The organism is [Clostridium] scindens ATCC 35704, from assembly GCF_004295125.1.
Lineage (GTDB): Bacteria > Bacillota > Clostridia > Lachnospirales > Lachnospiraceae > Clostridium_AP > Clostridium_AP scindens.
Window position 1 is genome coordinate 1,355,172 of the sequence record NZ_CP036170.1, and the last position, 57,671, is coordinate 1,412,842.

Here is a 57,671-nt window from a genome sequence, read left to right on the forward strand (position 1 = left end):
TCAGCCAGCACTGGATGCAAAGCAGAACATTGACTTATTTGACGAAGATGTTAACCGTGTAAACGGAACATGGGGCAAATATCTGATGGATCTGGAAGACATGGCAAAAGACTATGAGGCAGAGCACGGCAATGAGACGCTGTTCAAGATTGCACGTAATGCATATGGTCAGACTCATGACGGAGATGACACATTACATACGATTCCTTATCAGCCTTCTATTTTCGGATTCTTCTACAATAAGACATTGTTTGACAAAGCAGGCATAGAAGCTGTTCCTACAACATGGGAAGAACTGGATGCAGCATGTGCGAAGTTAAAAGAAGCAGGAATCACTCCTATCACAGCTGATGATGCTTATATGACATCCTTTATCGGAATGCATCTTGCAAGATATATCGGACAGGACGGCGTAAAGTCTCTTGTTACAGGCGAGGAAGTAAACGGCGAATCTGTTAAATGGGATGACCCAAGAGTTCTTGCAGCAGCAGAAAGTTTTGCTGATTTTGCAGAGAAAGGCTACTTTTCTAAGAACATCGCAACAAACAAATATCCTGCAGGCCAGAACCAGGAATTCGCTCCTGGCGAAGCTGCAATCGTAATCTGTGGATCTTGGCTTCCGAACGAAGCAAAAGAATCCGTAGCAGACGATCTTGAGTGGGGCTACTTCAACTATCCATCAGTTCCGGACGGAACAGATGACAGCACAGCCAACAACATTGCAAACCAGGTATTTGCAATTAACAAAGATTCTAAGATGGCTGACGAAGCATTCGAGCTGATTACTTATATCACCACTGGCGAATTTGACAAGAAGATGACGGAAGAAGCTCTTTGCATCCCGACAGACAAGGCAAATTCTGATGCTTGGCCGACAGAACTGGCTGGCGTGAAAGAAGGCTTTGATGCAACTACAACATACTATGACTGGGCAGCAGGCGTTGAGAGCAACAACGACCTTACACCAGTACTTCAGCAGAATACGCTTGACCTTGCGGCTGGCAAGATTGACGCGGCAGGATTCATTACAGCAATGACGAAAGCTGCTGGACAATAAGAACTAAAAAAGTTATACTTGTCAGGTAAGACAAGTGCACAATATGGTGGCAGGGCGGTACACTACGCTGCCACCATATTTTATAGAGAGGAAAAGGAGGGCATAGCAAATGAAGAAGAATAAGAAAATGATAATTGGCTTTATTGCGCCTGCGGTTATCATCTTCCTCATTGTATTCTTATATCCCATTATCAGGACAATCATGATGAGTATGTATAAGATTGAGTCTGTAACGGATACCATGGAATATTGGACATTTGTGGGATTACAGAACTATCAGAAACTATTCACGACATCAATATTCAAGACGGCGATGTTTAATATTTTCAAGATCTGGGCCATCGGCGGAGCGATTGTATTGGCAGTATCTCTGCTGTTTGCAGTAATCCTAACCAGCGGAGTCCGTGGGAAAAAAGCATTTCGTGCAATCATATATCTGCCGAATATCGTCAGCGCGGTTGCACTTGCAACAATGTGGCTGCAGTACGTATACAGTTCCAAGTTTGGCTTGTTAAAGTCATTCCTGGATTCCATCGGCCTTCATAAGCTGGCTGACACTCCATGGCTGGACACGGATCATAAGTTCTGGGCATTGCTGTTTGCATACTGCTTCGGCATGATCGGATACCATATGCTGATCTGGATGAGCGGTATCGAGAGAATCAGTCCGGATCTTTATGAAGCAGCAACCATTGACGGCGCAAATAAGCCGCAGCAGTTCCGTTTTATGACACTTCCTCTCTTAAAAGGCGTGTTTAAGACCAATATCACCATGTGGTCAGTCAGTGCGGCGGCATTCTTCGTATGGTCTCAGCTGTTCTCCACCGTTACGGCGGATAAGGCCACGATCGTGCCGGTACAGTACATGTACATGCACACGTTCGGAGCCGGCAATGCGGTGACAGAGAGAAATGCCGGATACGGCGCGGCTATCGGCATTATCCTTTGCCTGTGCGTCGTAATTATATTTACAATTTGTAACAAACTTATCAAAGATGACGATCTTGAATTTTAGAAAGGAGGAGCGGTTATGGCTAAGGAAAAAGAAAAAAAGGTTAGAGAAAAGATTAATTGGAAAAAAGAATTTAAACTGGCTCCCGGATATATCGTCATCATCTTATGGGTAATATTTACATTCATGCTTCTTGGATGGATACTTGCGGCCAGTCTGTCAACTACGGCGGATATCTTTGCCGGCAAGGCGCTGAAGTTCCCTACGGGACTGCATTTTGAGAATTACGCGCAGGCATGGGGATCCGGAGGTGTCGCTACGTTCTTCATGAACTCATTGCTGTATGCGCTGGTATCATGCGTGCTGCTGATTTTGATCTGCGCTCCCGCGGCATACGTACTGTCGAGATTTACCTTCCTTGGAAACAAGGTAATTCAGACAAGTTTTGTGTCTGCCATGGGAATTCCGATCACGATGATCGTGCTTCCGCTGTTCAGCATAGTGGCAAACATGGGAATTCTGAACAACGTATTTGCCAGCAAGATTACGCTGATCTTCTTATATATAGGAATCAACATTCCATACACCACGATCTTCCTGCTGACATTCTTCTCAAACCTGTCGCGGACATATGAAGAGGCGGCAGCCATAGACGGATGCCCTCCGACGAAGACCTTCTGGAAGATCATGTTCCCAATGGCGCAGTCAGGCCTTGTAACGGTTACGATCTTTAACTTCATTAATATATGGAACGAATATTTCCTGTCATTAATATTTGCAAACAACGACGCTCTGCGTCCGGTTGCCGTAGGACTCTACGGAATGCTCCAGTCCATGCAGTACACAGGAAACTGGTCAGGCATGTTCGCGGCAGTTATCATCGTATTCCTGCCGACATTTATCCTGTATATTTTCCTGTCAGAGAAGATTATCGGAGGCGTTACCGGAGGCATCAAGGGCTAGTCGTTTGAACATTACATACATATTTATAAGCTTGGAGGTAGAACAATGAATAAGCCAGTATTGGTTATCATGGCGGCAGGAATGGGAAGCCGCTATGGTGGATTAAAGCAGATTGACCCAGTAGACTCAGATGGACACATTATCATGGACTTTTCCATGTATGATGCGAAGCAGGCAGGATTTGAAAAAGTAATCTTTATCATCAAGAAGGAAAACGAAGCAGACTTTAAAGAGGCTGTGGGGGACCGTATGGCAAAATATATGGACGTATCCTATGCGTACCAGGAACTTGCCAGCATTCCGGAGGGCTATGAAGTTCCGGAAGGCAGGGTGAAGCCATGGGGAACGGCGCACGCAGTCTTAAGCTGTATCTCTTTGATTGACGGGCCATTTGCAGTCATCAATGCAGATGATTATTACGGGCAGGAAGCATTTAAATTAATCTATGATTATCTAGCATCCCACCAGGATGACGACAAGTACCGTTACACCATGGTGGGCTACCATCTTGGCAATACAGTGACAGACAACGGGCATGTTGCCCGCGGAGTCTGCGATATGAATGAAAAGGGCGAACTGATCGCTATCAACGAAAGAACCAGGATCGAGAAGCACGATGGCGGCATTGCCTTTACGGAAGACGACGGAGAGACGTGGAACTTTGTTCCGGCAGATACGACGGTATCTATGAATATGTGGGGATTTACCAAGAGTATTCTGAAGGAGATAGAAGAAGGATTCCCGGCATTCCTTGACAAGGGGCTTAAGGAGAATCCGATGAAGTGTGAGTACTTCCTGCCGACGGTTGTCAGCAATCTTCTGGGCGAGGACCGGGCAACCGTTGCAGTCCTCAAGTCCGCGGATAAATGGTATGGAGTGACTTATAAAGAGGATAAGCCGGTGGTAGTGGAAGCCATACAGAAGATGAAAGATGAGGGACGCTATCCTCAGCATCTTTGGGAGGAAGCATAATGGAACATGTGACACAGAAGCAAAGAGACGAAGTGGTCGCGCACTTTAAGTATAAGGGAATTCTTATAGATGAGCGGCCTTACGGAAGCGGCCATATCAATGACACATTTCTGCTGACTTTTGAGATTGCGGAGATGGGACAGCTGAAGGTGATCTTACAGAGAATGAATAAGGAGGTATTCTCCAATCCAGTAGAACTGATGGAGAATATCGTGGGAGTCACCTCTTACCTGCGGGAGCGGATCATTGAAAATGGAGGCGACCCGGAGAGAGAGACCCTCAATGTCATTCCTACGGTGGATGATAAGCCCTACTATCTGGACTCCTACGGCGACTATTGGCGCTCTTACAAGTTTATTACGGATGCCACCAGTTATGACAAGGTGGAGAATCCACAGCATTTTTACCAGAGCGCCGTTGCATTTGGCAATTTCCAGAGGCTGCTGGCGGACTATCCTGCCGATACGCTTCATGAGACGATCGTAGGATTCCATGACACGAAAGCGAGATTTGCCACATTTAAGAAAGTGGTGGAGGAGGATGTCATGGGAAGGGCAGCGTCCGTGAAGAAGGAGATCCAGTTCGTTCTGGATCGGGAGGACATCGCGGATTATTTCTCTGACCTTCAGGCCAAGGGAGAGATCCCGCTTAGGGTTACCCACAACGACACAAAACTTAACAATATTATGATTGATAATAAGACGGGAAAAGGAATCTGCGTGATCGACCTGGATACGGTCATGCCAGGGCTTGCCATGAACGATTTTGGGGACTCGATCAGGTTTGGCGCCAGCACGGCCGCGGAAGACGAGCAGAATCTGGATAAGGTATCCTGCAGCATGGATCTGTTTGACCTGTATGCAAAGGGCTTTATCAAAGGCTGCGCCGGAAAACTGACGAAGAAAGAGATAAACCTGATGCCCATGGGCGCCAAGACGATGACGTTCGAGTGCGGAATGAGATTCCTGACCGACTATCTCCAGGGGGACGTTTACTTCAAGATTCACAGGGATGGACACAATCTTGACAGGTGCAGGGCGCAGTTCAAGTTGGTTGAAGACATGGAGAAAAAGTGGTATACTATGCAGGACATCGTTAAGAAGTATAGTAACAGTTAGGAGGTAGAAGAATGGCGAAAATATTGATTACAGGCGGAGCTGGCTATATAGGAAGCCATACTGCGCTGGAACTGCTGGAAGAGGGCTACGAAGTTGTCATCTATGACAATCTTTCCAACTCTTCCAGGGAATCAGTCAAGAGAGTAGAAGAACTGACGGGTAAGTCCTTGAAGTTCTATGAAGGCGATGTACTGGACGCAGACGCGCTGGAAGCAATGTTTCAGGCAGAAGGGATCGATGCTGTCATCCATTGCGCGGCGCTGAAAGCAGTTGGGGAATCTGTACAGAAGCCGTTGGAATACTACCATAACAATATAACCGGAACATTGACCCTGATGGGCGTGATGGACAAAGTGGGCGTGAAGAACATCGTATTCAGTTCTTCTGCCACGGTATACGGAAGCCCGGAGATAATTCCGATCACGGAAGAATGCCCGAAGGGACAGTGCACCAATCCGTATGGATGGACCAAGTCCATGATGGAGCAGATCATGACGGACCTTCAGAAGGCTCATCCGGAATGGAACGTCATCCTGCTGCGCTACTTCAACCCGGTAGGCGCGCATAAGAGCGGACGTATCGGAGAGGATCCAAAGGGAATCCCGAATAATCTGATGCCTTATATCTCCCAGGTTGCAGTTGGCAAGCTGGAGAGGCTGGGCGTATTCGGCGATGACTATGACACGCCGGATGGAACGGGCGTGCGTGACTATATCCATGTTGTGGATCTGGCGCGCGGCCATGTAAAAGCCATCAACTATATCTTTACCAATCCGGGGCTTGATATCATCAATCTGGGAACCGGTGTTGGCTATTCAGTCCTTGATATGGTAAAGGCATTCGCCAAAGCCTGCGGCAAGGAGATCCCTTATGAGATCAAGCCGAGAAGAGAAGGCGATATCGCCATGTGCTATGCAGACCCTGCAAAGGCAGCGAGAGTCCTGGGCTGGAAGGCAGAGCGGGGCTTAGAAGAGATGTGCGAGGATACCTGGAGATGGCAGTCCCAGAATCCAAACGGCTACAAAGAATAAGAAAAATGATGCAGCAGACAGGAATGTCTTCGGAATGGAAGAGATTCCTGTCTTTTATTTTGCGCGAAGAAGTGGTATAATATTTGCATACATTGTGTTTTGTGAAATGGGAACTTTATTAATTTAGAGGATGAAGTTATGTCAGAAAAGCAAAAAGAGAATGGAAAAGTGCATTTGAAAGGACAATTAAGACTGTACATGCAGTGGCCAGCGATCATGGCGCTTCTGCTTGTGGCCATGAATATCTGGATCTACCGGATCAATCGTCGTGCCGGATCCCTGATGTTCATATTTGTCCTGATTTATATTATGATGGTGGGCGTTCTGTATCTGTACAGCAAGTCCATTATTATGAAAGACCTGGTAGAGTTTGCTGCCCAGTATGGGATCGTGCAGAATACGCTCCTTAAGGAACTGGCCGTACCCTATGCTATTCTGCTGGATGACGGGAAAGCTATCTGGATGAATAACAAGTTTCAGGAGATATTAGGGGGGAAGCCCAAAGGCGAATCCTATATCAGCAAATATATACCGGAATTGAATAAAAACATCTTCCCCAAGGAAGTTGATGATACGGTAGAGATGGATGTCTATTACGAGGACCGTGAGTATAAGGCAGAGCTTCGCAGGGTATCCGTGGAGGGATTCAGCGATATGGAACAACTGCTGGAGATGCCGATGGAGAAGGAATACTTTATCGCCGTATACTTAAGGGATGTAACGGAACTGAACCGGTATATCAAGCAGGCGGAAGAGCAGCGGTTGATTGCGGGCCTGATCTATATCGATAACTATGATGAGGTCATGAGCAGCGTGGAAGAGGTGCGACAGTCCCTTCTGGTGGCTTTGGTGGATCGGAAGATTAACCAGTATATCGCCAAGGTGGACGGCATCGTTAAGAAGATGGAGAATGATAAGTACTTCATCGTCTTTAAGAAGCAGTATTTTAAGCAGTTGGAGGAGGATAAGTTCTCCCTGCTTGAGGACGTGAAGTCCGTCAATATCGGAAATGGAATTCCAGCTACGCTTAGCATCGGCCTTGGCCTTAGTTGCGACGCCTATGCCCAGAGTTATAACTATGCCCGCGTGGCGATCGATCTGGCGCTGGCAAGAGGCGGAGACCAGGCGGTCATTAAGGATGGAAAAGGCATTACCTATTATGGAGGAAAGCGAGAGCAGACTTCCAAGAATACCCGCGTGAAGGCCCGGGTAAAGGCGGAAGCCTTGAGGGAGTTCATAACGGTCAAGGATAAGATATTCGTGATGGGCCATAAGCTTACGGATGTGGACGCGCTGGGGGCAGCCATCGGAATCTACCGCGCGGCGGCGGCTCTGGAGAAGAAGGCTTACATCATCATCAATGAGGTGTCCGCGTCCCTGCGCCCTCTGTATGAAAGTTTTGAGCGGGATCCGTCCTATCCGGACGATCTGTTCCTTAACTCGTCCCAGGCCATTGATCTTGCCGACGAGAATTCCATGGTGGTGGTAGTAGACACGAACCGCCCTCAGATGACGGAGTGCGAGGAACTTTTGAAGAAGTCCAAGACGATCGTGGTACTGGATCATCACAGGCAGAGCAGCGACAACATCGACAATGCGCTGCTGTCTTATATCGAGCCGTACGCATCCTCGGCCTGCGAGATGGTATCAGAGGTACTGCAGTATATTGTGGATGATATTAAGATTCCAAAGATTGAGGCCAGCAGCCTTTATGCCGGCATCATGATCGATACCAATAATTTCGTGAACCGTACAGGCGTGCGGACATTCGAGGCGGCAGCGTTCCTGCGCCGCTGCGGCGCGGACATCACGCTGGTCCGCAAGATGTTTCGGGATGATATGGAGTCCTACCGTGCCAAGGCTGAGATTATCAGCAGCGCGGAAGTTTATCTTGAGAAGTTTGCCATTGCAAGAGGCGAGAATCTTCATATAGAAAGCCCTACGATCATAGGGGCCCAGGCAGCTAATGAATTGCTGGATATTAATGAGGTCAAGGCAAGTTTTGTGCTGACGGAGTACAATGGAAAGATTTATATCAGCGCCCGCTCTATCGACGAGGTGAATGTCCAGATCATTATGGAGCGGCTCGGAGGCGGAGGCCATATGAACGCGTCAGGCGCGCAGTTCAATCATACTGACATGGAGGAAGCCGTGGCATCTTTGAAACAAGTAATCAACGATATGACAGAAGGAGGAGACATCTAGGATGAAGGTAATATTGACAGAAGACGTAAAATCCCTTGGAAAGAAGGGTGAAATCGTAGAGGTAAGCGACGGATACGCAAGAAACTTTATTTTAAAGAAGAAAAAGGGCCTGGAAGCCAATTCCAGGAATTTGAATGACCTGAAGCTTAAGAAGGCTAACGAAGACAAGATTGCCCAAGAGCAGTATGAAGCGGCAAAGGAATTGGGAAAAGAGATCGAAGCAGGAAAGATTGAAGTATCCATCAAGACGGGAGAGGGCGGCAAGGCATTTGGCTCTGTATCTTCCAAGGAAATCGCTGCGGAGGTTAAGTCACAGATGGAGCTTGATATTGACAAGAAAAAAATACAGTTGAAAGAGCCAATCAAGACGCTGGGAACGCATACGGTATCCATAAGGCTGCACCCGAAAGTTACGGCAGACCTTAAGGTGGTCGTGACGGAAGAGGCTTAGGAGGAGACTTAGCATGGAAGAGGCGCTCATTAAAAGAGTAATGCCACACAGCGTAGAGGCGGAGCAGTCCGTCGTAGGCGCGATGCTGATGGATAAGGATGCGATTACTACGGCGTCTGAGATTATCTCCGGCAACGACTTTTATCAGAGTGCCTATGGAATTATCTTTGATTCCATGGTGGAACTATTCAATGAAAGCAAGCCGGTGGATTTGATCACTCTGCAGGAGAGGCTGAAGGAGAAGGACGTCCCGGCAGAGGTCGCCAGCCTGGAATTCGTCAAGGATCTGGTGACTGCCGTGCCTACATCGGCGAATGTAAAGTACTATGCGCAGATTGTAGCGGACAAGTCTATGATGCGCAAGCTGATCAAGTTAAATGAAGAGATCGCGAATACCTGCTATGCGGGAAAGGAATCCCTGGAGGCAGTGCTTGAGAAGACAGAAAAAGCGGTGTTCGATCTGCTGCAGAAGCGCAACACAGGCGAATATGTTCCCATCAAGCAAGTCGTGCTCAATGCCCTGGACAGAATCGAGAAAGCATCCAAGAATAAGGGAACGGTTACCGGGATCCCTACCGGGTTCATTGATCTGGACTACAAGCTCTCGGGTCTGCAGCCCTCAGATCTGGTACTGGTGGCAGCCAGGCCGTCTATGGGAAAGACCGCGTTTGTCCTTAACATCGCCCAGTATATGGCGTTTAAGAAGGATAAAGGCGTCGCCATCTTCAGCCTTGAGATGTCAAAGGAGCAGCTGGTGAATCGTCTGTTCTCCCTGGAATCCCAGGTAGATGCCCAAGCCTTAAGGACCGGCAATATGAAGGATTCAGATTGGGAGAAACTGATAGAAGGCGCAGGAATCATCGGCAAATCCAACCTGATCATCGATGATACGCCGGGCATCTCGGTGTCTGAACTGCGATCCAAGTGCAGGAAGTATAAGCTGGAGCACGGGCTGGATATTGTCATCATCGATTACCTTCAGTTGATGACGGGAAGCGTGGGCAAGAATTCCGAGTCCAGACAGCAGGAGATCTCAGAGATCTCCCGTTCTTTAAAAGGACTGGCTAGAGAGTTGAATGTACCGGTGGTAGCGTTGTCTCAGCTTAGCCGTGCGGTGGAGTCCAGGCCGGATAAGCGGCCTATGCTGTCAGACTTGAGAGAGTCGGGAGCCATCGAACAGGACGCCGACGTGGTTATGTTTATCTACAGGGACGAGTATTATAATAAAGATTCAGAGTTTAAAAAGCAGGCGGAGATTATCATTGCAAAACAAAGAAACGGCCCTGTAGGGACCGTTAATCTGGCTTGGCTTGGCGAATATACGAAGTTTGCCAACCTAAGCAGGCAAGAATAATTTCTTCAGTTTTTCCACTGGGCCGGTTCCCGCGGCAGACTTTCGAAAGGATTGCTGCTGACGGATGAGCTGGTCCAGTTTTCTGAATTCCTCCTCCTCCTGACGTTCTTTGGCGTCCAGAAGGAAGGACATTTCTTTGCTGATCATGGACAGCAGGACTTCATTGTTGTTCTCGAGCATTCGCTTGATATGTAATTGCTCCCTTGTCCTGCGGATATCCGGAATCAGCGCCTTTAATTCGGAGAAAGGCACCCCTTGCTCGTACAGTTCCTTGATGCAGCTGTAAAGCTTGGCATCATCTTTTGTCTCCCTCTTTAATTGTTCTAATGCATTGCTACCCATAGTCTATACCCCCTTATCACAACTTGTCCTTCTGGGTTTCTATATCATAGCATGGACGCAGGAGAAGAATCCGTCATAACCCGTCGAGGATAATGGATATCTTTAAATTCTTAAGGACAAAAAACGCTAAGATAAGGACGATATTTTGGCAAAAAAAAGAATTGCATGTCCACAATTGTGACATGCAATGTCTCTTTTAAAACATTATCCGCATATCTGACTAGCCCTGAGAAATTGCTCCTGTAGGACACTGAGCAGCGCAAGCGCCACAGTCAACACAAGCGTCAGCATCGATCTCGAAATGATCTGCTCCCTGAGAGATTGCTCCAACTGGACATTCTGCCTCGCAAGCTCCACAGCTTACGCACTCATCACTAATTACGTGTGCCATAGTATGTACCCTCCTTTTGATTATATAGATAGACATAAACCAAATTTAGTCTATCCATATCATAATACAAACGGTCAAAATATACAAGGGGTGACACGCCATTTTTAATATTAGTACATTCGGCCCGGTTCCTGCTCGCAGGCAAAGAAAAATCCCAGTAAAAAATTAAGAAAAATTTCAACAATTATTCACCGTTTTGGTGTATAGTGTAATTTGTTGAATGTAGACATTAGAATATGGGAGAGAATGCATAATGAAAAAGAGAAGTAGTATCATAGCCATTTTATTGTGTGCAGCGATGCTTACATGTGCATGTGCGGCTCGCAGTGATGATAAAGTAGAGGAGCCTGTACAGGCAGAGAAGCAGAAAGTAAAAGTGAAGGAATATCAGGGGAAGTTGGATATCATAGAGCCGGGGGCGTATAATAACGTGAACGGCCTGAATCTGGAGCCAGGTTCCTATATCTCCGTGATCGGCAAGGCTGACGGCGGACAGTTCTGGGAGGAAGTGAAAAAGGGCGTAGACCAGGCGGCGAGGGATATCAATAAAAATCTGGGATACGAGGGCAAAGACAAGGTGAAAGTGACCTACAGCGGCCCGGCAGCGGCAGACAATGTGGATGAGCAGGTGAATATCCTGGATGAGGAACTGGCGAGATATCCGGTTGCCCTTGGCATATCCATAGCAGATGCCAAGGCATGCGAGGTACAGTTCGATCTTGCGGCGGAAAGTGATATCCCGATCGTGGCTTTTGATTCCGGAAGCGACTACCAGGGGCTTATGGCCACAGTCGCCACCGACAATAAGGCGGCATCTAAGGAAGCGGCATCCAGGCTTGCGGAGATTATGAAGGAAACCGGCAAAGTCATCCTCTTTGCCCACGATTCAAAGTCTAAAGCCGCGATTGACCGGGAGAATGCATTTAAAGAAGAGATGCAGCAGAACCATCCGGGCATTACCATTGGCGATGTCTACCATCTGGACCAGCTGGCAGATCTGCAGAAAAAGGTGGCAGAAGAGATCAACGCAGGAACCTATAAAAAGGGTGGAGAGGCTACAGGAGAGAAACTGGATGAGCAGGATGAAGTCACGCCGGACAGCATTACGGAAGACGACGTGGTCGATTACGTGCTGGCTAAGAATCCGGATGCCAAGGGCTGCTTTGCAACCAACAGCGATGCGATGAAAGTGGCTCTTAACGGCCTGGACCGCATGGAAGAAGAAAATATCGCGCTTGTGGGATTTGATGCGGATGAAGAAGAAATAAAAGCGCTCTCAGATGGGAAGATCGACGGCCTGATCGTCCAGAACCCTTTTGGAATGGGTTATGCCACGGTCATAGCGTCCGCAAGGGCGGCCCTGGAAATGGGGAACGAAGCGGTTGTGGATACGGGTTATACCTGGGTGACGAAGAAGAAACTGAAAGACGAGAATGTAGCGAAGATGCTGTATTAGGGTGATTTTGTGATATAAAATGGATGGCGGATTGGAAGCGGACGGCGCGGGGAGGCGTACCGGGCAGCGGTGCCAATCCACTAAATTCCACGCATCAAGCCTTCGGCAGCGAAAAAATAAACTCTGTCCCCACGCCTTCCGTGCTCACCACATTGATATTTTCCCCATGGGCCTGTATGGCTTCTTTGACGATGGCCAGTCCCAGCCCGGTTCCCTTTTTGTCCTTGCCCCGGGAGAGGTCGGTCTTGTAGAAGCGTTCCCAGATCTTGTTCAGCGCATTCCTTGGGATTCCGATGCCATAATCTTTTACGGAGGTATAGATCTTGTCGCCCCGCTCCGTGGTCTCGATGGTGACGGTGGAATCGGTCTCGCTGAACTTGATGGCATTGTCCAGCAGGTTGTAGAGGACTTGCTGGATCTTGCGCTTGTCGGCAGTTACGTTTAAGTACTTGGTGGCAAATATTAATTCTATGGATATTTTCTTCTGTGTGCAGGTGCCTTCAAAGGCAGCGGCCACGTTCTTGATCATCTCATGAATATCAAAAACTTCCTTGGTCAGAAGAATATTTTTCGTATCAAATTCGTTCAGGGTCAGGAGATCCTGGGTCAGGTCTGTCAGCCGCTCTGTCTCAAAGAGGATGATCTTCAGGTATTTTTCATGCATTTCCGGCGGTATGGTTCCATCCGTCATGGCTTCTACATACCCTTTGATGGAAGTGAGGGGAGAGCGAAAGTCGTGGGATACGTTGGCTACGAACTTCTTCTGGTAGTCTTCCATATCTTTCAACTGGGAGGACATGTAGTTTAAGGAGGCAGACAGGTAGCCCATCTCGTCCTCCGTATCTACGGGGATCTCGTAATCCAGGTTGCCTGTGGCATACTGGGTGGCGGCCTCCGTAATCTTGCGCAGGGGTCGGTATACGAAGAACTGGAATCCCAGAAGGATGATGAAGGACAGCAGGAAGATGACGATCAGCGTTATGTAGGCAGCCTGCATAAGAATCTTCTGAACATCTTCCAAGTCAGATACGTACTTGTGGATCAGCAGATAGCCGTTGGGGGAATACCCATATACGACAGGCGCAACGACGGTGATGACGTCTTCCTTGAACAAGTCATGATAGGTCCCTATCTGGTACTGGGAGCCTCCGCCCTCTGCCGGGTCAAAGTCCTCGATGACGGCGGGGGAGAGGGGATAGGTCTCTGACTGGGCAGAACTAATAACCTCTCCGTTGCGATCCACGAACCAGACGGATGCCCCCAGTTGGGACTCGATCCCTGTCAGCTGCAGATGGACGTCGGAGGCGGTTATCTGGCCGGAAAAATATTTGGGCAGATAGTCCGCGGCCACCAGGCTGGCCTCCCGGTACATGCTGGAAGAGACATTTTCCTTTAACGGCCCGTTGGTCAGTCCGGCCGTCAGCGTGGCAACGGTAAAGAGGCTGAGAAAGCCGAATATGATATACATGATGATAAATTTCAGATATAAAGTGCTGCGCATGAAGGTTCCTCTTTATCTATTTGACTTCGAATTTATAGCCAATGCCCCAGACGGTGCTCAGGCTCCAGTCGCTGTGATCCTTGATCTTCTCCCGGAGACGCTTGATATGTACGTCCACCGTACGCGTGTCTCCAATGTACTCATAGCCCCAGATCTGATCCAGAAGCTGTTCCCTGGTAAAGACCTGGTTGGGGGAGGCGGCAAGGAAATACAGCAGTTCCAGTTCCTTTGGAGGCATATCTACCGTTTCTCCGTCCACAATGACGGAGTAGTTGGTAAGATTAATGGTGATTCCCGGATATTCCACGCATTTTCCCTTATCCTCGCCCGGAATCTCGGGCTTCGGGATCGCCTGGTAGCGGCGAAGGACTGCCTTCACTCTGGCCACCAGTTCCTTAGAATCAAAAGGCTTCATCATATAGTCGTCAGCCCCCAGTTCCAGTCCCAGCACCTTGTCAAATACCTCTCCTTTGGCGGAAAGCATGATGATAGGCACGTTGGACTTGGCCCGGATCTCCCGGCATACCTGATAGCCGTCGATGCCCGGAAGCATCAGGTCCAGAAGAATCAGGCTGGGGTGGTAAGTGTCGTAGGCAATCAAGGCCTTTTCCCCGTCGTGGACCATCATCGTATCAAAACATTCCTTGGTAAGATACAAGGAGATGAGTTCGGCAATGTTCTCATCATCGTCCACAATTAATATTTTCTGCTTATTTACCATGTTGCTCCTCCTTATAATTGTCCTCTATATTAATCTACTTTAGTTCTACAATGGTCACGCCGGCATCGCCTTCCCCAAATGCTCCCAGCCGGAAGGACTTGACGTGCTTCTGCCGTTTGAGATAGCTGTGGATTCCGGATCTGAGGGCGCCGGTGCCCTTGCCGTGTACCACGCGGACCGTGGACAGATGCGCAAGGCTAGCGTCATCCAGATATTTATCCAGTTCTGCCACGGCTTCATCCACCGTCTTGCCCAGAAGATTGATCTCAGGGCTTACGGAGAAGGATTTGCCCATCTTTAACTTGCCTTTTCCCGTCTTTTGCATCTGCTTGGCAGTGTAGGAAGGCTTCTCCTCAATAATCTCCAGATCGGAAATATTGACCTGGGACCGCAGGATGCCCATCTGGACGGTTACATTTCCCTTAGAATCCGGGAGGGCAGTAACGGTTCCTGTCAGATTCATGCTTAAGACCTTGACGGATTCGCCAAGCTTGAAGTCGCCGGGCTTATGCTGCTTGCGCGGCTTCTGGGGCTCCATCTTCATGCCGGAACGGGCCGCGTCCATCTTCTTGCGGAGACGTTCCCGCTCCTTTTCCATCTCTGCTGCGGAAATGCTTTCCTTGCCAAACTTGCGGAAATTGCGCATGGTCTCGTCGGCCGTCTCTTTTGCGTCCGCAAGAATGGAGTGGGCCTTTTCGTTGGCCTCCCGCAGAATCCGCTCGCGCTGGGCTTCCAGCCTCTCCTGCTTTTCCTTGGTCTCGGCCTTGAGTCGTTCCAGTTCCCGGCGGTATGCGGCGATCTCTTCCTGCTCCTTCTGAATTGTCCGCTTGCTGGTCTCAAGATCCGTCAGCAGATCCTCGAAGGATTCATCCTGCTCCGTCAGATGGGTCCTGGCCTCCTCGATGATATAGTCGGGCAGCCCTAACTTGCCTGCGATGGCAAATGCATTACTCTTGCCGGGAATGCCGATCAACAGATGGTAGGTGGGCCGCAGAGTCTCCAGGTCAAACTCGCAGCAGGCATTTTCCACGCCGGGAGTGGACAAGGCGTAGACCTTCAGTTCGCTGTAATGGGTGGTTGCCATGGTGCGGATGCCTCTCCCATGCAGATGGTTCAATATGGCGATGGCAAGAGCGGCGCCCTCGGTAGGGTCGGTTCCTGCCCCCAGTTCGTCAAACAGAACCAGGGAGCGCTCATCCACCTGCTTTAAGAAGGAGACGATATTGGTCATATGGGAAGAGAAGGTGCTGAGGCTCTGCTCGATACTCTGCTCATCCCCGATATCTGCATAAACGTCATGGAATACGGCCAGTTCGGAGCGGTCCAGCGCAGGGATGTGAAGCCCCGCCTGGCCCATCAGCGTAAAGAGGCCAACCGTCTTTAAAGAGACGGTCTTGCCGCCGGTGTTGGGGCCGGTGATGATTAAAAGATCAAAGGCATCACCCAGCATGACGGTGATCGGAACCACCTTCTTCTTATCCAGAAGGGGATGGCGTCCCTCGCGGATATAGATGCGTCCGTCCGTGTTAAAGAGGGGCATGGAGGCATTCATATCCAGCGCAAGGATTCCTCGCGCGAAGATAAAGTCTAATTCCGTAAGGACGGAGTAATCCGTCCGGATCGCGTCAATATATTCTGCCACGTCCACGCTGAGACGTGCCAGGATTACCTGGATCTCTTCCTGTTCCTTGCCGTAGAGTTCCTTCAAGTCATTGTTTAACTTGACCACGGACATCGGCTCGATAAAAAGCGTGGAGCCAGTGGAGGATTGGTCGTGGATCAGTCCCTGAACCTGGCTTCGGTACTCCGACTTTACCGGGATGCAATAGCGGTCGCCGCGCATAGTAATGATGGGATCCTGCAGATACGCGCGCAAAGACCCGTTTACCAGGCCGGATAGGGTGGCGTGCACCTTGTCGTTGATCTGGCCCATGGAACGGCGGATGCGCTTAAGCGCCGGGCTTGCGTCGTCGCTGATCTCATCCTCCTCCAGGATGCACCGCCGGATCTCGGCGGACAAAGGAGCCACCGGTTCCAGCTGCTGGAACAGCGCATCCAGGTAGTCCTCGGACTCGTCGCTGGTCTCGTGCCTTCCATAAGATTTGACGCGTCCTGCGGTTTCCAGCAATTTGCAGATGCGGAGCAATTCGCCGCTTCCAAGGGCGGCGCCCACCTCCAGGCGCTTCAACGAGTCTCCTACCGGATTGCATCCGCTAAAAGAAGGCCTGCCCTTCTTGACGATCCGCGTAAATGCGGCGGCGGTTTCCTCCTGGGCAGACTGAATGTCTGATAAAGATATCATAGGTTTTAACTTCCGGCAGCGCTCTTTGCCGCTGAAGGAAGAAGCCTGTTCTGTTAAGAGTTCAATAATTTTGTTGTATTCAAGTTTTGTCAATGTTTTTTTATTCATGTTATTCACCTAGACTTATTCTACCCTATTTGCCCCATAAAGAAAAGGATAAATATTGAACATTTGAGCGCCATAAGGTATACTATAGAAAGGATTGTAAAGGAGAAGGATGCGTCTATGGAAGAGCATAAAGATCCAGGAGAAGAAATAAATCGGGAAGAAGAAAAAGAGCAGGAGTATTCATTTCTGCAGGAAACGATCAAAGATGAGACAATCAGCAAGAAGAAAGTAAAAAAAGATATCTTCCGGATGGCCGGACTAGGCCTGGTGTTTGGTCTGGTAGCCAGCCTTAGTTTCAGTGCGTTCAAGCCATGGATGGACGAGTTATTTCAAAGCAATCCGCAGAAAGTCACGATACCCGAAGAGGAAGAGGAAGCAGACGAAGCCACGCCGGAAGACGAGCCGGAAGCGACCCAGCAGGTTCTGGACGCAGAAAGCTACCGGCAGATGCAGCAGTCTCTGACATCGGTGGCCTCTGAGGCCAACAAATCGGTGGTGGAGATCGCCGGAACCACGGGAGATCAGGACTGGATGAACGATTCCTATGACCATAAGAACAGCACGGCAGGACTGATCATTGCAGATAATGGGCAGGAACTGCTGGTATTTGGCAAGACTTCTATTATGAAGGAAGCAGGCGATATTCATATTATATTTTCCGATGGGCACAGTTATAAGGCAAGCCTGAAGAAAAAAGACGGCAACCTGGACTTTGGAATCTATGCGGTAAGCCGGGGGGATATCCAGGATACGACCTGGTCCCAGATCAAGGCGGCAACCCTCGGCAGTTCCAACTCCGTGTCCAAAGGTGACCCGGCCATCGTGCTTGGAAGTCCGTTTGGATACGTGGGCGCAGTAGGATTTGGAACGGTGGCCTCCAGCAAGAATTCGGCGGAGTTCGCAGACGGGCAATACCGGCTGATCTGCACGGACATTGCAGGAGCAAGGAACGGAAGCGGCGTCATCGTGAATCTAAAAGGCGAGATTATCGGCATTATTGACCAGAGCGTTTCCGAGGAAGACAGCATGAACCTGGTGACCGGGTTCGGCATCTCGGACATTAAAGAGATGATGCAGTTTTTGCTAAATGGACAGGGCGTCCCTTACATTGGAATCCGGGGCGTGGATGTCACCCAGGAGATTGAGGCTCAGGGAATCCCCAAGGGCGTCTATGTAAAGGAAGTGGAGACCGATTCTCCGGCTATGGCGGCCGGGATCCAGTGCGGCGATATCATTACGAATATCAATGGCACGGATGTGGCTACGGTGGCGACATACCACGCTGCGCTTATGGATTTGGAATCAGGCAAGAAGATCAAGATCAAAGGGTATCGCCAAGGCGCAGGCGGCTATGTGGATATAGACTTCGGCGTGACGATCGGCAGCAAAGAATAAGACAAGTTAGAAAGAGGCAAACATATGAGGTATATCAACACCCTCTGCGAGGGAGAGACTATCAAGAACGTATACCTGTGCAAAGGGAAGCGTTCTGCTGAAACAAGGAATGGAAAGCCATACGACAATCTGATCCTGCAGGATAAAACGGGGACGCTGGACGGCAAAGTCTGGGACCCTAATTCCAGCGGAATCGCAGATTACGACGAGATGGATTTTATAGAAGTATATGGAGAGGTGATCAGTTATAACAACAACCTCCAGCTCAATATCAAGCAGATCCGCAAGGCACAGGAAGACGAGTATGTGGCGGCGGACTACATGCCCACCAGCGAGAAAAGCACGGAGGGAATGTACCGGGAACTGCTTGGCTATGTAAGCCAGATTGAAAATACCTACCTGCATCAGGCGGTAGAGTATTATTTCGTAAATGATGAGACGTTCATCAAGACATTCAAAGGACACTCCGCCGCAAAGACCGTGCATCACGGATTCGCGGGAGGACTGCTGGAGCATACGCTGAGCGTGGTAAAGTTCTGCGAATACATGGTAGGCGCTTATCCGATTCTCAATAAAGACCTGCTGTACGCGTCAGCGATCTGCCACGATATCGGAAAGACCAAGGAACTGTCCACCTTCCCGGAAAATGACTATACGGACGACGGCCAGCTTCTGGGCCACATCATCATCGGCGTGGAAATGATGAGCGACGCGATTCGCACCATCCCCGGCTTCCCGGAGAAACTGGCCAGCGAGTTGAAGCACTGTATCGTGGCTCATCACGGCGAACTGGAATACGGCTCTCCGAAAAAGCCGGCCCTTGCGGAGGCTTTGGCCCTGAACTTCGCGGACTGTACGGACGCGAAGATGCAGACCCTGACGGAGATCTTCAAAGACAAGAACACCAATGACTGGCTGGGCTACAACCGCCTGTTCGAGTCAAACCTGAGGAAGACGAGTATATAAAAAGGGACGTAACATTTTTCAAAAGTGTTACGTCCCCAATTGCAAGTAGCCCTGTCCCCAATTGACGAAATGGAGTATGTTTATGCAGAAAAATGAATTGGTTACGGTTACGATCGAAGATATAGGAATTAACGGAGAAGGCATCGGAAAGGTGGATGGATACACGCTGTTCATTAAAGACGCCATCATCGGCGACGTGGTGGAGGCCAAAGTGATGAAGGCCAAGAAGAACTACGGCTATGCAAGGCTGATGAATATTCTTACGCCATCTCCATACCGGGTAAAACAGCCGAAATGCCCGATGGCCCGCAAATGCGGCGGTTGCCAGATCCAGGAGATGGAGTATGACCGCCAGCTGGCCTTCAAAGAAGACAAGATCCGAGGAAATCTTATGCGTATCGGGGAGGTTCCAGCGGAAGTGCTGGATCAGGCGCTGGAGCCGATCGTAGGCATGGACAACCCATTTCACTACCGGAACAAGGCGCAATTTCCAATCGGAACGGACAATGAAGGACACATCATAACCGGATTCTACGCCGGAAGGACCCATAGTATCATTCCAAATACCGATTGCGCGCTGGGCGTGGAAGTAAACGAAGTAATCCTGAAGCAGATCCTTACATTTATGGAAGAGTATAAGATCAGCGCTTATGACGAGACAGAGCATAAAGGCCTGGTGCGCCATGTGCTGATCCGGTACGGATTCGTCACGAAAGAGATCATGGTCTGCCTTGTAATCAACGGAAATCATCTGCCCCACGGGGAAATCCTGGCAGAGCGCCTGGCGAAGATCGAAGGAATGACCAGCATTACGCTGAGCATCAACAAAGAAAAGACGAACGTTATCATGGGCAGCAAGATCGAGCCCTTGTGGGGGAAAACCTACATTACAGACTATATAGCAAATGTAAAGTATCAGATCTCGCCGCTGTCCTTTTACCAGGTAAATCCGGTCCAGACGGAGAAACTGTATGGACTGGCGCTTGAGTACGCCGGGCTTACCGGCAAAGAGACGGTCTGGGACCTCTACTGCGGCATCGGAACCATATCCCTGTTCCTGGCGCAGAAGGCCAAGGAAGTCTATGGCGTGGAGATCGTGCCCCAGGCCATCGAGGACGCCAGCAATAACGCCAAGATCAATGGAATCGAGAATGCCCGGTTCTATGTGGGCAAGGCAGAAGAAGTGCTGCCGGAGTATTATGCGCAGTACGAGAAAGAGCATGGGAGGAATGCCCACGCAGACGTGATCGTAGTGGACCCGCCGAGGAAAGGATGCGAAGAATCGCTGCTTCAGACCATGGTGGATATGGAGCCGGAGCGGATCGTGTATGTGAGCTGCGACTCGGCGACCTTGGCCCGGGATGTGAAGTTCCTGAGGGAGAAGGGGTATGAGCTGGTTAGAGGGAGAGGCGTGGATCAGTTTGGGCATACGGTGCATGTGGAGACGGTTGCGCTCTTAATCCCAAAACAAGATAAGGATAGTATGTTCAGTAATTCAGGAATTGAAAAAAAGTTGTGGAAAGAAATCTGCGATTTGGCAAAGCAATATGATGTAGATAGGGTGATTCTTTTTGGCTCCCGGGCAAGGGGAGACTATAAAAAGGTAAGCGACATTGACTTGGCTGTGTCAGGGGGGGATGTTAGTGGCTTTTCGATTTCTGTAGATGAGGAGACGAGTACTCTTTTGCAGTATGATATAGTGAATCTGGATGGCAGCGTACAGGAAGAGTTAAGGGAAGCCATTGAGAAGGAAGGGAAGGTGCTGTATGAAAAAGTTTGATAATTTTTGTCTGGCGTTGGAAAACTTAAATGATGTTTATAATTATGATGAGCCATATGAAAATGTGGTTTTAACAGGATTGGTGGCATTGTATGAGATCTGTTTTGAGCAGTCGTGGAAGGCCATGAAAGAAATATTGGAATACAGCGGCTTTGAAGAAAGTGCGACAGGCTCCCCAAGGCAGGTATTGAAAACAGCTTATAAAGCAGGGCTGATAAAGGATGAAAAAGTGTGGATTGAGGCCCTGGCAAGCAGAAATAATGTGGCGCATGCTTATAATAAGGCTATTGCGTTGGATATCGTGAAGGCTGTGCGGGATAGATACTATGGGATGTTTGAAGAGTTGAAAAAAGAAGTAGAAAAGAAGTGGATATAGATTAGAGGTTATTGGTGGTGGGAAGAGTGGACTTGATGTCAAGATTGAGAAACAGATATGTGAAATAGTTTAGAATAAGGATCTTCCTAAAGTTGGAGTAAAAACTCGGGCTTTTTTGAAACAGTAGAGGTTCCCATGCATCAAAAATACCAGACAGAAAAAACCAATACAACCATATCACCTGCCAACATTAAAAAAATCAGGAGGGAAATTAAATTGAAAAAAACCCACAACATCCTTATCATCCTCACCGGAGGTACCATCTGCTCATTCGCCGACAAGGCAGGCAAGCGAGACTCTGATGTAGAGAGGGCGCATACGCTGATCGAAAGGAATTTCAGAGCCTCCGGCTCGCGTTATTCCTCCGAGGAATGTGTGACATTTGACAAAGAGAAGCCCCTTGACATTCTGAGTGAGAATATGACTACTGGTAATTGGAACATCCTTATCTCTAAGATGAGAACGTATGACTATTCAAAATATGATGGCGTTATTATCCTGCACGGTACGGACACCCTTGCTTATACAGGAGCGTTGCTTTCGATTCTGATGGCGGGCACTAAGATTCCTGTGTTTCTGGTCTCCAGCCAGCTTCCGCCGGATGATGAGAAGGCCAATGGCAACGCGAACTTCAGGGCTGCGGTTGAACTGATCATCAATGGGATAGAGCCTAATATTTATGCTGTGTATAGAAATACGGAGACCGACGGATCCGGGGAAACACAGCGTATGTATATTCACTATTGTTCTCATCTGCTGCAGTGCGCCAACCGTTCTGAGAATTTTTACAGTCCGGATATGGCTGAGGTAAGCCAGGAGAACGCTGTTTTTGAGGGGAAATCCTCTGGCGGAGAGAGGATGTACTTGTATCACGACTTTGAACTCTCGCCTTGTGTTCTTCGGATCATTCCTTATGTTGGGATAGATTATGAGCATTACTGCATGAAGGGGGTCAAGGCGATTCTTCATGGCACCTACCATTCAAGCACAATGGCGGTGACTCCATACAAGGACGATGAATCGAAGCGGTACACCAGTCAGGCCATACTGTCGCTCAAAAAGCGATGTGATGAGTGCAAGCCTCCGATCCCGCTTTTTCTTGAGCATTGCCATAGAGACGCGTATAATTACATATCTACAGGCATCATTTTGAAGTACGGCGCCATACCGGTATGGACGATGACTTCTGAGATGACTTATGTAAAATTGCTGGTTGGCTGTGCGTTTGGTTACGAAGGGGAAAAACTGAATGAATTTATGAATAGAGAAATCAACGATGAATTCGTTTATAGAGATTAGGGTCGTATGAAAGAGTAAGATTTGGAGACACTAGGAAAAGTATATTTTTTGTTGACTTAGCTGCGAATGTTTGCTAGTATAAAAACGGAGACTCAGCTTTTGTGGAAATTCTAACAGGGAGAACACGTCGTCGACTGGAAGCGTGTTTAAGAAGAGTAGTAAGTTTGGGAACGCTCCATGTAATGATCAACATAAAATCAGATATCAAAAGAGGAAGTTTTCGCTTCAAAACGGGTGGCACCGCGGGTTACTTTGTATACTCGTCCCGAGAATACGTATTATATATTGGATATGTATTCTCGGGATTTTTTATTTTAATTTAGGAGGTAGAAATCAGATGTATAGGACTCTTTACTGTAATGATATCCGTGAGGAGCATGTTGGGCAGACGGTTCAGCTTGCGGGCTGGGTAGATGCGATTCGTGACCACGGAGGAGTAATCTTTGTTGATATTCGCGATTATACGGGCGTGACGCAGACGGTAATCCATAACGAAGAATTATTGAAAAATGTGAATCGGGAAACGGTGATCTCTTTAAAAGGGGTTGTAGAAAAGCGTGACCCGGACACGGTGAATGAGAAGATCGCGACAGGTATTGTCGAACTGGTGGTAAGCGAGCTTGTGGTTTTAGGCAAATCAAAAAATATGCTGCCTTTTGATGTCAGCAGTTCCAGAAATATTAAGGATGAATTACGCCTTAAGTATCGTTATCTTGATCTTCGGAATCCTAAGAATCATGACAATCTTGTGATGCGTTCCAAGATTATCCGTCATTTAAGGAACAAGATGGAGGAAAAGGATTTCCTGGAGATCCAGACGCCGATTCTGACTGCGTCATCTCCTGAAGGCGCTCGTGACTTCCTGGTTCCAAGCCGCAAGCATCCGGGCAAGTTTTATGCGCTTCCTCAGGCGCCGCAGCAGTTTAAGCAGCTTTTAATGGTTTCTGGATTTGACAAATATTTTCAGATCGCGCCTTGCTTCCGTGACGAGGATGCGAGAGCAGACCGTTCCCCGGGTGAGTTTTATCAGCTGGACTTTGAGATGGCGTTTGCTACGCAGGAAGAAGTCCTGAATATTTGTGAAGACGTGATTTATGATACATTTGTAACTTTTTCGGATAAGAAGGTTACAGAAAAGCCTTTCAGGCGTATCACTTATGCGGATGCCATGATGACATACGGCTCGGACAAGCCGGACTTAAGAAATCCGCTATTAATCTGCGATTTAACCGCATTTTTCGCGGATGTAGCCTTCCCTGCATTTAGAGGAAAGCCGGTTCGCGGTATCGTGGCTGATTGTAGAGGCAAATCGAAGAAATTCTTCGAAGATTCACTGAAATACGCGATGTCAGATGAAGTGGCTCTTGGCGGATTGGGATATATTACTCTGAAAGAGGGGGCATTTGCGGGTCCTATCGCAAAATTCCTGAGTGATGAAAAGAAAGCGGAGATTACCTCCCTTACCAATATCAAAGAGGGAGAGACCTTGTTCTTTATCTGTGATGATAAGAAGAATGATGCAGAGAAGAAGGCAGGCTTGATCCGTACCTGGCTGGCGAAAAAGGAAAACTTAGATCTTATTAGAGATGACGCGTTTGAATTCTGCTTTGTTGTGGATTTCCCGATGTACGAGATTGATGAGGAGACGGGAGAGACTATTTTTACGCATAACCCATTCTCTATGCCGCAGGGCGGCATGGATGCTTTGCTTGGCAAAGATCCTACAGAAGTGCTGGCATACCAGTATGACCTGGTATGTAATGGAATCGAACTGGCATCCGGCGCCGTTAGAAATCATGACATTGATATTATGAAGAAGGCATTTGAAATCGCCGGATATGATGAGCAGGAACTGAAAGAGCGATTCAATGCATTGTACACCGCGTTCCAATACGGTGCGCCGCCGCATGCGGGCATGGCGCCGGGCGTTGATCGTATGGTAATGCTTCTTACGGATGAAGAAAAGATTCTGGACGTCATAGCATTCCCGTTAAATGGAAATGCGCAGGATCTGCTGCTTGGCGCGCCGAGCGAAGTAACGAGCCAGCAGCTTGAGGATGTCCATCTATTAGGGAATTCCAACGCTTTGGCAAAACATGCTTTCGCAGGAAGCGGCGATGGAAAGTATGCGAAGGGGAAACGTTCTACATTTTCCAATGCGCAGCAGCTAAATCAGATCTCTCTTACAGAGGAAGAGGACACGGAAGTACAAGGCATTTTTGACCGGATGAAGAAAAAGGAAGAGATTCTTTTGCAAGTCGATACGGAAAATGTCGAGGAAATGGTTCATGTAATGCCTATGAACAATGTATTGCGTGAGGATGTCAGAGAACAATTGTTTACAAGAGAAAGTTTACTTGAAGGCGCGCCTATGCACAACGAAAATAGTTGGCAGGTTCCAAGACTTGTAAAGTGAGGTGGATGATATGGAATATTATGCAGCAAAAATAAATGAAAACGGCGCCATTGCCGTGGATGACAGCATTCTTGTAAAGGGTGCCGAGTCAACGTATGGCTCGAAAATTCTGATGGGATTCAAGCCTTTATTCAGCGCTGAGGCAGTAGAGCGCCTGGAGAAGAATGGTTACCTGGTATCCGGGAAATGCCATGTGGGCGAGTTCGGGCTGGATCTGGTGGGCGAATTTTCCCACTATGCGCAGGAAGATACGAAACTGGAAGGAGCGGCAGCAGCGCTGGTAGCAAAATCCGATGTGAAAGCAGCGCTTGGAGTGGATGTAAATGGCGCGCCGAGACGTGCGGCGGCTCTTGCAAATGTAGATTTCCTCAAGCCCACTTACGGTACGGTGTCACGTTATGGAATCATTTCAACAGCGGCATCTGGCGAGCAGGTAGGCGTATACGCGCCTGACACGCAAGGCGTGAAAGAAGTGATGGGTGCGATTGCAGGCCACGATGATAAAGATGGAACAAGCCTGAGGACCCAGACCTATGAATATCATACAGACGAAGATATCGCTGGCAAACGTGTCTGCATCGTCAAAGAATTATTAGAAATCGCGGATGCGGACACGCAAGAAAACGTGAGAGCGTTTGCCAAAAAACTCACGGATAAGGGCGTGACCGTGGAAGAAATCTCTTGCGACTTTTTTGAGATGGCGAATACGGCATGGCAGATTCTTATGTCCGCAGAAACCTGTAATAATATATCCAGGTTTGATGGCGTAAAATATGGACGCCGTGCAGAGAATTATAAAAATATTGATGAACTGTATGTAAATTCCAGAACAGAAGGGTTTAACTTTCTTACAAAGGCAGTTATTTTATATGGTTCTGACGTACTTTCCAAGAACCGGTATAAGGATTGTTATGATAAGTCGTTAAGAATCCGCCGTGTCGTGGCGGAAAAGTTTGCGGCGCTGATGAAAGAGTACGATGCGGTTCTTACGCCTGCCTGCAGCAAAACAAGTTACGAGCGTTATGATATTTATGCGGCCTTTGAAAAGGTTTATGAAGAAAGCATATTTACCTCCGTGGCAAATCTGATCGGGATTCCTGCCCTGGTTAGCCGCAAAGTTCAGTTAATGGGCGGACATTTTAGCGAAAGCATTCTTTTAAGTATGGCTGGAGCCGTTGAAAAGGAAGGTGAATAAGTATGAATTATGAAGTTGTAATCGGGCTTGAAACGCACGTTGAATTAAAAACCGAATCTAAGATATTCTGCTCCTGCGGGGGCCACGCGGCGGCGAAGACTCCGAATGACTGCGTGTGTCCGGCCTGTTCCGGCATGCCGGGCATGCTTCCGGTAATGAATAAGCGAGTGGTAGAGCTTGCGGTTCTTGCCGGCTTGATGTTAAACTGCGAGATCAGCAGATATACGACATTTGACAAGAAAAACTATTATTATCCGGATCTGCCCTGCGCATATCAGGTCACCCAGATCAATCATCCGATCTGTACCAATGGCTGCGTACAGGTAAAGACGTCCGCAGGCGTCCGCGACATTCACATCAAGCAGATCCATATGGAAGAGGATGCAGGAAAGCTGGTTCATAGTGGCAGCTACTCTTATGTGGACTTTAACCGTACCAGCGTTCCGCTTATTGAGATCGTAACCCAGCCTGATTTTAGAAGTGCGGAGGAAGTTATCACATACCTTACAAATTTAAAATCCATGTTCCGCTTTAGCGGCATTTCTGAATGTGAGGAAGGCGCGATGCGCTGCGATGTTAATATTTCGGTTCGCGAGAAGGGAAGCCAGGAGTTTGGCGTCCGTACAGAGATTAAAAATATGAGTTCTTTTGAATCCATTGAAAAGGCCATCAACTATGAGGCGCAAAGGCATATGGACGCGATCGAGTATGAATTAGAAGAATTGGTTCAGGAAACAAGACGTTATGATGACACAAGCGGCAAGACCTTTGCTATGCGTAACAAGGAAACAGAAGCAGATTATCGTTATTTCCCGGATGCCAATCTGATGCCGATTATTATTGATGATGAGTGGATTGAGGAGATTAAGAAGAACAGGCCTGTGGAAATTAATGATAAAGTGGTGGAATATAGCGAGGCTGGCATATCGGAAAAAGAAATAGATATGATTATAGCCAATCAAAATATTTCCCAGCTTCTGGATGGGGTTGTCGCGCTTGGATGTAACGCCAAAGATGCGGCGTCTTGGATTCTCACAGATAGCGTAGGCCTCTTGCGCAAAGAGGGCAAGACCATAGATGAGTTATCCATTTCGCCAGAAAAATTGTCGGCAATCATCAAAATGGTAGATGCGGGCGAGATCAACCGCGTATCCGGCAAAAAAATCCTGACGGCTGTACTTAAAGAAGACGTAGATCCGGTTGCGTACTGTAAGGAGAAAGGTTTTGACAATAAAATAGATATGGCCGTGGTTGATAAGGTCATAGATGAGGCAATCCAAAATAATGCGCAGGCAGTAGCGGACTATAAAAATGGCAAAGCCAAAGCGATCCAGTCTGTATTCGGCGCTTGCATGCGCGAATTGAAAGGTATCGTCGAGCCTGCAATTATTAAAGAAATGTTAGAAAACAAGTTGAAATAATAGAGCCTTTCCGGCAACAAATGGCTGCTGGATCAGACGATAAAAAGTGGTGCTGGAGTAATAACTCCGGCACCACTTTTTTCACTTATGCCTCCACGACCAGCGGCACCACGGTTCCCTTTTCAACATCAACCAATCCGCAGTCTGTCAATTTGAGCGCGGGACTTACTGGAAGTCCCAATGTGCACAATGACATGATCGGATTATAATGACGGTAACCCAATGTTTCCAGGCTTTCTTTTACGCCGCCCAGCATCCGGGCAATGTCGTCCGCGGGCAGTTCTGACAGGATTCCGCACACAGGAAGCGGGAGTTCGGCCACAATGTGTCCGTGCTCTACAGTACAGATTCCGCCCTGTAATTCGATCAGCCGTCTGGTAGCAGTTACCATGTCGTCCACATTTGACCCGATCACCATAAGGTTATGGTGGTCATGATAGTAGGTGGTTGCCGCGGCTCCCTGCTTCAGGCAGTCGCCAGTTACAAAGCCATAGCCGATATTGCCGTTTTTTCCATGGCGTTCAAGTACGGCAGCCAGCATGCAGCCGCTGTCCTGCCATTTTAATCTGCCATTCTCTACATCCATGGCTACCAGTTTTTCCCTGGTCTGCGTACGGCCGTCTGTTACTTCGATCACGCGGACCTGTACTTGCTTCTGATCGGTGGAGACCATAGGTTCCAGATCCGTGGCCTCGATCTGGTCCAGATGTACGGAGTGGTAGAATTCCTCCGGAAAATGGTAAGCGTTTAACGTGTGTCTGGCTTTCCCCTTCCAGAAGATTTCCTTGCCATCCTTGAACACAGCCTTAGGCTCAAACCTATGGAGTTCAGTTTCTTTCACCAGCTGGAAATCGGCTTTCCTTCCCGGTGCCAGAGTGCCTCGATCTCTTAGGTTCATGCGCCTTGCGGGAGTATAGGACGCGCAGTAAATGGCCTGCGTAAGCGGGAATCCCATTTCAACCGCTTTTCTTACGATATAATTGAGCTGTCCTTTTTCCAGCAGCGCGTCTGCCATGGTGTCGTCGGTGACGAAGCAGCAGTGTTCATAGAGCTGGTTCTCGGTGATATATTCCAGTATCTCAGGCTTCAGCATTTTTTCCTGGATTTCCACAAACATTCCATTGGCGAACCGCTGCCGGATCTCTTTCAGGGAGTGCTCGGTATGGTCGCCGTCGATCCCCTGATAGAGGAATTTCGCAAGATCCAGGCCCACCAGAGAGGGACAATGTCCTTCGATGACTGTCTGGGGATCTTCTTCCCGGAGGTAACGGAGGAATTTGGTGATCTCCATCTCAGTGCCCTTTACGATCTGGCGGTAGTTCATGACTTCTCCCACGCAGACGACGCCGTCTTCCTGCATCAGATGCTTCATCTCATCAAAGCCGATGATTCCCCCGGTGGTCTCCAGATCTTCATTGGTCGAAGGAACGCTGCTTGGGATTCCGTAATAGATGTCAATGGGGGAGTCTTTCGCCCCGTTGATCATCTCATGGATTCCCTGCACGCCCATGACGTTCGCGATCTCGTGGGGCTCGGAAACCAGCGTAGTGACTCCGCAGGAGGCCGCCCGCTCTCCGAAGGAAGCAGGGGTCATCATAGAACTTTCTATATGCATGTGGATATCGATAAAGCCTGGGAGCATGTAATATCCGCTGCCGTCAATTACCTTTTTGGCGTTGATATTACCTTCCTGAGCCGTATCCACAAAATAGATCCTTTCCCCCAGTATATACACATCAGCAGGCGTAAACACTTTCAGATAGGAGTTATACAGTTTCGTATTCTTGACTAATAGATCTACGTTCTCCACTTGGCACTTCCTTCCTACAGAATGGAATAAAAGTAAAGCAGGCAGACGGCCACCAGAATCCACATGACCGGACGGATTTCTTTTATTTTGCCGGCTGAGATCTTCATGATCACATAGGTGGGCAGTGCGGCACAGATGCCGTTTGCAATGTTATTTCCGAAAATGGTAAACACGATGCACACATAAGCCGGGAAGGCTTCGGTGAGATCGTTGAATTTGATGTTCCGCATTGCCCCCAGCATATTGATGCCGATGTACATCAGCACCGGCGCGGTGGCGGCCGATGGGATCATCAGGGCGATCGGCGCAAGGATCAGGGCAAGTCCGAAGAAGATGGAAGTAAACACGACGGTCAGTCCGGTCTTGCCGCCTGCCTCCACGCCAGCGGAAGATTCCAGATAGGTCGTCATGCTGGGCATGCCGAATAATGCGCCAAAACTGGTAGCCACAGCGTCCACCTTGAAGCATTTGTCGATTCCCGGAAGATTGCCGTCTTCATCCAGATAACCGGCCTTCGCCCCAACGCCAAGAACGGTTCCAAAGGTGGAGAAAAAGTCCGGAACGAATAAGGCGATCAAAAATGGAATATAGGCAAAGTTTAATGCGCCCAGAAAGTCAACATGTAAAAACTGGCCGCCTATATTTGCAGGCATGGTAAACAGGCTCTCCGGCATCTTTGTGACGCCGAATGGGATGCCAACCAGCGTAGTGAGGGCGATTGCCAGAATCATATCTCCTGGCACGCTTCTTGTCTTCAGGATCAGCAAAATTACGAATCCGATGACAGCGACGATCACCGTAGGCGCGGTCAGATCGCCGAATCCCAGACTTTTTTTCGCTTCGTTTGCGACGATCAGGCCGCAGCTTTTTGCGCCCAGCAGCGCGATAAACAGGCCGATACCGGCACTTACGGCGTGCTTTAGGCTGACGGGGATTACTCTTACTACAGCCTCCCGAAGGCCTAAAAAGGAGATTACGATAAATAATACGCCGCTCCAAAAGATAACGCCGGCCGCCACATCCGGTGCAATGCCGTCATTGGCGATCATAGCGGTTACGATTCCTACGCTGCCAAGTCCCGGCGCCAGCGCAAATGGACGGTTCGTATAGAATGCCATGGCGCAGGTCGTAAGGATTACGAGCAGAATCAGCACGGTAAACATGACGTGCTTGTCTAATCCTGCGGACTCCATCATATTCGGTACTGTTGCCAGCACGTAGGCCATTGTTACAAAGGTAGTCAGGCCGGCCAGAAGTTCTGTCCTGACATTTGAATGAAACTCTGACAATTTAAACTGTCTTTCCAACCACTGTTTCATATAGATTGTTCCTGCCTTTCTCTGGAGGGCGTCTAGAAAGGCGCGCACTCTGTTGTGTTTTCTTGATTCTTTCCTTTTTACATTGTATGATAACCATAGCGGTAAGTCTAATTCATGTTAATCATCAATCCTATTCCATTTTGGAATAGCCCGGAGGGAACTTATGAACATACACGAGTTGAACTATGTACTCTGCATAGCCAAGCATCAGAATATGACGAAAGCGGCCCGGGAACTGTATATCTCCCAGCCGACGCTGAGCAAGCACCTGGGGAAACTTGAGCGGGAACTGGGAATCAAGCTTTTTAACCGGGTGGACAATTGCTATATCCCGACTTACGCGGGCAGGCGTTATATGGAATATGCCAGCCGCGTTCTGGAACTGACCCGGAATTGGGAGAAGGAGCTGGAGGACCTCCGGTCCTTGAATGACGGCGAACTGAATGTGGCATTCCCACTGATGCGAAGTTCCTGCATGATTCCCTGGATTCTCCCCGCATTCCGCCAGCTGCATCCGAATATCCGCCTGAATTTTCTGGAGGAGACTTATGCCATCCAGGAACGCCTGTTAAATGACGGCCGGATCGACTTTGCCATTTTCAGCGGAGGCGACCCGAACCCCAAGCTGGAATACGAGGTGCTGGGTCAGGAAGAGATCCTGCTGGCCGTGTCGGCGGACAATCCCCTGGCAAAGGATGCTGCCTGTGATCTTTTAAAAGAGGGCGGCTATCCGCCCGTGGACTGGTCAAAGCTTCATAACGAGAAGTTCATCCTGCACCATCCGGAGCAGAATACGGGAGCGATCACCGGACATCTTCTGAAAAAACACGGAATCACGCCCACTGTGCCATTCTATACGCGCAATACGCAGGCGGCGCTTCTTCTGGTCCAGCAAAATGAGGGGATTTGCTTTGCGCCGGAAACCTATATCCGCAACATGACGTTTCATACGCCGCCGGTCTGCTTTTCCTTAAACGATCCCGAAGCGTTCGCCACCACCATGATCACCTATCGGAAAGGGGCGTATCTGTCGGCGTATGCGCAGGATTTTATTCGGATAGCGAAGGAGTATTTTAAGGGGACCTCGTTATGACTAGAGACAATTTAAAAGAGTCTTAGTATTAATAAAATATTATATGGATTAGTAAAGCAGATAAATGATCTGAAAGGATGAGGATTATGGGTGGAAGAGATGCTTCAAGGGGTTTTTTATACCAGGGATTTGCGTCCGTATTAGAGGCGTTAACTAATAAAAATAAGTGGGACAAGATTTATGTTGAGTTCCCTACAACAGATGATAAGGTAGATATAGCATTAGGACTACAAAATCAAATTGTTAAATGCATACAAGTAAAATCCACGATAAATACGTTTGCTAAATCTGATATCAAGACATGTATCACGGATATTATAAAGGATATGGAAAGTCCGGAATATGAATTATTCTTAATTGGGCAGTGTGATAAGTCCGCCAATACATTTATAAAGTCAATTGATAAGTATTATGAAGGAGTGATTGATAAAGAAGCAGAATCTTCGTTAAGTGGTTTTGATACAGAGTTGCTTGATAATAAGAAAATAAGGTTTTCTATCTTGCCATTTGATATAGATATATTAGAAAAGATAGTTAGAGATTCTTTGCACCAGTATATTTCATCTAACAAACAAATGATGACGTTTGATCAAATTAGGTTTATTGCTTCGACTACTGTGAATGACCAGATGATATCTTCAACACATGGCAGAGGTGTTGACAGAAAAGAATTTGATGAGGAAATGGAAAAGCGTATTCTTCTTGTTGCTGATAAGTATTTCCCTAAAAGAATACCTATCGGTGTAAAAAGTTTTACCCGAGCAGTAGGGCGTTTAGAAGAAGATGTAGATAAGTGCTTATCATTTGTTGATAAGTTTGCTGACCGGAAGTTAAAAGATGAATATGATTGGAACGGAGATATATACAGAAATTTGAAAGAATTTCTGCTGACAAATACAAGCAACAGGCATGCCTATCAGATCTTAATGGATGCGCATATATCCATAGCCTTCGCTGCAGGAAGAATTCTTGATAGTAAATCAGGCGTTAATATATTCCCAGTACAAAAATCTTCAACTAATGGCACTGTATTATGGGATGTGAAATTGTCGTCTAAAAAAGACTATGCGAAATGGGAAATATTGCATGAAAGGTTTAATGAGAATCAATATGATTCGGCATTAGTATTAAACGTCTCTCGTGATATTTATAATGATGTGGTAAAATTCATAAAAGAAAGAGATTTGTCCATTGGGCGTATCATTAATTGCAAGTTAAACGGAGTAGAAGCTACAAATTTTTCTATAGAAGATGGAACACATGCCACTATTTTAGCTAATTCAGTTTATAGCGCTATTGGCAAAAGAAGTATTATGGAACGGCGTGCAACACTGCATATTTTTGCTTCTGCTCCAACTGCATTTATGTTTTCCTTGGGGCAAAATTCGTCTGGATTTGGCAACTGCATTCTATATGAGTACGATTTTGAACTAAAGAATTCTTGTACGTATTCGCAGTCAATTAGTTTTACTAATTAAAAAAGGATTGTTTCTGTCTATTATACCGTTAGATTATATTGGAGAATTGCAAAGGAGAATGCACCTCATGTATTACGCAACAGACTATATATCGCCCCTGGGCCGTGTCAAACTCACCGCTGATGGCGAAGCCCTGATAGGCCTGTGGCTGGAAGGACAAAAGTACTTTGGCGGGAAAGTCAAAGAAGAATTCGTGGAGAATAGAAGCCTCCCGGTTCTGGAAAATGCGAAGGACTGGCTGGACCGGTATTTTGCGGGGAAGAAGCCGGAGATATCCGAACTGCCGCTTGCGCCGATGGGAAGCGCATTCCAGCAAGGCGTATGGGAACTTCTCTGCGAGATTCCCTATGGGCAGGTTACCACTTATGGGGAGATCGCGAAAAAAATGGCAGCGAGGATGGGAAAAAGCAGCATGTCCGGCCAGGCGGTCGGAGGGGCGGTCGGCCATAATCCGATCTCTATCATTATCCCCTGCCACCGGGTTGTAGGCGCGAACGGGAGCCTGACCGGGTATGCAGGCGGAATTAAGAAAAAGGTAAAACTGCTGGATCACGAAGGCGTGGATCTGCAGAAATTTTTTATACCCAAAGAGGGAACGGCACTATAATTTATAGCAGACCAGTATAGAATAGCAGGAAGGAGGAAGAGAGCATGGGGATTTGGACAGAAAAGCACTAGCTGCAAGGCGTTAGTGTTTCGTACGCCTTGCTGATCAGGAAGTTAAGAGACAGACCAATGATTAGGAGGCAAACGATGTCATATTTTTATTATCAGTCAAAAAGGATTTATTACACCGAATCTGGAAATGGAGCACCCGTATTATTCTTGCATGGCAATACTGCATCTTCCAAAATGTTTGAACTATTACTGCCCTTATATGAGGAACGGTTCCATGTGATTCTCATTGATTTCCTGGGGCATGGAAGATCAGAACGCTTGGAGAGGTTTCCGGCGGATCTCTGGATGGAGGAGGCCAGACAGACCACTGCGCTGCTTGAGTATCTTAAACTGGGAAAGATAAGTCTGGTAGGAACCAGCGGAGGCGCGTGGGCGGCAATCAATGCTGCCTTGGAGCGGCCGGACCTGGTTGGCAAAGTAGTGGCGGACAGTTTTGACGGCCGGACGCTGGCGGATGATTTCGCAAGGAATCTTGTCCTGGAACGGGCAAGCGCCAAGCAGGACGAGATGGGAGTCGGATTCTATGAGTGGTGCCAGGGAGACGACTGGGAGCGCGTGGTTGACATGGACACAGAAGCCATGATCCAGTGCGCTGAAAAGAAACTGCCGTTATTCATTAAGCCGTTGAATGGATTAAAGGTATCGCTTCTTCTTATGGGCAGCGAGGAGGACGAGATGTGCAGGAAGGATTTTCTGGAAGAATATGATGCAATTGCAAAAGAAACCGGCGCGCAGATTCAGATATTTCCTACCGGGAATCATCCGGCGCTTCTTTCCAATGCAGAGCGGGCGGCGGAAGCCATTGGCAGATTTCTTAAATAGTATGAATTAAGAGAAGGGATGGAACATTTGGATGTTTCATCCTCTTTGCGGTTATAGGAAAAGCAAAACAGTAATATTGACATACAATGGTTTTGGTGCTATGTTTTAGGTAATTCGAAGGAGGGGAGGAAGAAAGATGGGGCATAAGCTGAAAGTAATTCTTACAGTCATCTTAATTGCAAGTTTGGGCATTTTTCTATCTTCCGGTCTTCAATTCTACGACGCAGGTGATGACTTAGGCAGTTCTTCAGGACAGGAAAGGCAGGGCACGTTAACCCAGGCAGATTATACGGACGGCAATGGCATGCATGTCTTAGACGGAGGCTGTATAAGCACGGAAAAAGAGACAGAAGCGGTCTGTTCGCAGATATTCCAGGGCTTGAAGAATATTCAGAGGCTGCCAGTCTGGTTTTACGCATTTATCCTACTCTCTATATGCATCTGGCAGAAGAGGGCATTTTTGTCATATCTGCAATTCTATTTATTTCCTTTGGCACGATTCTTGTGCGAACTGTGTATCCGATTAGAAAAAGACGGGAAGAAACGGGACTTTGCTTTCTAACTCTTATATTTATAGAAAGAAAGCAGGGAAGAAATGAAGAATAAAAAATTAAATATTTGGATTGCTCTTGGGGTAATCTTTCTTTTTGTGTACCTCGCAGTCTTCGGCTGTGGGGGCGGCATCAAGGGAATGCGCGACATGCGCTTTGGCATTGATATCCGAGGCGGCGTGGAGGCCGTATTTGAGCCGGCAGGAACGAAGGAAAAACCGACAAAGGCAGAACTGGAAATGGCAAGGGAAGTCATCGAGACCCGGCTGGATGCCCAGAATATTCTGGACCGGGAGGTGACGGTGGATGAAAAGGCAGGCAACATCATCGTCAGATTCCCATGGAAATCCGATGAAAAGGACTTTGACCCGGAAACCGCCATCCAGGAATTAGGCCAGATGGCAGAGTTAACGTTCCGTGGGCCTGACGGCACCGTGTATGTGAAAGGCTCGGATGTAGCCAGAAGCCGGGCGGCGCTGGATGAGCAGAAGAGAAACATCGTGGAACTGGAGTTTACCAGCAAGGGTGCGGAAAAATTTGCCAATGCCACGGAGGAACTGGCAGGACAGAATATGGGAATCTACATGGATGAGGAGATGATTTCCAATCCGCTGGTGAATGGGAAGATCACAGGCGGGAAGGCTGAGATCACAGGGATGGCCTCCAAGGAGGAGAGCCAGGATCTCGCGGATAAGATTAATTCCGGGGCGCTGCCGTTCTCCATGGAGACGACGAATTACAATACCATCAGTCCTACGCTTGGAGACCGGGCGCTGAATGCGATGGCGGCAGCGGCAGGGATCACGATGGTTCTGATCTGCCTCTTTATGGTTGCGTGGTACCGGCTTCCGGGCATCATTAGCTGCCTGACGCTGGCCTTTCAGATCGCGCTGCAGATCCTGGCCATCTCGGTGCCGCAGTATACGATCACCCTTCCGGGCATCGCAGGGCTGATACTGTCGGGAGGCATGGCTGTAGACGCCAACATCATTATCAGTGAGAGGATCAGCGAGGAATTGAAGAAAGGGAGTTCCGTGAAACGAGCGATAAAGAGCGGGTACCAAAGGGCATTTTCTTCTGTTCTGGACGGAAATATCACGACGGCGGCTGTGGCGGGCATTTTGATGATATTTGGCTCTGGCACGATGCTAAGCTTCGGATATACGCTGCTGACCGGCGTGATCATCAATCTGCTGGCAGGCGTGTGGATGTCCAGAAGCATGCTGAATTCTATAATCCGGTACGGCTTTTTTAACCAGGGGAAGTGGTTTTGCAAAAAGCGTGATAAGAAGGTGCTGCACTTTACTGAGGCAAAGCGGTATTTCTTTTTGGCAAGTATTGCTGTTATTGTCTCTGGAACCATATGGAGCGCGGCAAATGGCGTGAAGCTGGATACCCAGTTTACTGGAGGCGTCATTTTAAAATATACCTACTCCGGGAAGGCGGATACCGGACAGATACAACAGAAAGTGGAGGATATCGCAGACAGAAGCGTCAGCGTCCAGACATCGGAAGATCCCTCTACAGGGGAGAAGAAACTGGTACTGACGCTGGCGGGAAAGAACGGGCTGTCTCCGGATCAGCAGAAGCAGATTCTCAATACGCTGAATAAAGGAAATGATAACCGGTTTCAGACTTCCGAGACGTATGCGGTGGAACCCTATATCGGAGCAAAGGCACTGAAGAATTCCGTCATAGCGATCATACTTTCTTTTCTTTTTATTATTGTATATATCCGCCTGCGCTTTTCTGCACTTGGAGGACTGGCAGCCGGGGTTACGGCGGTTCTGGCGCTTATGCATGATATCTGCATCGTGCTGTTCGTATTCGGGATATTCCGGATACCGCTGAATGATGCGTTTGTGGCAGTGACGCTGACGATTATCGGGTATTCCATCAATGATACGATCGTATTGTATGATCGGATCCGCGAGCACAGGAATACGATGAAAAGGAAAGGAACTCTGGCGGAACTGGTGGATCTTAGCACGACGGAAACTCTGGGACGGTCGATCAACACGGCATTTACCGTGATCCTATGTGCATTTATTATTCTGGCTGCCTCGATCGTCTACCAGATGGAGTCTATCACGAAGTTCTCCCTCCCGCTTCTTGCAGGGCTGGTATCGGGATGCTATTCGTCAATCTGCATCGCCGCGCCTCTGTGGGTATGGTGGGAAGAACAGGTTCAAAAGCGGAAGACAGGGATGAAAAGGAAATGAAGAATATAAAATTATTTTTTAGAAATCAGCCGCCGGGGCGGCTCATTGCATCGGGATTCGCGCTTGTAATCCTGCTGGGAGCATTCCTGCTTTTGCTTCCAGTTACCATAAAAGACGGAGCAGAAGTATCTGTGATCGATGCGCTCTTTACTTCCACCAGCGCTGTCTGCGTGACTGGACTGATCGCGACGGATATTGCGGATCATTTTACCGTATTCGGGCAGGCGGTGGTGGCGATCCTGATCCAGGTCGGAGGCCTGGGCGTCACATCGATCGGCGTAGGCCTGGTACTGGCGGCAGGCAAGCGGGTTGGCATTAAGAGCAGGGTGCTGGTCAAGGAAGCGCTGAACGTGGATACATACAAAGGAATCGTAAGGCTGGTGAAGGCAGTACTCATGATGACCCTGTGCTTTGAGGCGGGAGGGGCGCTTCTTAGCTTCCTGGTATTCAGCCAGGATTACGCGCCGCTGCATGCGGCGGGAATCAGCATCTTCCATTCCATCGCCGCTTTTAATAACTCGGGATTCGACATTCTGGGAGGGCTGCAAAACCTGATCCCCTATCAGGATGACGTTCTGCTGAATCTGACGACTTGTACGTTGATCATTTTTGGAGGCTTGGGCTTTCTGGTGATTCTGGACGTATTAAAGCGGAGACGGTTTCGCAGGCTGGCCCTGCACTCGAAAGTAGTGATCGCGACCAGCCTGGCTTTGCTGGCTGTCGGAACGGTCTCATTGAAGGCTACGGAAGATATTACATGGCTGGGCGCCTTCTTCCAGAGCGTTTCCGCAAGGACGGCGGGATTCTCCACGTACCCGATCGGACAGTTTACCAATGCGGGATTATTCGTCCTGTGCGTGCTGATGTTCATCGGCGCGTCGCCCGGCTCTACCGGAGGCGGCATCAAGACCAGTACCTTCTTCGTGATATTCCAGGAGATACGGGGCATGTGCGCGAAGAAGACGGTCCACGCCTTCCACCGGAGTATCTCCAGACAGAATGTTTCAAAGGCGTTTATGATCACGATTCTCTCTGGCACGGTCATAGGCATTGCGGTATTTTTGATGTGCATTCTGGAACCAGATTTCAGTTTCATGCAAATCTTCTTTGAAGTGATCTCCGCGTTTGGAACGGTGGGGCTTTCTACCGGAATTACGCCGGATCTAAGCGTGGCAGGGAAGACTGTGCTCATCCTGGTCATGTTTACGGGAAGAGTCGGGGCGTTCACCCTGCTGTCTATGTGGGTGAACCGGGCGGAGCCGAATGCCAGGTATTCAGAAGAAACAATATCAGTTGGATAATTAATGAGGTGAATGAATATGAGAAAAAAAGAAGAAACTGCATATGGAGTCATTGGACTTGGGCGATTTGGAGAGGCCTTGGCAATCATGCTGGCGCAGTCCGGAAAAGAGGTTATCGTGGTAGACCGGGATGAGAGTAAGATTAAGGAAATGCGCCAATACACGGAATGCGCTTTCGTGACCGAGAACCTAAGCGCGGAAACCTTAAAAGAGATCGGCATCCAGAACTGCGACGTGGTTATTATCTGCATCGGCGAGAAAGCGGATGTCAGCATATTGATCACCATGAGCGTGATTGAGATGGGAGTGCCAAGAGTGATCGCGAAGGCGTTCAGCCCGGAACAGGGAGCGGTATTGGAAAAGATCGGGGCAGAGGTGGTCTATCCGGAAAGGGATATGGCGCTGCGGCTTGGAAAAAGGCTGCTGTCAAATAGTTTTATTGATTTTGTCTCTTTGTGCGACAGCGTTGAGATCCGCCAGCTGCAGGCGCCGGAGAGTCTGCTGGGGCGTACGGTGGAAGAGACGCAGATGCGTCGCAAATACCGCCTCAATATTATCGCCATCGTAAGCGGAGACCATACAGAGATCGAGGTTATGCCAGATTACCGCCTCAAGCAGGGAGATATCATCGTGGTAATCGGGAAAGCAGAAAATATTGATACATTTGTCAACATAATTTAATGGGAAAGGAAGGTATTTTATGAGAAAGACGAAGATTGTCTGCACGCTGGGACCGGCCACGGATGAGGGGAACGTGCTGGAGCAGCTGATTCAGGAAGGGATGGATGTTGCCAGGTTTAATTTTTCGCATGGCACGCATGAGGAGCAGAAGGCGCGGCTGGACCGGTTAAAGGAATTGAGAACGAAGTATGACAGGCCCATCGCGGCGATGCTGGATACTAAGGGACCGGAGATTCGGATTGGCTGTTTTAAAGAGGGAGAGGCGGTTCTTGAAGAAGGACAGATATTTACGCTGGTATCCCGGAATGTGGAAGGAACCAGGGACTATGTCTCAATTACTTACAAGGAACTTTATAAGGATGTGAGCCCGGGAGATACCATATTGATCGATGACGGGCTGATCGAGATGGAAGTGAAGGAAATCTCAGGGGAGGACATCGCGTGCCTGGTGAGGAATGGAGGAAGGCTGTCTGATCAGAAGGGAGTCAATATACCGGGGACTGAGTTGAACATGGAGTTTCTCAGCAAAAAGGACCGGGCGGATCTGCTGTTTGGAATTCAGGAGGACTTTGACTTTGTAGCCGCCTCATTTACCCGCACTGCTGAAGACATCCGCGAGATGCGCCTGCTTCTGGATGAGAATGGCGGCAGGGACATCAATATTATTGCGAAGATCGAGAACCAGCAAGGGGTGGACCACATTGATGAGATTATAGAGGCGGCGGACGGCATCATGATCGCCCGAGGCGATATGGGCGTGGAGATCCCGCTGGAGCGTGTTCCGGTCATCCAGCAGACGATCATCAGAAAGGTATACTGTGCTGGAAAGCAGGTGATAACGGCAACCCAGATGCTGGATTCTATGATGGAGCATCCGAGACCCACCCGGGCGGAGACCTCCGATATCGCGAATGCAATATATCAGGGGACCAGCGCCATCATGCTGTCCGGGGAGACGGCAGCAGGAAAGTATCCGGTCAGGGCGCTTCAGACCATGGTAAGGGTGGCATCTTATATGGAGCAGAATATCAATTACAATGAGATATTTAAGAAGCGGGACCGGGCGGAAGACCCGGATATTACCAATGCGATCTCCCATGCCACCTGCATGACCGCAATGGATCTGAAAGCCAATATCATTCTGGCAGCCAGCGAAACCGGATTTACGGCCCGCATGATCTCCAAGTACCGTCCGGGCTGCATGATCGGGGGGTGCTCCAGTTCCCGGAAGGTATGCCGCCAGCTCAATATGTCCTGGGGAATCTATCCCCTCTATACCAAGGAGGAATACAGTTCGGAGATTCTGTGCCTGCGGGCAATGGAGGCGGCAAAACGCCACGGGCTCGTAGAAGATGGGGATAAGATCGTATTTACAGGCGGAGTGCCGCTTGGAATTCCGGGAAAGACGAATCTGATCCGGGTCTGCATCGTGGGAGAGTAGAAGAAGGCTTAAGCCTTGCGTATTTATAACTGGCAATTCCGTCTCAAAACAAGTATAATTGTACCATACGATATCCGCGGGCGTGCAGGAGGCCCGCGGCACCAAGGAGGAACGATTTCATGAAGATAGAAATGGGAGAATCATTATTCTCTTCCTGGCTTCGCCATGAAGAGGAGTTGGAGCGGCTGATGAAGCTTGTGGACGGGCATTTCCATACCCAATATCGATATAGCATTTTCAAGCAGAACAGTTCTCTTGTACAGATCATCCAGCAGGGAGAGTGCGACCTTCGGTGGATCAAAAGCCATCAGAAATAGGGGAGTCGCAGAACTATGACAATACAGCAGTTAAGATATGTGATAAAAATCGTAGAGTGCGGCTCGATCACGGAAGCGGCGCGGCAGCTCTTTATATCCCAGCCCAGCCTTTCGGCGGCAGTGAAGGAATTGGAGACGGAACTAGGGATTGAGATCTTCCACCGGACAACCCGGGGAATCACGCTGTCTGCCGACGGTACGGAATTCCTGTCCTATGCCCGGCAGATCCTGGAGCAGACCCAGCTGCTGGAACAGCGGTATCTGAATAAGAAGCCCTCCAAGCAGCTGTGCTCGGTATCCACCCAGCACTACGCCTTTGCGGTCAATGCTTTCGTCAACCTGATATCCGGCATTGATGCCAACGAGTATGAGTTTACGCTGCGGGAGACCAGGACCTATGAGATCATAGAGGACGTGGCGAACTTCAGAAGCGAGATTGGAATCATCTATTTCAGCGGCTTTAATGAACGAGTCATGCAGAAACTCTTGAAAGAGAACCATCTGATATTCCATCCGCTCTTCGAAGCCAGTCCCCATGTATTCATCAGTTCTTCCCATCCTCTTGCAGGGGAGGAATCCGTCACTCTGGAGGATCTGGATGATTACCCCTTCCTGGCATTTGAGCAGGGCACCTATAATTCCTTCTATTTTTCCGAAGAGATTCTCAGTACAGCGCCCCACAAGAAGACGATTCATGTCAGCGACAGGGCTACCTTGTTCAATCTGCTGATCGGCCTCAATGGATATACCATCTGTTCAGGGGTGCTTAACAGCAACCTGAACGGCGACAATATCGTTTCCGTGAAACTGGAAACGAACGAGTGGATGCGGGTTGGCTTTATCTGCGGCAATAAGGTCCACTTAAGTTCCATGGCCCGGGGCTATATTGCGGAACTAAAGAAACTGATTGCGGAAAATGGATTCACTCTTCTGTCATAAGACAGCCGCTATGCAGCCAGCAATTGGTGGATGGCTTCATAGATTCTGGCGGCTATGTACGGGTTATTCATGGTATAGAGGTGGATGCCGTCAACCCCATGAGTGATCAGATCCACGATCTGGTCTATCGCGTAAGCGATGCCTGCGTCGCGCATGGCATCCGGATTATGCTCGTAGCGTTCCATCATGGCTGAGAACTTGTGGGGAAGGGTGACGCCGCACAAAGAGACCATCCGTTCAATCTGCTTTTTATTGGTCACCGGCATGATCCCTGCTTCGATGGGAACCTGGATGCCTGCCAGGGAAGCCCGCTCACGGAAGCGGTAAAAATAATGGTTGTCAAAGAACAGCTGAGTGATCAGATGGCTTGCGCCTGCATCGACTTTCGTCTTCAGATTCTTGATATCGTCGAAGATATCCGCAGATTCCTGGTGGCCTTCCGGATAGCAGGCACCCAGGACATTGAAGTCTCCATGCTCTTTGATAAAGGCGATCAGATCGCTGGCATGACGGAAGTCTCCAGGCACATAGCCGCATGAAGGCACATCGCCCCGCAGAGCCAGGATGTTCTCGATGCCTGCCTCCTTGAAATCGGACAGCTGGCGGCGTACATCGGATTTTGTCAGGCTGATGCAGGGCAGATGAGCCACGCTTTCTATGCCGTATTCATTTTTGATCCGGGAGGCAATCTCCAAGGTCGCCTTGCAGTTCTCACTGCCGCCAGCGCCGTAGGTGACGCTGATAAAATCAGGATTTAAGTCTTTCAGGCTGTCTATAGTCTTGTAGATCGTATCAACAGGATTCGTCCGCTTTGGGGGAAATACTTCAAAGGAGAGGACAGATTTATTCTGGAAAAGTTCGGTTGTCTTCATATCAGTTATTCCTTTCGTCTGTGTTGAAACATATAATATCAAAGAATTTTAAGATAGGAAAATATAAAAAAATTATCGGTTGACATAGGAAAAGACTATAACCCTTGAAGAAATCAGGGACATGTGAGATTATGAGATATAGAGAAAGAACTGGCAAGAAACTTGTGGGAAGAGGTAGAACGTGGATAAGAAAGGTAAGAAATCAGAGCATATAATCAAAGAAGTATACCCCGATTCCATTGCAGAAGAGATGGAGATTGAGTCCGGGGATGTGCTTCTTGCGATTAACGATACTTCGATACAGGACGTATTTGACTATAGATATCTGATCAAAAATGAATACATCGAGGTGCTGATCCGAAAGCCGGACGGGGAGGAATGGCTGCTGGAGATTGACAAGGACTATGACGAGGATCTTGGATTGGAATTCGACAATGGTCTGATGAGCGAATACCGCACCTGCAGCAACAAGTGCATCTTCTGCTTTATCGACCAGATGCCGCCAGGCATGCGAGAGACCTTGTATTTTAAGGACGATGATTCCAGGCTTTCATTCCTCCAGGGGAATTATATCACGCTTACGAATATGAAGATGGAGGATATCCAGCGTATTGTCAAGATGCATCTGGCGCCGATCAACATATCCATCCAGTCCACCAATCCAGAACTTCGCTGTAAGATGCTGCACAACCGTTTTGCCGGGGAGAAGCTTCAGTTTCTGGATGTCTTATATGAGAATCATATCGAGATGAATGGACAGGTGGTAGCGTGCAAGAACGTAAATGACGGGCCGGAGCTAGAGCGGACGATTGACGATCTGTCCCGGTATCTTCCCTTTATGAGGAGCGTATCCGTAGTTCCGGCGGGAATCACCAAGTATAGGGACGGGCTTTTCCCTCTGGAACTGTACGACAAAGAGGAGGCGGGCGCGGTCATAGACATGATCGAGAGCCGGCAGCAGAGATATTATGAGGAATACGGCCTTCATTTCATCCATGCCAGCGATGAGTGGTATATCACAGCACAGAGAGAGTTCCCCGAAGAAGAGCGGTACGACGGATATATCCAATTGGAAAACGGGGTGGGCATGATGCGCATGTTCATCAATGAATTCCAGGAAGAATTGAAAGAAGTCCTTGCCGGAGAGGCATATACGATGTTAAAGGAAGGCCTAGAGCGGACGATCACGATAGCCACAGGAAAACTGGCATTTCCGACGGTCAGGGATTTCGCCCGGCAGCTGATGGAAGCGTTCCCGGGACTTACGATTCATGTATATGCCATTCGGAATCATTTCTTCGGAGAGACGATTACCGTCTCCGGATTGATCACCGGACAAGACTTGGTGACGCAGTTAAAGGAGCAGAAAGAGCATGGCGAGGATTTGGGAGATACGCTGCTGATACCATCCAATATGCTAAGAAGCGGCGAGCAGGTATTCCTGGATGACCTGACGGTGGAAGACGTAGAAGCGGCACTTGAGATGAAACTGACGGCGGTGGAGCCGGGAGGCAGGGAATTCATTGATGCCATTCTCTATCCAGATTATGAGATGGATAGGAACAATGAAAACTTTGTCTATATCCAGGCATATGATAAAGCTGGACAATAACCGGATCATGAAACAATAGAGTTGTTGGAAAAGAGGCGGGATATTCCTGCATTCTGATCAACCAGTTCGGGGAGGGCGCATTGCCGATCGTAGTAGTTGTGGAAGTGGGTTTACCATTTATAAGTTCGTAAAGTGTCTGCAGAAACGTTTTGGAATGATTGAGGGTAGCTTGATGTGACGGTTAATCATATTAGCAGATAGAGTGAGTAAATGCCTTGTGTGGTTCGATTGAGGCGAACTGTGCAAGGTGTTTCTTTTTTGGCTGATTATATCACATATACTTATTTGGATATTCAATATGTTTTATCAAATATGTGAATTAACGATTGGCATTCCATGTACATTTATGGGACTATTAGACCATAAGAGTAACTACAACAGCAAAGGAGAATAGCAAATGAATAAGAAGGCAATCAGTATCCTGTTGTGTTTCGGAATGTGTATAACGATGCTTGCAGGATGTAATCAAAAGGATTCTTCGAAAGAAACCGAGGAACAGTCAAGTAAAGATGAAAAAGTGATCAAAGTAGGATGTGAAGCGACAACACCTGGGTGGATTCAGACCGATAAAAAGGGTGAGTTATCTGGTTATGATTATGATGTATGGACAGAAATCGGTGAAAGAACAGGGTATAAGATTGAATATAAGATCATGGAATGGGATGGGATGTGGTCTATGTTTGATGATGGAAGATTGGATTCCATAGGAGAACAGATCTCTTATACGACGGAGAGGGCCCAGAAATATAACATGTCAGAGCCATATGCATACAATATTTATTCTTTGCTGTGTGCAAAGGATAACGGAGAACTACAGTCCATGGATGATCTAAAAGATGGCATGACAATTGCATGTGAATCTAATACCAGTGATGAGATTGTGCTAAAGGCTATTGAAGATGAATACGGTGTAACACTAAAGCCAACCTATTTTGATGGAATGTCTGTACAGGAGGTTGCCCTTGGAAGATGTGACTTATGGCCGAGAGCGAGGACTTCTTGTGAAACAACGATTGAGGAAGTTGATAATCTTAAAATATTAGGAGACACCAACCGTGTAGAAACAAATATTTATCCATTTGCCAAGACGGATGAAGGAAAAGAATTATGCGGTATGGTTTCGAAAACAATTAAAGAGATGAAGGCTGATGGAACATTAAAGAAGTTATCAGAGAAATGGTTTGATACGGATATTACTGTTCAGCCTGAGAATACGGAAGTTCTGGAGTAATTAAAGAGGGGAAACGCGACTATGGATTGGGTATTTACAGGTGATTTACTGGAAGCTATGATGAAAGCCCTTCCAGTAACATTATCTTTGACGGGGATTTCGTTTACATTAGCATTGGTATTGGCAATTTTAATTGCTATAGTAGAATATTTTAAAGTACCAATTTTGGATAGGATATTTTCATTGTATGTTTCCTTTTTTCGTGGCACACCTTTGATTCCGCAATTGTTTCTTCTATATTTTGGAATTCCTACGTTTGTACCGGCATTAAGGAATGTATCAGCATACTCTGTTTGTGTTGTGGGTTTGACGTTAAATTCAGCGGCATATATGAAAGAAGTGGTCAGAGGATCACTTCTTTCTGTTCCAGAAGGGCAAAAAGAGGCGGCATTAGCGCATGGAATGTCTTCAATGCAGACAATGTTCCGGATCGTTCTGCCTCAGGCGGCAAGGGTGGCAATTCCATCATTATTTAACAATCTTGTTGATATTGTTAAGGGCACATCAATGGCATTTACTATAGGAGTAATTGAAATCACAGCAGCGGCAAATTTAAGAGCGGCAGTAACATTTAATTATTTTGAAGCATATATGGTTCTTATGCTCTTATATTGGGTTATCATCCTGATTCTTGAAAGATTTGAAACTGTAATAGAAAAATATTTTGAAAAGACACGCACGAGATAGGAAGATTAAAAAGAATGGATTGCAAAGAAAAAATGGATACGACAAATACGAAGCATATGGTAGAAATTAGAGATCTTCATAAGCGGTTTGGCGATTTGGAGGTTTTACGGGGGATTAATCTTAACATAAAAAAGGGAGAGGTTGTTGCAATTATAGGCTCATCAGGTACTGGCAAATCAACACTGCTTAGATGTCTGAACTATCTGGAAAAACCGGATAAAGGAAGAATTACGATTGGAGATATAGCAATAGATGCAGAAAAGTGTACAAAAAAAGAAGTTCAAAGGCTTAGGAAACACTCGGCAATGATTTTTCAGAGTTATAATCTATTCTTGAATAAGGATGTGTTGCATAATGTGATGGAGCCTTTGATTTCTTCGTTAAGGATGAATGGAGAAGATGCCAGAAAAAGGGCACTGTATTATCTTGAGCAGGTTGGTATGGGCGGTAAGACGAAACAATATCCCGCAACACTTTCTGGAGGTCAACAACAACGAGTCGCAATTGCGCGCTCTCTTGCAGTTCTGCCAAACATTTTACTGTTGGATGAGCCTACCTCAGCATTAGATCCGGAATGGGTGCAAGAGGTTCTGGAAGTGATTAGAGATTTGGCATCCAAACACTTTACAATGATTATCGTAACGCATGAAATGACATTTGCTAAGGAGGTAGCAAATCGGATTGTCTTTATGGACAATGGAATTATAGTTGAAGAAGGTACACCGGAAGAGATCTTTAGACATCCAAAGAACTTAAGAACAAAAGATTTCTTAAAGTTAAGTAAGCCAGATGAGTTTACAATTATTCATTCCATGCAGTTTGAAGCAATGCTGCCAATGTTTATTCGTACGGGATTAGAATATAGCCTGGAGGAAAAGGCGCCAGAGGGCTTATTGACTTGTATTGAAGTTATTGAAAGAGAGACAGGGAATCGTGTTGGTGGTGCTGCACTGGCATATGCACATGATGTGTTTATTATAAAGGCGGTTGCCATAGAGCAGGCATATCAAGGAAAGGGACTTGGAACAATGGTGGTAAAGGATGCGATCAAGGAGGCGCAAGGCAGAGGGGCTGTGAAGATATTCCTTGTTGCAAAAGTACCCGAATTCTATAAAAAGCTTGGGTTTCAAGTAGTTGACCAACAAAGTGCATCAGATATATCTACCTGTTATTTGTGTTCGAGATATCACAATGGTTGTGATTCGGAGATTATGATGAAAGAGATATAGGTATCAATCAATGAGGAACTCACTGCATTTTTCCGGGAGTGTGACAAAGTACCGGCACGCAAAAACAACCTTCAGGATGCATGCCGGAGCCTTGCCGTGCCATTCTTATCGCATAAACTGATTGATTACATGAAGCACGCCGTCTTCGTCGTTGGACTTTGTGACAAAATCCGCCTTTTCCAATACGGCAGGCTGTGCATTGGCCATGGCGACGCCAAGTCCGGCCGTCTCGATCATTGTGATATCGTTGTATCCATCGCCGCAGCAGATCATCTCATCCGCCGTAAGGCCGCTGCTGGTCAAAAGGCGGAGAAGCGAATGGGCCTTATCGATGCCAGAAGGCATGATCTCCAGAAAGAACGGATCGGAGCAGTATACGCTTAAGTAAGAGCGAAAACGGGCGATGATCTTCTTCTGAATCTTGCTTATGACAGCAGAATCGCCGGTAATCAGGAACTTGTTCGGCGCTTCTTTGATATGAGAAAGGAAGTCGTCAACCCGGATAATGGGCATATGATTGATGCGCGATTCCAGTTCCGTATACTTATTAGGGCAGATGCCGGAGATCAGGGCGTCCGGCGTATAGGTGACAAGATCCAGCCCCTGATCCTTATATTCCAAGACCATGTCATATATGGGCTTGGCGCAGTCCATCGGGAGCGTCTTGTTGTATATGATTTCTTTGGTCTGGCAGTTGGTAATGCGCCCTCCGTTGAAGGAGAGAATGTAACTGCCGTAATCCCCAAGGCGAAGCTGCTCGGCAAGAGGGGCCACGCCATTGGTGGGGCGTCCGCTCGCCAGAACTACTTTCTTTCCCTGTTCTTGTATTTCGATCAATGCCTTTAATGTCGGCTCTGATATCTCTTTGCTTGAGTTGGTAAGTGTTCCGTCCAGATCCAGTGCCAGAATCTGATAATTCATAATTGTACTCCTGTAATATCTTTATCTGTATATTTTGGTTCTATATATTTTTCAGCGCTTCCACGATCGTTGTCAGATCCATGCCATGGGAGGCTTTGACCAGTACGTTGTCGCCGTCTTTAATGAGATCTTTCATGGCATCCAGAAAGTCCGCCTTGTTCTCGAACCAAAGTCCCCGGGTAGAGGAAGAACCGTTTGTGGCGCCGTCTACCAGTTCCTTTGCCAGGTGGCCGATCCCGCATACCAGGTCGATGCCGTGGGCAGCAGCGTATTCGCCTACTTCCCGGTGAAGTACTTTCTCGTTATTTCCAAGTTCGCCCATGTTGCCAAGGACGGCAACTTTTCGTCCAATGGCCATATCCAGAACGTCGATAGCGGCCTTCATGGATACCGGATTGGCATTGTAGCAGTCGTCCAGGATGATCAGGCGATCCGTCTTGATGATGTTGTTGCGTCCCGGGATGGAAGGCAGCCCTTCGATTCCGGCCTTGATCTCTTCGGAAGTCAGATGAAGGGTATAGCCTACTGCCGCGCCTGCCAATGCATTGGAGATCATGTGGGTGCCTGGCAGGGGAACGACGCATTCAAAGGAGTATTCATCCGGCAGATGGATCGTGCAGGAGGTTCCTCTAAGCCCCATGGGCTGGATATTGTCAGCATAGAACTGGCAGTTATCTCCAAGTCCGAAAAGTATAGGAGTGGCGCCTTTGATTGGGCCAGCCTGCGAGAGAAGGTCATCGTCTCCGTTAAATATGATGGTTCCGCCATCCTTCATATCCTGAATCATCTTCGACTTCTCCTGGAGAATGCCTTCGCGGGTCTTGAAGAATTCCAGGTGCGCAACGCCGATATTGGTAATGACGCAGATATCCGGGCTGGCAACCGAAGAGAGGCGGCGCATCTCGCCGAAATGGTTGACGCCCATTTCCAGTATGGCCACCTGATGATCTTCGTTCAATTCAAAGATTGTAAGAGGAAGTCCCCACTCGTTATTGAAGTTGCCAATGGTCTTGTGTACCTTATATTTCTGGGCGACTACAGAAGCGATCATCTCTTTGGTGCTTGTCTTTCCCACGCTTCCGGTAATTCCCACAACCTTGACGTCAAAGGAATCCCGGTACAGTTTGGCAATATCAAGAAGCGCTTGTCCGGTGGATTCTACCAGGATGTAAGAGAAATCCGTATCTCCAAGGTCTTCGTGGGAAATGACGCATAATGCGCCTTTTTCTATAGTATCAGGGATGAACTGATGGGCATTGACATTCTCGCCGTCTATTGCGACGAACAGATAATCCTTCTGTACCTTCCGACTATCGATCACTACTCCTCCTACTTCCCTGCCCAGCTTGCTTTCGTCTCCGTGATAGACGCCTTTACAGGCTTTGGTAATGTTTTCTAGGGTAAGGTTCTTCATTTTCCTTGTCCTCCTTATTTTGTGAAAATACGACCAGGCCTCTGCCCCAAGGGCAAAGACCTGACAGTTTCTAGTCTTGGTAGCGTGTTTTCATGGATTCTTCAATAATTAACTCGCACAGGTCGCCATAATCCACTCCGATGGCTCTGGCTGATTTGGGAATCAAACTGGCCGGAGTCATGCCTGGCAGGCCGTTCATTTCCAGACAGTAGAACTTTCCATCCGTCTCATCGACAATGAAGTCGGCGCGGGCATAGACATCCATGTGCAGCACCCGAAAAGCCTTCTCGCCCGCACGCTGGATCTTTGCCTGAGTCTTATCATCCAGGGATACCGGCGGACAGAGTTCCTGAGCGCCGCCGTCCTGATACTTATTCTCGTAATTGAAGATTCCGTCTTTTGGAATGATCTCGATCAGCGGAAGGGCCTTTCCTGCGATGATGCTGCAGGCATACTCACGTCCTTTGATATAAGGCTCGATGACGACTTCGTCTTCGTGATTTACATCAAAGGAGCAGCGGATGGCTTCCCGATATTCCTCCTCTGTATGAACAATATATACTCCGATGCTGGAACCGCCGGAACATGGCTTTATGACAAGCGGCAGGTAGTAGCCCAGCTTCTCAAGGGGAGTATCCTTGGTGTTACGGTTCAGGGAAGTGCCTCTTGGCGTAGGCACGCCGGAACGCTTGAAGATCTGCTTGGCAACCAGTTTATCCATGGACAGGGCACAACCAAAGGAATTGGGACCTGTATACTTGATTCCAAGAATATCGAAAGTTGCCTGGAGTTTCCCATTTTCTCCAACAGAGCCGTGAAGCCCCATAAATGTTATGTCAGCAATACGGCATAGGTCGATAACATTCGGGCCAAGGTAACAGTCGGACTGGTCCGGGCGCGAAGCCCTCAGCGCTTCAAGGTCAGGCGTGGTAGTCTTGATGCCCTCTGCGATCTCAAGCCCGCCGCCAGGCAGGTCGAATACCTCTTCCAGTTTATCGGGATCATAAGGTAATCCGAAGAACACATCCAGCAGATATGCCTTGTGCCCTTTTTCTCTCAGAGTTCTGCAAATACCGGCGCCTGATATGAGCGACACGTCGCGTTCAGGGCTGAGTCCTCCTGCTAAAACAATAATTTTCATAAATAATAGTCTCCTTCTAGTCTGTCATGCTCATTTGATCCAACAAGGATTTCTTCACTTCATAAAGCTTAGGGGATAGATCCACGTATACTTGATGCGGATAGAAGAGACGCTTGGTCTCATCCCACAGTGTCTTCTTTTCATTCCTGCAGTATTCGGCGATCTCCATTACTGACGGAGACTTGTATATGCACGCTCCATTCTTGAATACCGGTACCAGAATCTCGCGCATGATGTAAGAGCCGCCCGAAAGCTTCGTCTTTTTCCAAGTCTCGATGGGATCGAAGAGAAGCATATCCTCATCCGTGTTAAATGTCTCGCCAACGAAGCAGATCAAGTCGGCTTTTACTTTGCCTGTTGTTTTATCATATATCCGATAGATGGTTTTGTTACCAGGATTGGTAATTTTTTCTGTATTTTCCGATATCTTTATCTTAGGCTCGAATGCGCCATCCTCCTCTGACTGGATGGCAGCAAGTTTGTATACGCCGCCGAAAGAAGGGCAGTCCTTGGAAGTGATCAGGTTTGTTCCAACGCCCCAGGAATCAATGGCAGCGCCCTGCATCTTCAAGTCATGGAGCAAGTACTCGTCCAGATCATTCGAAGCGCAGATGGATGCATCGGCAAACCCTGCCTCGTCAAGCATCTTGCGGGCTTCTTTGGAAAGATAGGCAAGGTCGCCGCTGTCTAAGCGGATGCCATACTTCTTAAATGGCTTTCCAGCCTCTTTAAACTCCTGGAATACCCGGATTGCATTTGGGACTCCGGACTTTAATGTATCATAGGTATCTACCAGAAGAGTACAGTTATCCGGATACATATCCGCATAGTTCTTGAAAGCAGTATATTCATCCGGGAAACTCATAATCCAGCTGTGTGCATGGGTTCCCATAACCGGAACATCAAAGAGCTTGCCAGCAAGAACATTAGAGGTTCCTACGCATCCGCCGATCATAGCGGCCCTTGCTCCATACAGGCCTGCGTCCGGCCCCTGCGCCCTTCTTAATCCAAATTCCATGATACCATCGCCATTGGCGGCAAATACCACGCGGGAGGTCTTGGTGGCGATCAGAGACTGATGGTTGATAATGTTCAAAATTGCCGTCTCTACCAGCTGTGCTTCCATAATCGGCGCAATTACCTTTAGGATGGGCTCTTTTGGGAAGATTACCGTTCCCTCGGGAATCGCGTAGATATCTCCGCTGAAATGGAACCCGCTCAAGTAATGCAGGAAGTCTTCGTTGAAGATTCCCAAGCCTCTTAAGTAGTCAACGTCCTCATAGGTAAAGTTCAGATTCTTGATATAATCAATGACCTGATCAAGCCCGGCGCAAACAGAATAGCCGTTGTTGCTGGGATTCTGGCGGAAGAATACATCGAATATGACCTTCTCGTTCTGTCCCTTTGCGTAATATCCTTGCATCATCGTTAATTCATACAAGTCTGTCAGCAAAGTTAGATCTTGTCTGTTCATTTCTCTTTAATACTCCTTTTTATCTGGCAGTGTAACCAACTGCATTATAATTATGAATGTAAATTCCGTTATATTATAGCACTTGAACGGTAAAATGTAAAAGAAAAAAGTAGACCTTGTAGAACAGTTTGATTCATACTATAATAATAAAACAAGTATGAAAGAAAATAAGGAGGAGTCGGAAATGACCCCAGTTTATGAAGTAAGGACAAAACATACAGAGCAAGTTCTGAAAGATTTTATCTCATTTAAAGAAGCTGAAAGGAATGCGCATATCACTTTCCGTATCGTGATGCTTGGTATCTGCGACGTTACCCTGGCGTATCTGGGAAAGGGATCTGCGTTGACCTATATATTCGGGATCCTGGCAGTTCTGACATTTGCGTTTGCGCTGGCAAGAAAGCCTATCGGCGTACGCCGGCTGGCTAAGGCAGACAAGAATTATCAGAACCAGAGCGAGATACACTTTATCTTTGGAGAGAGCGAATTTCGGATAGAGAATCCGGATGCAGGGGATCCGCAGAGGGTCAAGTATGGAGAAGTGGCGTTCATGTATACGGATAACAAGTACTATTATATTAATGTTAACAACGAAGACATGCATATGATTCCCAAGGAAGATTTCACGCTTGGCAGTCCAGAAGGATTCTACGATTTTATCATGGATAAGACCGGAAAGCAGCTGAAGCCTTTGAAACTTACCTGGAAGATGAAGACCAGCATACTAAAGCAGGCATGGATGGAAGTCCAGAGCCAGAAGAATACAGATAAGAAATAGGACAAGATGGCAAAGAACCAGACGCTTATACAAGCGCCTGGTTCTTTTTGATTGTTTCTAATATGATATCCTGGCAATAGTCCCCGATATGCTTGCGGGTCTCCTTGTCGAGATCCTTTGGATAGATCGGCTTGCCATATTCCAGGATTACGTGCACCTTCTTGATTCTCGGAAACTGCTTCTCGAAGATGGAGATGGTGTTGTTCATGGACATGGGAACGATCGCGCACCCGGTCTTCTCGGCAATCTTAAAAGAGCCGTTATGGAAGGGAAGGATGCTGAGTTCCTCGCCGTCATTGCGGGTTCCTTCCGGAAAGATACAGATAGAGACGCCTTTCTTTACATAATCAATGGCAGTCAGGATCGTCTTAAGGCCTTCCTTCGGGTTATCCCTGTCAAGGAAAAGACAGTACAGCCGCTTCATCCAGTCCCGCAGCAGGGGATACTTAAGCATCTCCTTCTTGGCAATATATCCGGTGAGCCTTTGGCAGCGGGAATAAGTAAGCAGAATGTCAAAGTAACTTCTATGGTTGCCGATAAAAAGCACGGGCTCATCCGGAATATTCTCCTCGCCAATCACGGTCACATGCACGCCGGATATTTTAAGAATCACCTTAAAAGCCCATTGTACCATCCGCAGGCTTTGGTAATCGCAGGCCTTCTTATTGAATTTTCCAATTAGCCACTCGACTCCGAGCACGGGTATTCCAAGTACCAGGTAAAGACCTAAGAATAGAACTACAAATATAAATCTTATCATCCGTATAACCTCTCAATCCAGATATTTTAGTCATAGAATAATTATCCTCCATACGGAAAAAGATGTAAAGGACAAAACTAATATTTCTCAGGTTTTCGGAAAAAAGTCTTCTGAAGGAAGCCCATCAGCCTCATGCTCAGGAGGAATTCGGTCATTCCGCCTTTCTGACAGTGACGTGCGGACGTCTCAACCAGGGCGTCGACCACCTTCTCCGTGCGATCCCGCAGTTCCCCGGTCAGATGCGCGGTCAGGGGCTCTGTTGCCAGGGTCAATTCTGAGAAATGGTAGTAAGGGTTAGCGGCCATATAAAGGAAGGTGTCGTAACTAAAGCGGCACTGTTCTACCTTCATGGGCCCGTCTCCCGGAAAGAACTGGAAATAATGGTAAGCGCCCAAGCACATAAGCGTCCCCCGGCTAACCGGATATTCCCGGGTGTTGACTACAATCTTGCCGTTACTGTCGCGGAAATACAGCAGGGTGATGCCGCTGTTCTTTTTCAGGACCGTCTGCGATGTAACGATCTTGCTTACGGCAGTCACCGGAAACTGGAAGTCTTCTTTGGAGTAGTATTTCGCGCTTGCAAAAAGCGGCGGGTAATTGATGGAGTTTTTAGACTTTGTCATTGGTTTTCACCTCCCCGGTTGAGACTTCGGTATTCGCCAGGCGTCATCTGATAGAGTTTATGAAAGGCCCTGGAAAAGGAGCGGCTGCAGTTGAATCCCACATTAACCGCAATATCCAGCACCGGAAGATTCGTGGTAAGCAGAAGGGCGGCAGCATGCCGCAGCCTGGTAAGGACGGTGATGTCCTTGTAGGAAGCGCCGAATTTCTCCTGGACCAGTTCCCGGATAACGCTCTCGGACAGATAAAGGGATTTGGAGGTATCCTTGATGTCGATGGGAGATGAAAAGCTTGCATAGGAGTGATTCAGCACATCCATCAGCATCTGACTCATGATCATGCCCCGGTATACTTTCTCCCCGCTCTCCAGCATCTGCTTGCGGTATTCCAGAGGCGTCGTCCCAGTATATTTCTTAAAGATGCGATAAAAGGCAACTTCCGAGGAGAATCCGGAATGCTCGGCCACGTACGACAGTGACATATCTTCGTAGAGAAGCGCGCCGGAAGCAATGTTTACCCGTACGCGATTCAGCGTGTGGGCAAAGTTGTAGCCGCTGATATTGCGCAGTTCCCGGTTCAGCGTAGAGGCGCTGGTAGAGAAGCGCTCAGCCACGCTCTCGGCCGTAATGTCCTCGGCAAAATGGGAGCCGATATAAAGAGTTGCCTGCCATCCAAGAGGCCAGTCCCGGCTCTGGTCTTCCTGGTTTTGACGGATACTGTGCTTGATGAAAAAGTATGAAAACTGTCCGAGAATAGAGACCTTTATCAGGGAACTGCCAGGGTCGAAGCAGGAATCTTCCTTTTCAAATTCATCGTATAAATCCCGGATCTTTTGCAGATATTCTCCTTCCAGCCGGATAACGGGGAGGGCGACCATAATGGCATCCACCGTATCAGGGCTTGGCTCCCTGAGCGCCAGAAAGGAAGAGAGCGGATAGTCATACACGCAGATGGACAACTCAAGGGGATCGTCGGAATCCGCCTTGATCGTGAACGTGTGGTACGACTGAAGCCAGACGAAGGTACCCTGTTCAAATGGGAATTCTACGCCATTGATCGTGATTGTGCCGCGTCCGGAATTCACCAGTATGAACAAGGATTCGTTCTCACAGATGGGCGGGGTGATGTCGCTGATGGTATGCTTCTGCAGGCGCAGATATTTGTCCTTTCCGGTAAAGACCGAATGGACAGGGCTGCCACATATCGGCCTGGATTTTATTGTGTTTGGCATGGTTATGCTCCTTCCTTAACTAGGCGAGTCTGAAAATTATGTGAGAAGTTACAATTCTGATAGTATTATAGCACGTTTTGTCCCTTAATCAATTAGATATTACCAACAAAAAGTAATCTTTACTATTGTAAGATGCCACGAAATTATCCGATATTGTAACAGGTAAAAATGTTAAAGTTATATCAAGCAAAAGAAGAAAATGTTGAAAAAATGTACAAATAGCACGTAGAAAAGATATTAAGCATTAAGAAAATGCACAAAAAATCAACGTGTGAGAGGGAGGGAAAGGAGTTGAAGCGTGACTTTTTTAACAAGTTTAATTTGGGGACATCGAACTTTGTCACGCCGGGAAAACAGTTGGAATACGTTTCGGAATGCAAGCCAGATTCTACTGCGGTCATCTGCTTAGATAAAGAACAGAACTGTTCCGTTATTACCTGGCATCAGCTGCACGTCTATTCCAGCCAGCTGGCATGGTACCTTATAGAAAACGAGATCGGCCCGGGGTCGATCGTACTTACAATGTTTCCAAACAGCATTGAGCACATTATAGCGGTATTTGCTATCTGGAAGACGGGCGCCTGCTATATGCCCATGTCCTATAAGGCGGCGGAATCCGAGATCAGGGAGGCCTGCGATACCATCCACCCGAATGCGGCTTTTGCGGAATGCAAGATTCCAGGATTAAAATTCTGCCTTAGCGCAGACGAGATATATGAGGCAATGGAAGGAAGATCCAAGGAGATGCCTTCGGACCGGCTGGCCAATCCGAACATGATATCCTTATCAGGCGGAACCAGCGGAAAGATGAAGTTCATTCGTCAGAACCTTCCATGCGGGCTGGATGATGAGACGATCAGAAGCTGGTCTTTCATGTCTGGAATGGGATTTGAGCAGCGCCAGCTGCTGGTAGGCCCGCTGTTTCATGGCGCGCCTCACTCCGCGGCGTTTAATGGACTGTTCATGGGCAATACCCTGGTACTGACCAGAAACCTTTGCCCGGGAAATATCCTGAACATGATTAAGAAATATAAGATTGAATTTATACAGATGGTGCCGACCTTGATGAACCGGCTTGCCAAACTGGAGGGAGTCGGAAAAGAAGACTTCGCATCCCTGAAGGCGCTATGCCATACAGGGGGCGTCTGTTCTCCCTGGCTTAAGCAGATCTGGATCGACCTGCTGGGACCTGAAAAGATCTATGAGATGTATTCCATGACTGAATGCATCGGCCTTACCTGTATCCGGGGAGACGAGTGGGTGAAGCATCCGGGAA

Annotated in this window: 50 protein-coding genes (2 of these 50 cut by a window edge); 35 read left to right on the plus strand and 15 right to left on the minus strand. The window is 48.0% G+C overall.

Annotated elements, in window-relative coordinates; translation table 11 throughout:
- From HDCHBGLK_RS06970 to dnaB, 9 genes are all read left to right on the plus strand, one after another.
- A protein-coding gene (locus HDCHBGLK_RS06970; RefSeq protein ID WP_004607917.1) for an ABC transporter substrate-binding protein crosses the window boundary here: on the plus strand, positions 1 to 1,057 show its 3' portion. 254 nt of this gene lie to the left of the window's left edge; 1,057 of the gene's 1,311 nt are visible here — the last part of the coding sequence; the start codon falls outside the window, past its left edge; its stop codon occupies positions 1,055 to 1,057.
- 109 nt (positions 1,058 to 1,166) lie between these two features.
- Positions 1,167 to 2,072 carry a carbohydrate ABC transporter permease gene (locus HDCHBGLK_RS06975; protein ID WP_004607916.1) on the plus strand — a complete coding sequence of 302 codons (906 nt, stop codon included), beginning with the start codon at positions 1,167 to 1,169 and terminating at the stop codon, positions 2,070 to 2,072.
- Positions 2,073 to 2,087: 15 nt separating this feature from the next.
- Positions 2,088 to 2,972 (plus strand): carbohydrate ABC transporter permease, encoded by an 885-nt coding sequence (locus tag HDCHBGLK_RS06980; protein WP_004607915.1) that lies wholly within the window; start codon positions 2,088 to 2,090, stop codon positions 2,970 to 2,972.
- A 45-nt stretch (positions 2,973 to 3,017) separates the two neighbouring features.
- Positions 3,018 to 3,944, plus strand: a complete 927-nt coding sequence (locus HDCHBGLK_RS06985) for a nucleotidyltransferase family protein (protein WP_004607914.1) — start codon at positions 3,018 to 3,020, stop codon at positions 3,942 to 3,944.
- A complete protein-coding gene (locus tag HDCHBGLK_RS06990; protein ID WP_004607913.1) occupies positions 3,944 to 5,062 on the plus strand; it encodes a phosphotransferase enzyme family protein in 1,119 nt (372 codons plus the stop codon). The genes HDCHBGLK_RS06985 and HDCHBGLK_RS06990 overlap by 1 nt, the downstream gene beginning before the upstream one ends.
- An 11-nt stretch (positions 5,063 to 5,073) precedes the next feature.
- The gene (gene galE, locus HDCHBGLK_RS06995; protein WP_004607912.1) at positions 5,074 to 6,093 is read left to right on the plus strand and encodes a UDP-glucose 4-epimerase GalE; all 1,020 of its coding nucleotides are present in this window, start codon (positions 5,074 to 5,076) and stop codon (positions 6,091 to 6,093) included.
- Between the two features lie 138 nt (positions 6,094 to 6,231).
- Positions 6,232 to 8,298: a DHH family phosphoesterase gene (locus tag HDCHBGLK_RS07000; protein ID WP_004607911.1), complete on the plus strand. Its 2,067-nt coding sequence runs from the start codon at positions 6,232 to 6,234 to the stop codon at positions 8,296 to 8,298.
- Between the two features lies 1 nt (position 8,299).
- Positions 8,300 to 8,749, plus strand: a complete 450-nt coding sequence (gene rplI, locus HDCHBGLK_RS07005; protein WP_004607910.1) for a 50S ribosomal protein L9 — start codon at positions 8,300 to 8,302, stop codon at positions 8,747 to 8,749.
- Between the two features lie 13 nt (positions 8,750 to 8,762).
- Positions 8,763 to 10,103, plus strand: coding sequence for a replicative DNA helicase (gene dnaB / locus HDCHBGLK_RS07010; protein ID WP_004607909.1), 1,341 nt, complete (start codon positions 8,763 to 8,765; stop codon positions 10,101 to 10,103).
- Here dnaB and HDCHBGLK_RS07015 read toward each other — a convergent pair.
- Positions 10,086 to 10,445 (minus strand): hypothetical protein, encoded by a 360-nt coding sequence (locus HDCHBGLK_RS07015; protein WP_004607908.1) that lies wholly within the window; start codon positions 10,443 to 10,445, stop codon positions 10,086 to 10,088. The two genes, dnaB and HDCHBGLK_RS07015, sit on opposite strands and share 18 nt — an antisense overlap.
- A 220-nt stretch (positions 10,446 to 10,665) precedes the next feature.
- A complete protein-coding gene (locus HDCHBGLK_RS07020) occupies positions 10,666 to 10,836 on the minus strand; it encodes a DUF362 domain-containing protein (RefSeq protein WP_009247925.1) in 171 nt (56 codons plus the stop codon).
- 253 nt (positions 10,837 to 11,089) lie between these two features.
- Between HDCHBGLK_RS07020 and HDCHBGLK_RS07025 the strand changes: the two genes are divergently transcribed.
- Entirely contained in the window at positions 11,090 to 12,292 is a 1,203-nt protein-coding gene (locus tag HDCHBGLK_RS07025; RefSeq protein WP_004607905.1) for a substrate-binding domain-containing protein, read from the plus strand.
- 94 nt (positions 12,293 to 12,386) lie between these two features.
- Here the strand turns inward: HDCHBGLK_RS07025 and HDCHBGLK_RS07030 are convergent, their stop codons facing one another.
- The 3 genes from HDCHBGLK_RS07030 to HDCHBGLK_RS07040 are packed head-to-tail and all read right to left on the minus strand — an operon-like array spanning position 12,387 to position 16,924.
- Positions 12,387 to 13,793, minus strand: a complete 1,407-nt coding sequence (locus tag HDCHBGLK_RS07030) for a sensor histidine kinase (protein WP_004607904.1) — start codon at positions 13,791 to 13,793, stop codon at positions 12,387 to 12,389.
- A gap of 16 nt (positions 13,794 to 13,809) precedes the next feature.
- Positions 13,810 to 14,514 (minus strand): response regulator transcription factor, encoded by a 705-nt coding sequence (locus tag HDCHBGLK_RS07035; RefSeq protein ID WP_004607903.1) that lies wholly within the window; start codon positions 14,512 to 14,514, stop codon positions 13,810 to 13,812.
- 34 nt (positions 14,515 to 14,548) lie between these two features.
- Positions 14,549 to 16,924, minus strand: a complete 2,376-nt coding sequence (locus HDCHBGLK_RS07040) for an endonuclease MutS2 (protein ID WP_004607902.1) — start codon at positions 16,922 to 16,924, stop codon at positions 14,549 to 14,551.
- 117 nt (positions 16,925 to 17,041) lie between these two features.
- Here HDCHBGLK_RS07040 and HDCHBGLK_RS07045 point away from each other — a divergent pair, with 117 nt between their 5' ends.
- From HDCHBGLK_RS07045 to gatB, 8 genes are all read left to right on the plus strand, one after another.
- On the plus strand, positions 17,042 to 18,319 hold the full coding sequence (locus HDCHBGLK_RS07045; RefSeq protein WP_009247923.1) for a S1C family serine protease: 1,278 nt from the start codon (positions 17,042 to 17,044) through the stop codon (positions 18,317 to 18,319).
- Positions 18,320 to 18,343: 24 nt separating this feature from the next.
- Positions 18,344 to 19,285, plus strand: coding sequence for a 3'-5' exoribonuclease YhaM family protein (locus HDCHBGLK_RS07050; RefSeq protein ID WP_004607900.1), 942 nt, complete (start codon positions 18,344 to 18,346; stop codon positions 19,283 to 19,285).
- A gap of 82 nt (positions 19,286 to 19,367) precedes the next feature.
- Positions 19,368 to 21,065, plus strand: coding sequence for a 23S rRNA (uracil(1939)-C(5))-methyltransferase RlmD (gene rlmD, locus HDCHBGLK_RS07055; protein WP_039909897.1), 1,698 nt, complete (start codon positions 19,368 to 19,370; stop codon positions 21,063 to 21,065).
- On the plus strand, positions 21,052 to 21,441 hold the full coding sequence (locus HDCHBGLK_RS07060; protein WP_004607898.1) for an HI0074 family nucleotidyltransferase substrate-binding subunit: 390 nt from the start codon (positions 21,052 to 21,054) through the stop codon (positions 21,439 to 21,441). The genes rlmD and HDCHBGLK_RS07060 overlap by 14 nt, the downstream gene beginning before the upstream one ends.
- 216 nt (positions 21,442 to 21,657) lie before the next feature.
- Positions 21,658 to 22,740 carry an asparaginase domain-containing protein gene (locus HDCHBGLK_RS07065; protein ID WP_233440743.1) on the plus strand — a complete coding sequence of 361 codons (1,083 nt, stop codon included), beginning with the start codon at positions 21,658 to 21,660 and terminating at the stop codon, positions 22,738 to 22,740.
- Positions 22,741 to 23,077: 337 nt separating this feature from the next.
- Positions 23,078 to 25,156 carry an aspartate--tRNA ligase gene (gene aspS, locus HDCHBGLK_RS07070; protein ID WP_039909895.1) on the plus strand — a complete coding sequence of 693 codons (2,079 nt, stop codon included), beginning with the start codon at positions 23,078 to 23,080 and terminating at the stop codon, positions 25,154 to 25,156.
- A 10-nt stretch (positions 25,157 to 25,166) separates the two neighbouring features.
- Positions 25,167 to 26,351, plus strand: coding sequence for an amidase family protein (locus HDCHBGLK_RS07075; RefSeq protein ID WP_004607894.1), 1,185 nt, complete (start codon positions 25,167 to 25,169; stop codon positions 26,349 to 26,351).
- 2 nt (positions 26,352 to 26,353) lie between these two features.
- The gene (gene gatB / locus HDCHBGLK_RS07080; RefSeq protein WP_004607893.1) at positions 26,354 to 27,772 is read left to right on the plus strand and encodes an Asp-tRNA(Asn)/Glu-tRNA(Gln) amidotransferase subunit GatB; all 1,419 of its coding nucleotides are present in this window, start codon (positions 26,354 to 26,356) and stop codon (positions 27,770 to 27,772) included.
- 85 nt (positions 27,773 to 27,857) lie between these two features.
- Here the strand turns inward: gatB and HDCHBGLK_RS07085 are convergent, their stop codons facing one another.
- Positions 27,858 to 29,582, minus strand: coding sequence for an adenine deaminase C-terminal domain-containing protein (locus HDCHBGLK_RS07085; protein ID WP_004607892.1), 1,725 nt, complete (start codon positions 29,580 to 29,582; stop codon positions 27,858 to 27,860).
- Positions 29,583 to 29,596: 14 nt separating this feature from the next.
- Entirely contained in the window at positions 29,597 to 30,901 is a 1,305-nt protein-coding gene (locus HDCHBGLK_RS07090; RefSeq protein WP_039909893.1) for an NCS2 family permease, read from the minus strand.
- A gap of 163 nt (positions 30,902 to 31,064) precedes the next feature.
- Between HDCHBGLK_RS07090 and HDCHBGLK_RS07095 the strand changes: the two genes are divergently transcribed.
- The 11 genes from HDCHBGLK_RS07095 (at position 31,065) to HDCHBGLK_RS07145 (ending at position 42,424) form a co-directional block, all read left to right on the plus strand.
- The gene (locus tag HDCHBGLK_RS07095; protein ID WP_004607890.1) at positions 31,065 to 31,994 is read left to right on the plus strand and encodes a LysR family transcriptional regulator; all 930 of its coding nucleotides are present in this window, start codon (positions 31,065 to 31,067) and stop codon (positions 31,992 to 31,994) included.
- 86 nt (positions 31,995 to 32,080) lie between these two features.
- Entirely contained in the window at positions 32,081 to 33,472 is a 1,392-nt protein-coding gene (locus HDCHBGLK_RS07100) for an SAVED domain-containing protein (protein WP_039909892.1), read from the plus strand.
- Positions 33,473 to 33,539: 67 nt separating this feature from the next.
- Complete coding sequence (locus HDCHBGLK_RS07105) at positions 33,540 to 34,079, plus strand: methylated-DNA--[protein]-cysteine S-methyltransferase (RefSeq protein WP_039909890.1); 540 nt, start codon at positions 33,540 to 33,542, stop codon at positions 34,077 to 34,079.
- Positions 34,080 to 34,225: 146 nt separating this feature from the next.
- On the plus strand, positions 34,226 to 34,972 hold the full coding sequence (locus tag HDCHBGLK_RS07110) for an alpha/beta fold hydrolase (protein ID WP_039909888.1): 747 nt from the start codon (positions 34,226 to 34,228) through the stop codon (positions 34,970 to 34,972).
- A gap of 136 nt (positions 34,973 to 35,108) precedes the next feature.
- Positions 35,109 to 35,534, plus strand: coding sequence for a hypothetical protein (locus HDCHBGLK_RS07115; RefSeq protein WP_004607886.1), 426 nt, complete (start codon positions 35,109 to 35,111; stop codon positions 35,532 to 35,534).
- Positions 35,535 to 35,567: 33 nt separating this feature from the next.
- The gene (locus tag HDCHBGLK_RS07120; protein ID WP_004607885.1) at positions 35,568 to 37,745 is read left to right on the plus strand and encodes a protein translocase subunit SecDF; all 2,178 of its coding nucleotides are present in this window, start codon (positions 35,568 to 35,570) and stop codon (positions 37,743 to 37,745) included.
- Positions 37,742 to 39,046 (plus strand): TrkH family potassium uptake protein, encoded by a 1,305-nt coding sequence (locus HDCHBGLK_RS07125; protein ID WP_004607884.1) that lies wholly within the window; start codon positions 37,742 to 37,744, stop codon positions 39,044 to 39,046. The genes HDCHBGLK_RS07120 and HDCHBGLK_RS07125 overlap by 4 nt, the downstream gene beginning before the upstream one ends.
- 18 nt (positions 39,047 to 39,064) lie before the next feature.
- Positions 39,065 to 39,727, plus strand: a complete 663-nt coding sequence (locus HDCHBGLK_RS07130; protein WP_009247915.1) for a potassium channel family protein — start codon at positions 39,065 to 39,067, stop codon at positions 39,725 to 39,727.
- A 19-nt stretch (positions 39,728 to 39,746) separates the two neighbouring features.
- A complete protein-coding gene (gene pyk / locus HDCHBGLK_RS07135) occupies positions 39,747 to 41,168 on the plus strand; it encodes a pyruvate kinase (RefSeq protein ID WP_004607882.1) in 1,422 nt (473 codons plus the stop codon).
- 119 nt (positions 41,169 to 41,287) lie between these two features.
- Positions 41,288 to 41,485, plus strand: coding sequence for a hypothetical protein (locus HDCHBGLK_RS07140; protein ID WP_004607881.1), 198 nt, complete (start codon positions 41,288 to 41,290; stop codon positions 41,483 to 41,485).
- Positions 41,486 to 41,500: 15 nt separating this feature from the next.
- Entirely contained in the window at positions 41,501 to 42,424 is a 924-nt protein-coding gene (locus tag HDCHBGLK_RS07145; RefSeq protein WP_004607880.1) for a LysR family transcriptional regulator, read from the plus strand.
- A gap of 8 nt (positions 42,425 to 42,432) precedes the next feature.
- Here the strand turns inward: HDCHBGLK_RS07145 and metF are convergent, their stop codons facing one another.
- Positions 42,433 to 43,296, minus strand: coding sequence for a methylenetetrahydrofolate reductase [NAD(P)H] (metF, locus tag HDCHBGLK_RS07150; protein ID WP_004607879.1), 864 nt, complete (start codon positions 43,294 to 43,296; stop codon positions 42,433 to 42,435).
- A gap of 250 nt (positions 43,297 to 43,546) precedes the next feature.
- Here metF and HDCHBGLK_RS07155 point away from each other — a divergent pair, with 250 nt between their 5' ends.
- From HDCHBGLK_RS07155 to HDCHBGLK_RS19580, 4 genes are all read left to right on the plus strand, one after another.
- Positions 43,547 to 44,908 (plus strand): DUF512 domain-containing protein, encoded by a 1,362-nt coding sequence (locus tag HDCHBGLK_RS07155; protein WP_233440755.1) that lies wholly within the window; start codon positions 43,547 to 43,549, stop codon positions 44,906 to 44,908.
- Between the two features lie 397 nt (positions 44,909 to 45,305).
- Positions 45,306 to 46,139, plus strand: coding sequence for a transporter substrate-binding domain-containing protein (locus HDCHBGLK_RS07160; protein ID WP_004607876.1), 834 nt, complete (start codon positions 45,306 to 45,308; stop codon positions 46,137 to 46,139).
- A gap of 21 nt (positions 46,140 to 46,160) precedes the next feature.
- Positions 46,161 to 46,826 (plus strand): amino acid ABC transporter permease, encoded by a 666-nt coding sequence (locus HDCHBGLK_RS07165; protein ID WP_004607875.1) that lies wholly within the window; start codon positions 46,161 to 46,163, stop codon positions 46,824 to 46,826.
- Positions 46,827 to 46,840: 14 nt separating this feature from the next.
- Positions 46,841 to 48,055, plus strand: coding sequence for a GNAT family N-acetyltransferase (locus HDCHBGLK_RS19580; protein WP_004607874.1), 1,215 nt, complete (start codon positions 46,841 to 46,843; stop codon positions 48,053 to 48,055).
- A gap of 105 nt (positions 48,056 to 48,160) precedes the next feature.
- Here the strand turns inward: HDCHBGLK_RS19580 and HDCHBGLK_RS07175 are convergent, their stop codons facing one another.
- From HDCHBGLK_RS07175 to HDCHBGLK_RS07190, 4 genes are all read right to left on the minus strand, one after another.
- Positions 48,161 to 48,976 carry a Cof-type HAD-IIB family hydrolase gene (locus tag HDCHBGLK_RS07175; RefSeq protein ID WP_004607873.1) on the minus strand — a complete coding sequence of 272 codons (816 nt, stop codon included), beginning with the start codon at positions 48,974 to 48,976 and terminating at the stop codon, positions 48,161 to 48,163.
- Between the two features lie 40 nt (positions 48,977 to 49,016).
- Entirely contained in the window at positions 49,017 to 50,390 is a 1,374-nt protein-coding gene (locus HDCHBGLK_RS07180; RefSeq protein WP_004607872.1) for a UDP-N-acetylmuramoyl-tripeptide--D-alanyl-D-alanine ligase, read from the minus strand.
- 70 nt (positions 50,391 to 50,460) lie between these two features.
- The gene (locus HDCHBGLK_RS07185; protein WP_004607871.1) at positions 50,461 to 51,531 is read right to left on the minus strand and encodes a D-alanine--D-alanine ligase family protein; all 1,071 of its coding nucleotides are present in this window, start codon (positions 51,529 to 51,531) and stop codon (positions 50,461 to 50,463) included.
- Positions 51,532 to 51,547: 16 nt separating this feature from the next.
- Entirely contained in the window at positions 51,548 to 53,005 is a 1,458-nt protein-coding gene (locus HDCHBGLK_RS07190; protein WP_004607870.1) for a nicotinate phosphoribosyltransferase, read from the minus strand.
- 184 nt (positions 53,006 to 53,189) lie between these two features.
- Between HDCHBGLK_RS07190 and HDCHBGLK_RS07195 the strand changes: the two genes are divergently transcribed.
- Positions 53,190 to 53,783, plus strand: a complete 594-nt coding sequence (locus tag HDCHBGLK_RS07195; RefSeq protein WP_009247908.1) for a YcxB family protein — start codon at positions 53,190 to 53,192, stop codon at positions 53,781 to 53,783.
- Positions 53,784 to 53,808: 25 nt separating this feature from the next.
- Here HDCHBGLK_RS07195 and HDCHBGLK_RS07200 read toward each other — a convergent pair whose 3' ends face one another.
- The 3 genes from HDCHBGLK_RS07200 to HDCHBGLK_RS07210 all read right to left on the minus strand — a co-directional run bounded on the left by HDCHBGLK_RS07200 (position 53,809) and on the right by HDCHBGLK_RS07210 (position 56,395).
- A complete protein-coding gene (locus HDCHBGLK_RS07200) occupies positions 53,809 to 54,543 on the minus strand; it encodes a lysophospholipid acyltransferase family protein (protein ID WP_004607868.1) in 735 nt (244 codons plus the stop codon).
- 77 nt (positions 54,544 to 54,620) lie between these two features.
- Positions 54,621 to 55,166 (minus strand): hypothetical protein, encoded by a 546-nt coding sequence (locus HDCHBGLK_RS07205; RefSeq protein WP_004607867.1) that lies wholly within the window; start codon positions 55,164 to 55,166, stop codon positions 54,621 to 54,623.
- Positions 55,163 to 56,395, minus strand: coding sequence for a helix-turn-helix domain-containing protein (locus HDCHBGLK_RS07210; protein ID WP_004607866.1), 1,233 nt, complete (start codon positions 56,393 to 56,395; stop codon positions 55,163 to 55,165). The genes HDCHBGLK_RS07205 and HDCHBGLK_RS07210 overlap by 4 nt, the downstream gene beginning before the upstream one ends.
- Positions 56,396 to 56,686: 291 nt before the next feature.
- Here HDCHBGLK_RS07210 and baiB point away from each other — a divergent pair, with 291 nt between their 5' ends.
- Positions 56,687 to 57,671: the 5' portion of a bile acid--CoA ligase BaiB gene (baiB, locus tag HDCHBGLK_RS07215; RefSeq protein WP_009247906.1), read on the plus strand. It continues 539 nt past the right edge of the window; 985 of the gene's 1,524 nt are visible here — the first part of the coding sequence; its start codon is at positions 56,687 to 56,689; its stop codon lies beyond the right edge, outside the window.

Excerpts from the sequence above, each read along its gene's own strand:
- metF (WP_004607879.1), bottom strand. The coding sequence starts at position 43,296 with ATGAAGACAACCGAACTTTTCCAGAATAAATCTGTCCTCTCCTTTGAA.
- HDCHBGLK_RS07020 (WP_009247925.1), bottom strand. The coding sequence starts at position 10,836 with ATGGCACACGTAATTAGTGATGAGTGCGTAAGCTGTGGAGCTTGCGAG.
- HDCHBGLK_RS07015 (WP_004607908.1), bottom strand. The coding sequence starts at position 10,445 with ATGGGTAGCAATGCATTAGAACAATTAAAGAGGGAGACAAAAGATGAT.
- HDCHBGLK_RS07125 (WP_004607884.1), top strand. The coding sequence starts at position 37,742 with ATGAAGAATATAAAATTATTTTTTAGAAATCAGCCGCCGGGGCGGCTC.
- HDCHBGLK_RS07185 (WP_004607871.1), bottom strand. The coding sequence starts at position 51,531 with ATGAAAATTATTGTTTTAGCAGGAGGACTCAGCCCTGAACGCGACGTG.
- HDCHBGLK_RS07105 (WP_039909890.1), top strand. The coding sequence starts at position 33,540 with ATGTATTACGCAACAGACTATATATCGCCCCTGGGCCGTGTCAAACTC.
- HDCHBGLK_RS07180 (WP_004607872.1), bottom strand. The coding sequence starts at position 50,390 with ATGAAGAACCTTACCCTAGAAAACATTACCAAAGCCTGTAAAGGCGTC.
- rplI (WP_004607910.1), top strand. The coding sequence starts at position 8,300 with ATGAAGGTAATATTGACAGAAGACGTAAAATCCCTTGGAAAGAAGGGT.
- HDCHBGLK_RS07130 (WP_009247915.1), top strand. The coding sequence starts at position 39,065 with ATGAGAAAAAAAGAAGAAACTGCATATGGAGTCATTGGACTTGGGCGA.
- HDCHBGLK_RS06990 (WP_004607913.1), top strand. The coding sequence starts at position 3,944 with ATGGAACATGTGACACAGAAGCAAAGAGACGAAGTGGTCGCGCACTTT.
- HDCHBGLK_RS07045 (WP_009247923.1), top strand. The coding sequence starts at position 17,042 with ATGGAAGAGCATAAAGATCCAGGAGAAGAAATAAATCGGGAAGAAGAA.
- rlmD (WP_039909897.1), top strand. The coding sequence starts at position 19,368 with ATGCAGAAAAATGAATTGGTTACGGTTACGATCGAAGATATAGGAATT.
- HDCHBGLK_RS07060 (WP_004607898.1), top strand. The coding sequence starts at position 21,052 with ATGAAAAAGTTTGATAATTTTTGTCTGGCGTTGGAAAACTTAAATGAT.
- HDCHBGLK_RS07175 (WP_004607873.1), bottom strand. The coding sequence starts at position 48,976 with ATGAATTATCAGATTCTGGCACTGGATCTGGACGGAACACTTACCAAC.
- HDCHBGLK_RS07000 (WP_004607911.1), top strand. The coding sequence starts at position 6,232 with ATGTCAGAAAAGCAAAAAGAGAATGGAAAAGTGCATTTGAAAGGACAA.
- HDCHBGLK_RS07095 (WP_004607890.1), top strand. The coding sequence starts at position 31,065 with ATGAACATACACGAGTTGAACTATGTACTCTGCATAGCCAAGCATCAG.
- HDCHBGLK_RS07110 (WP_039909888.1), top strand. The coding sequence starts at position 34,226 with ATGTCATATTTTTATTATCAGTCAAAAAGGATTTATTACACCGAATCT.
- HDCHBGLK_RS07115 (WP_004607886.1), top strand. The coding sequence starts at position 35,109 with ATGGGGCATAAGCTGAAAGTAATTCTTACAGTCATCTTAATTGCAAGT.
- galE (WP_004607912.1), top strand. The coding sequence starts at position 5,074 with ATGGCGAAAATATTGATTACAGGCGGAGCTGGCTATATAGGAAGCCAT.
- HDCHBGLK_RS07205 (WP_004607867.1), bottom strand. The coding sequence starts at position 55,166 with ATGACAAAGTCTAAAAACTCCATCAATTACCCGCCGCTTTTTGCAAGC.
- HDCHBGLK_RS07145 (WP_004607880.1), top strand. The coding sequence starts at position 41,501 with ATGACAATACAGCAGTTAAGATATGTGATAAAAATCGTAGAGTGCGGC.
- HDCHBGLK_RS07120 (WP_004607885.1), top strand. The coding sequence starts at position 35,568 with ATGAAGAATAAAAAATTAAATATTTGGATTGCTCTTGGGGTAATCTTT.
- HDCHBGLK_RS19580 (WP_004607874.1), top strand. The coding sequence starts at position 46,841 with ATGGATTGCAAAGAAAAAATGGATACGACAAATACGAAGCATATGGTA.
- HDCHBGLK_RS07155 (WP_233440755.1), top strand. The coding sequence starts at position 43,547 with ATGGAGATTGAGTCCGGGGATGTGCTTCTTGCGATTAACGATACTTCG.
- HDCHBGLK_RS06975 (WP_004607916.1), top strand. The coding sequence starts at position 1,167 with ATGAAGAAGAATAAGAAAATGATAATTGGCTTTATTGCGCCTGCGGTT.
- HDCHBGLK_RS07165 (WP_004607875.1), top strand. The coding sequence starts at position 46,161 with ATGGATTGGGTATTTACAGGTGATTTACTGGAAGCTATGATGAAAGCC.
- dnaB (WP_004607909.1), top strand. The coding sequence starts at position 8,763 with ATGGAAGAGGCGCTCATTAAAAGAGTAATGCCACACAGCGTAGAGGCG.
- aspS (WP_039909895.1), top strand. The coding sequence starts at position 23,078 with ATGTATAGGACTCTTTACTGTAATGATATCCGTGAGGAGCATGTTGGG.
- HDCHBGLK_RS07035 (WP_004607903.1), bottom strand. The coding sequence starts at position 14,514 with ATGGTAAATAAGCAGAAAATATTAATTGTGGACGATGATGAGAACATT.
- HDCHBGLK_RS07075 (WP_004607894.1), top strand. The coding sequence starts at position 25,167 with ATGGAATATTATGCAGCAAAAATAAATGAAAACGGCGCCATTGCCGTG.
- HDCHBGLK_RS07200 (WP_004607868.1), bottom strand. The coding sequence starts at position 54,543 with ATGATAAGATTTATATTTGTAGTTCTATTCTTAGGTCTTTACCTGGTA.
- HDCHBGLK_RS07025 (WP_004607905.1), top strand. The coding sequence starts at position 11,090 with ATGAAAAAGAGAAGTAGTATCATAGCCATTTTATTGTGTGCAGCGATG.
- HDCHBGLK_RS07030 (WP_004607904.1), bottom strand. The coding sequence starts at position 13,793 with ATGCGCAGCACTTTATATCTGAAATTTATCATCATGTATATCATATTC.
- HDCHBGLK_RS07050 (WP_004607900.1), top strand. The coding sequence starts at position 18,344 with ATGAGGTATATCAACACCCTCTGCGAGGGAGAGACTATCAAGAACGTA.
- HDCHBGLK_RS07140 (WP_004607881.1), top strand. The coding sequence starts at position 41,288 with ATGAAGATAGAAATGGGAGAATCATTATTCTCTTCCTGGCTTCGCCAT.
- HDCHBGLK_RS07100 (WP_039909892.1), top strand. The coding sequence starts at position 32,081 with ATGGGTGGAAGAGATGCTTCAAGGGGTTTTTTATACCAGGGATTTGCG.
- HDCHBGLK_RS07195 (WP_009247908.1), top strand. The coding sequence starts at position 53,190 with ATGACCCCAGTTTATGAAGTAAGGACAAAACATACAGAGCAAGTTCTG.
- HDCHBGLK_RS07090 (WP_039909893.1), bottom strand. The coding sequence starts at position 30,901 with ATGAAACAGTGGTTGGAAAGACAGTTTAAATTGTCAGAGTTTCATTCA.
- HDCHBGLK_RS07160 (WP_004607876.1), top strand. The coding sequence starts at position 45,306 with ATGAATAAGAAGGCAATCAGTATCCTGTTGTGTTTCGGAATGTGTATA.
- HDCHBGLK_RS07190 (WP_004607870.1), bottom strand. The coding sequence starts at position 53,005 with ATGAACAGACAAGATCTAACTTTGCTGACAGACTTGTATGAATTAACG.
- HDCHBGLK_RS06980 (WP_004607915.1), top strand. The coding sequence starts at position 2,088 with ATGGCTAAGGAAAAAGAAAAAAAGGTTAGAGAAAAGATTAATTGGAAA.
- HDCHBGLK_RS07040 (WP_004607902.1), bottom strand. The coding sequence starts at position 16,924 with ATGAATAAAAAAACATTGACAAAACTTGAATACAACAAAATTATTGAA.
- HDCHBGLK_RS07210 (WP_004607866.1), bottom strand. The coding sequence starts at position 56,395 with ATGCCAAACACAATAAAATCCAGGCCGATATGTGGCAGCCCTGTCCAT.
- HDCHBGLK_RS06985 (WP_004607914.1), top strand. The coding sequence starts at position 3,018 with ATGAATAAGCCAGTATTGGTTATCATGGCGGCAGGAATGGGAAGCCGC.
- pyk (WP_004607882.1), top strand. The coding sequence starts at position 39,747 with ATGAGAAAGACGAAGATTGTCTGCACGCTGGGACCGGCCACGGATGAG.
- gatB (WP_004607893.1), top strand. The coding sequence starts at position 26,354 with ATGAATTATGAAGTTGTAATCGGGCTTGAAACGCACGTTGAATTAAAA.